The organism is Enterobacteriaceae endosymbiont of Neohaemonia nigricornis, from assembly GCF_012571795.1.
Taxonomy (GTDB): domain Bacteria; phylum Pseudomonadota; class Gammaproteobacteria; order Enterobacterales; family Enterobacteriaceae.
Map to the genome: position 1 here is coordinate 346,847 of NZ_CP046222.1, position 57,671 is coordinate 404,517.

Sequence of the window (57,671 nt, forward strand, 5' to 3'; positions counted from 1 at the left end):
GTTTCCATACTGTTTCAGATTGAGGTTGTACACCACCTACTGCACAATAAATCATAACAACACCATCTAAAACTCTCATAGAACGTTCTACTTCTATCGTAAAATCAACATGTCCTGGAGTATCAATAATATTAATACGATGTGCATCATATTGATTAAACATTCCTGACCAAAATGCAGTTGTTGCAGCTGATGTTATAGTAATGCCCCTTTCTTGTTCTTGTTCCATCCAATCCATAGTAGCAGCACCATCATGTACTTCTCCAATTTTATGATTTACACCAGTGTAAAATAAAATTCTTTCTGTTGTAGTGGTTTTCCCTGCATCAATATGTGCACTAATGCCAATATTACGATAACGTGTTATAGGAGTTGTACGACTCATATGAAACCTCTATTGTTATTATATAAAAAATCATATTACACATTATGTTATAGATAAAAAAATATATTTAACATAATTTACCAACGATAATGTGCAAATGCTTTATTTGCTTCTGCCATACGATGTACTTCTTCTTTCTTTTTAACAGCATTACCCTTTTTATCAAAAGCATCAAATATTTCATTAGCTAATTTTAAAATCATTGATTTTTCATTACGTTTTCTAGCTGCATTCACTAACCATCTCATCGCTAATGTATTTCTTCGAGTAGGTCGTACTTCTACAGGGACTTGATATGTAGAACCACCTACTCTTCTAGATTTTACTTCTACAACAGGTTTAATATTATCTAAAATAGTACAAAAAATATCTATTTCTTTTATAGATAATTTTTTTTTAACTATTTTTAAAGCAGAATAAACTATATTTTCTGCTATAGATTTTTTACCATTTAACATAACTATGTTAATAAATTTAGCTAATAAATCTGATTCAAATTTTGCATCTGGTAAAATATTTCTTCTAGAAATAATACGTCTACGAGGCATAATAAACTCCATTATTTAAAATAAAAATATTATTTATTTTGTTTCACACCATATTTAGAACGACTTTGTTTTCTATTTTTTACACCCGCACAATCTAAAGTACCTCTTATAGTATGATAACGTACTCCGGGTAAATCTTTTACTCTACCTCCTCTAATTAGAATTATAGAATGTTCTTGTAAATTATGTCCTTCACCAGAAATATAAGATGTTACTTCATATCCATTTGTTAGTCTAACTCTACATACTTTACGTAAAGCTGAATTGGGTTTTTTTGGAGTAGTAGTATATACTTTAGTACATACTCCACGTTTTTGAGGACATGAATTTAATGCAGATACATTACTTTTGCTTTTTTTTCTAATTCTAGATTTTCTTACTAATTGATTAATTGTTACCATTATATAATCCTATATAAGATATAAAGTAATTATTATATTATTTTTTAATATTTATAATTTTATTACATTACCATAGTATTTGTTGTTTATGTTTAACAGTTAAGTATACAAATTGTTTATAGTTTGCATGTATAATTTGTTTTGAAATATAATTCTCTAATCCTCTTGCTAGAATATCATTTTTTAATGCATATACAGATAACTGGATATCTTGTTGAATTTTAATTATTTTTTTTATAAAAATACTATATTTTAATCCAGCTAAAATACCATCCTGAATTAGAATAAGATCATCATTATTATTTAATACATTTAATAATATAGAAAAATTACAATATGATGGTGATTTTGATAAGATATATAACATGATATTTTTTAAAAATTCATAATTATGTTATAGCAACTAATGTATTTATGCCATAATCTTGGTGTTATGATTTTAACTGGGATAGTCCAATTATTAATGTTATTTTTTATACCTAATTTTTTTAAAGATTTATCACAAACAAAAAATTTATTAATATTACATAAAGTTAAAATTTTGAAACTAATACTATGATTATGAAATAATATATTATCTGGTTTTTGGCATGATTTTATTTGTAAAATACCATCTGAAATAAAAAATAAAGCTATATCCTCAATAAATGAGGATATAGAAATAATAGCATCTAATCCTTCTTTACCAGAATTATTTCCATAAGGTGATGTAGAAAAAATAACAGCTATATTATTCATTAAAATTGCACTAAACGATCACAGTCTAATATAGATATTGCTAATGTTGTTAAACTTATTATTTTAAAAGTTTTATTAATAAAAATATTCTGTTGATTCATGCACATATTATCCATATATTCTTTTTTTAAAAGACCTCTTATGATAGAAGAATTAACACATACATGTAAATCTACATTATATTTTATACTTAGCTCTATCCAAGATTTAGTTAAATTAAATTTATTAGATATAATAAAGTGTTTATTAGCATTAAATACACCATCACGATAAAAAAATATACTTTTTAAAGTATATTTTTCCTTAATCAGAGTTTGTGCAAAAAAATATGCTGAATAAGCATTTTGTGTCCCAAAAGGTGCTGAAGTAACTAATAATATAAAAACCATACTATATCCCTTAAAATATAGAAATATTTCAATATTTTTGTATAAAATTAAAATAATTTAATTATTAATGAATGAAGATTTTTTTACATTTTTTTGTATTTTAAAAATAGTATGTATTTTTTTATTTTTTATATAATGATTTTTATTAGACATATTAGGTTTAAAATCTATTAACTCAATTTCAAAAATTAATGTAGAGTTAACTGGTATACCTGGAATTAAATTATGTCCATAAGCTAAATTAGGAGGAACTACTAAGATTATTTTACCACCTTTTTTAACATATTTTAAACCTTCTTGCCAACCAGGTATTACTTTTTGTAAATTAATAGATAATGGCATTTTTCTTGAGAAAGTATTATCAAATTCTGTACCATCTATTAATTTACCAATATAATTAACTGTTATTAATACATTGCCATGTTGTGGGATATAAGATCCTTTCCCAGTTTTTTGTATTTTATACAATAAACCTGTTTTAGTTTTTTTAACATTTTTCATTTTAGCAAAATTATTAATATATTCTTTACCTAAAATATCATTTTTATGTGCTTGTAATTTTATAAAATTAATTGAAGCATTTTTAATATCTATTTCTAATAGCTGAATATTATTTTGTATTTCTTCATTAGATAATAAAATTTGTTGATTATATAAGATATCTTGAATGCCTTGTATAATATAATGTTTATCTAATTTTATATTAATTTTTACTTGTTCATCATAAGCATTTTTTAAATATTTTCCAAAAGACACACCTAATGCATAAGATTCTTTTTGTAATTTATTTTGTAAAATATTAATTTTTGAAAAAACTATATTATTATCTTTATTTATATCAATATTATCTAATTTTTTTTCTTCTTTAGGAGTAGATAATTTTTTCAGATTATTCGATACATCATCATTATTATTTGTTACAGCAGAAGATACATTATCCATTATATGATTGAACTTATCATTTAATAATTTAATTAAAACATCTATTATTTGTTCATTTGTTAATCCATTAAATGATAATGTTGATTTTTTAATAGTATTATCTAATTTTTTTTCTTCATGTTTTTGCTTGTTTAATGGTGTATTTGTTTTATTTTCAGTAGAATTATTATTTTTACTACTACTCCACCATCCTGCATTTGTTAATGTTGTTGCTTTTACCATTGGTGTATTTAAACTAACAGTTAAAATCAATATCAATAATATTGATACTTTCTTAGTAAAAAATCGCATGGCTTACTCCACAATAAAGTTGTATTTTATATAAAGAATGTTATATAAACATTATTTATAAAATTATATAATTTTATAAATAAATAAGATAAACAATTATCTTATTTATATAAAAATATTACTTTTAATATTAATAAAATACAAGATAAAATATATGTATTTTGCTTAAAATGTTAAATTAATAATTTTAACATTCTTCTTAATGGTTCTGCAGCACCCCAAAGCAATTGATCGCCTACAGTAAACATTGAAAAACAATTTTTCTCTATATTTAATTTTTTTATTCTTCCGACAGGAATATTTAATGTTCTGTTTACTGCACATGGTGTTAAATATTTTGTAGTATATATATAATCATTAGGTATGATCTTAACCCATTTATTATGTGATTGAATAATATCTTCAATATTTTTAATAGAAAGATCTTTATTTAATTTAACCATAAAAGATTGACTATGAGCACGTAATGTTGGTACTCTTACACAAATACCATCTATTGGGATAATATTTTTATTATTTAAAATTTTATTAGTCTCGAATTGTCCCTTCCATTCTTCTTTAGTTTGACCGTTATTAATTTGTTTATCAATCCATGGAATAACATTATTTACTAAAGGTATGGTAGAATATTGTTGTGGAAATTCTTTATTATTTAAAAGTAATGTAATAATTTTTTCTACTTCTAATATATTAAATTTATTACTATGTATAATATCTGTAATGTTTTCATGTAAAAAATTAGTTTGTAATAATAATTCTTTAATATATTTAGCACCTGCACCAGAAATAGCTTGATATGTAGATACAAAAATCCAGTCAATTAAATTTTTTTTAAATAAACCTCCTAAAGCCATTAGCATTAAACTAACTGTACAATTTCCTCCAACAAAAGTTTTAATACCAATATCTATTTTTTCTTTAATTAAATCAAGATTTACAGGATCTAGTACAATTATAGTATTATCATCAGTTCTTAAATTAGAGGCAGCATCTAACCAATAACCTTGCCATCCTTTTTGACGCAATTTATAATATATTTTATTTGTATATTCACTGCCCTGACAAGTGATAATAATATCTAATAACAATAATTGCTCAATATCATATGCATTGTGTAATGTTTTATTAATATTTTTAATATTTAAAGGAAAATATTTATTAAACTGTGAAGTAGTAAAAAAAGTTACTTTTATTTTATTAAAATCGTTTTTTTTAATCATTCTTTGTAATAATACAGAACCTACTATACCTCTCCAACCAATAAATCCTACAGATTTCATTATAAAATTTTCAACCTTATATATACTTAGATCATATTATTAAGATTTATTTTACATATATTTTATATTAACGAAAGTTTTTTATAAAAATTAAATATTTATTAAATATTAATATCTATATGAATATATATTCAGTATATATAAAACTTTTAAATTAATAATATTTATATATTTTTAATAATCCAATTAATAGGTTTGATATAATGTTTACGTAAATATGTATTTGTTTGAGAAAAATGTTGACAATGTGCAAATCCTTTATGATATGAATATGGTGAAGGATGTGATGTTTGTAATACTAAATGTTTTTTTTGATTTATTAAGTATATTTTTTGTTGTGCTTTTTTACCCCATAGTAAAAATACTATATTATTATAGTATGTGCTAATAACATTAATAATATTATCTGTAAAAATTTCCCAACCAATGTTAGCATGTGATTGTGCATTATTTGCTTCTACAGTTAATATAGTATTTAACAACATTATACCTTGTTTAACCCAATCAATTAAATATCCATGATTAGGAATATAAAAATTTGGTATATCAAAATTTATAGCTTTATAAATATTTTGTAATGTAGGAGGAATTTTTTTAACATATGGCATTACAGAAAATGCTAAACCATTAGCTTGATTTATTCCATGATAAGGATCTTGTCCTAAAATTACTACTTTTAATTTTTCAAAATTTAATATATTAAATATATGAAAAATATATTGTTTAGATGGATAAATTATTTTACCACAAATAATATCTGTATTAATTTTATTAATTATTTTTATAAAATATTTTTTTTGTTTTTCTTTATGTAAAAATAATTTCCAAGTATTATTATCCATATATTAAATTCATACAATATTTTTATTAATATATATTTGTAATATAGAATATATTATATTACAATCATTTTTATCTATATATGTTTAAGTTCCTTGTTTTTAAGCCTATTAAAAACTTTTAATCCATAAGGAGCAATAGTATAATGAAATACTATGAAATAGTATTACTGATACATCCAGATCAAAGTGAACAAGTTAATAATATAGTAACATCATATAAAAAATTTATTTGTAAAAATAAAGGTTCTATATCTAAATTCGAAGATTGGGGTAGAAGACCATTAGCATATCCAATAAAAAAAATTCATAAAGCTTATTATGTTCTTATGAATATATGTTTAGAAAAAAACCAAAATATTATTTTAGATTTAGAAACAAAATTTAGAATTAATGAATCTATTATTAGATATATTATTTTACATACAAAAACAAATAGAACAATTATATCATCCATTTTAAAATCTAAAGATGAACATCAAGAAAATCGTAGTAATTTGCTTAAAAAAATATAAATAATACTTAATATAATAAAATTATATAATGGAAATACAATATTTTATGGAGTATAAATAATATGGTACGTTATTTTCGTCGTCGTAAGTTTTGTCGATTTACTGCAGAAGGAATAAAAGAAATTGATTATAAAGATATTCATATTTTAAAAAATTTTATTACAGAAAGTGGTAAAATAGTTCCAAGTAGAATTACAGGAACAAAAGCAAAATATCAGCGTCAATTATCTAAAGCAATAAAAATTGCACGATATTTATCATTAATCTCTTATACTGATCATCATAAATAATAATGAGTATCAAAAGTTATGCAAATAATTTTATTAGATAATATTATAGGAATAGGAAAAAAATCTGACATTGTTAATGTAAAAAAAGGATATGCACGTAATTATTTAATTCCTAATAATAAATGCATATTGGCAACAAAAGATAATATCAATATTTTAAAAACTCAAGTTAAAAAATTAAAATTAGAATCATTAAAAGATTTAGAACAAGCTAAATTAAAAGCAAAAAAATTTACAGAAAACATTGAAAATATAATAATACAAGTGCGAACAAGTAATAAAGGTAAATTATTTGGTTCTATTAGTAAAATAGATATTATTACAGCATTAAAAAAATTAAATTTTTCAATAGATAAAAAAGAAATTTCTTTACCTAAAAAACCTATTAGATTTATTGGAAATTATATAATACAATTTAAATTTCATGAAAAAATAATAGTTAAAAAAAATATTAATATTACATCATATAAAAAATAAAACACTTAATTTATGTTGTAAATAAAATTATATTATTTTATAATGATAGTCAGATAACGTAACTTATTCAAAACAATATTATTTTATAAACTCAGTCAGGTCTGGAAAGAAGCAGCTGTAATAAATATAATATGTGTAAAAAATTAAGTTGCGTTATCTTCTTTAAGAATATATAAATGATATAATTTTATTTAATTCATAATCACGATGACTTATACAGTATTAGCAAGAAAATGGCGACCTCAATCATTTAATGATGTAATTGGACAAGATCATATAATACAAGCTATGAAATATAGCTTATTAACAAATAAAATACATCATGCTTGGATTCTTTCTGGTAGTAGAGGAATTGGTAAAACAACATTAGCAAGAATTTTTGCAATGGGTCTAAATTGTAAAAAAGGCTTAACGAATAATCCATGTAATTGTTGTACAAATTGTAAGGATATTCAAAACAACGTTTTTTTAGATGTTATTGAATTAGATTCAGCTTTTAAAACTAAAGTAGAAGATATGAGAGATATCATAGATACAATTCACTATCCTCCTCTGTATGGTAGATATAAAGTATATATTTTTGATGAATTTCATATGTTATCTAAACATAGTTTTAATGCTTTATTAAAAATTTTAGAAGAACCACCAAAAAATGTACAATTTATTTTTGCAACTACTGAATTAAATAAAATTCCTATAACAATACAATCAAGATGCATACAATTTCATTTAAAATTAATAGAATCCAATTTAATTATTAAAAGATTAAAACAAATATTAGATATAGAAAAATTATCATATGATAATCAAATATTACCAATTTTATCAAATGCTTCTTATGGTAGTTTCAGAGATGCATTAAATTTAACAGATCAATTAATTGCTATGGGTCATTTAAATATAAATAATTTAAATTTAATATTAGGATTAATTGAAAATAAATATATATTTCAATTAGTATTTAGTTTAAAACAAAAAAATTATAATCAATCTTTTTTATTAATAAATAAAATATGTATTTATAATATAAATTGGGATAATATTATTTCAGAAATATTATTATTATTACATAATGTTTTAAAATATAAAATATTATATTCTCAACATAATAAGTTTAATATCGATAATAGTATACAATGTAATAAAGAAGAAATATATATAAAAAAAATTTGTGATAATTTTTCTTTGAATGATATTAACATGTTAAATAAAATATTTATTGTAGGAAGAAAAAATTTATGTTTAGCACCCACATGTCAAATTGGTTTTGAACAAATTATTTTAGAAGCTATATCATGTTTTAATTAAAATTTATATATTATATTTTATAAAAAATTTTTTGTTGTATCTATTAATTAATATTTTTAATTTTTTGATATATAATCATATTTATCATTATTATTATAAGAGAAAACATAATGCCAAAACCAGAAATTAAACAATTTCAATCTGAAGTTAAACAATTATTACATTTAATGATACATTCTTTATATTCAAATAAAGAAATTTTTTTAAGAGAATTAATATCAAATGCATCTGATGCGGCTGATAAATTAAGATTCCAAGCATTATCTAATGATAAATTATATGAAAATAATACTTCATTAAAAATTCAAATTAAAATAAATAAAACAGATAAAACTATTATTATTAGTGATAATGGCATTGGCATGTCATATCATGAGGTTATTGAAAATTTAGGTACTATTGCAAAATCAGGTACTAAAGAATTTATTGAATCTATTAAAAATAATCAAAATAAAGATAATACACAATTAATAGGACAATTCGGAGTAGGTTTTTACTCTGCTTTTATAGTTTCTGATGAAGTAATAGTTAAAACTAGAGCAGCTGGTTTAAATATTAATAAAGGAGTATTATGGTGTTCACAAGGTGAAGGTGAATATAGTATTTCTTATTGTGAAAAAAAAACACGTGGTACACATATTACATTAAAAATTCGTGATAATGCTAGTGAATTTTTAGACACATGGCGTATTAAAAATATTATTAGTAAATATTCAGATCATATTTCTTTGCCTATAGAACTTGAAGTATATGATGATAAAACAAAAAAAAATGTATGGGAACAAATTAATAAAGCACAAGCAATATGGTTACGTAATAAAACAGAAATTAGTGATAATGAATATAAAGAATTTTATAAACAATTAACTTATGATTCTACAGATCCAATGTATTGGAGTCATAATCATGTTGAAGGAAAACAAGAATATATTAGTTTATTATATATTCCTACTAATGTACCGTGGGATATCAGGAATAGAGATTATAAAAATGGATTAAAACTTTATGTACAAAGAGTATTTATTATGGAAGATGCAGAACAATTATTACCTAAATATTTAAGATTTGTTAGAGGTTTAATTGATTCTAATGATTTACCATTAAATATTTCTAGAGAAATTTTACAAAATAATAATATTATTCGTAATATGAAAATTTTGTTAACAAAAAAAGTTTTAAATATGTTATTAAAAATTACCAAAATAGATAATTTATATAATACTTTTTGGAAAAAATTTGGATTAGTCTTAAAAGAAGGACCAGCAGAAGATATTAATAATAAGGATACTATTATTAAATTATTGCGTTTTGCTTCTACAAATAATAATAATGATGAACAAATAGTATCATTACAAGATTATATAAATAGAATGGTTACAGGACAAAAAAAAATATATTTTTTAACTGCTGATAATTATATTACAGCAAAAAGTAGTCCACATTTAGAATTTTTTATTAAAAAAGGAATTGAAGTTCTATTATTAACAGATCACATTGATGAATGGATGATGAGTTATATTACAGAATTTATGGGTAAACCATTACAATCTATTAGTAAAAAAGATGAATCATTAAATGAATTAATAGATCAAGATAATACAAAAGATATAAATCAAATAGAAAAAGAATTTGAACCTTTTTTAAAAAAAATTCAAAAACTTTTAGGTAATAAAGTAAAAAAAGTTTGTTTAACAAATCGTTTAGTACATACTCCTGCTATTGTTACTACAGATGTTAATGAAATGAGTACACAAATGGCAAAATTATTTGCAGCAGCTGGACAAAGCACTCCTGAAATTAAATATAATTTTGAATTAAATCCTAAACATGATTTAATTAAAAAAATTATGAAAATAATAGATGATAATATTTTTAATAAACTAATTAATCTACTATTAGATGAAGCTATTCTAGCAGAAAAAGGTACATTAGAAAATCCTAATCAATTTATAAATAATATAAATTATTTTTTATCTTTATCTAATTTATAATTTTTATAAGATAAGATAATATTTTAATATTATCTTATCATTTCTTATATAAACAAGAATAATATATTTAATATATATAATTTTATTTATTATCTTTTCTATATTTTTTGTATAAATATTATAAGTTATATGAATTAATATGATATATATTAATTATAAATATTAATTTATATATATTTAAAAATATTTTATATATAGTATTTTATAAAATATATAATCAATCCTATAATTTAGTTGATTTTATATATTTTATATAATGTTTTTTAATATGAATTTTAACTTAGTATATAGAGATAAAATGGCAGAAAAAAGAAATATATTTTTAATAGGACCTATGGGTGCAGGTAAAAGTACTATTGGACGTCAATTAGCACATCTATTAAATATGGATTTTTTTGATTCAGATTATGAGATTGAACGCCGTACAGGTGCAGATATAAATTGGGTGTTTGATGTAGAAGGAGAATCTGGCTTTAGAAAACGTGAAAAAAAAATAATTGATGAAATTACTCAAAAACAAGGTATTATATTAGCAACAGGAGGAGGATCAGTACTGTCTCATAGTACTAGAAAAATATTATCTTCTAGAGGAATTGTAATATATTTACAAACAACTATAGATAAACAATTAAGTAGAACAAAGAGAGATAAAAAACGTCCTTTAATTAATCAAAAAGATCAAATTACACAAATAAAAATTTTTGAAAAATTAGCTAAAGAACGGAATCATTTATATAATAGTATAGCTGATATTATTATTAAAACTGATGAATATAGCGCTAAAGTTGTTGCTAATCAACTTATTAGTTTAATAAATAAAAATATATAATAAGGACTATAATATAAATGATGGATTCTCTTATAGTATCAACCACAAAACATAAATATCCGATTATTATTGACTTTAATTTGTTTAATAAAAAAGATTTATTTAATTTTTTACAAATACAAAGTCAAGTTATGATAGTAACTAATAAAATTATTTTTGATTTATATTTTCAACAACTTGCTGAATTACTGAATATAATAGGAATTAATTACAATTATATTCTTATCCCAGAAGGGGAACAATATAAAAACTTAAAAACTCTAAATATTATTTTTACAAAATTAATTCAAAAAAAATGTAATAGAGATTCTATATTAATAGCTTTAGGTGGTGGTGTTATTGGTGATTTAACAGGATTAGCAGCGTCTCTATATCAGAGAGGTATAAGATTTATTCAAATTCCTACGACACTTTTAGCACAAGTTGATGCTTCTATAGGTGGTAAAACTGCTGTAAATCATATTTTAGGTAAAAATATGATAGGTAGTTTTTATCAACCTATATCTGTTTTAATTAATTTAAGTTGTTTATGTAGTTTATCAAAACGAGAATTATCTGCAGGTATTGCAGAAATTATTAAATATAGTATTATTTTTGATAAAGATTTTTTTTATTGGTTAGAATTAAATATACAAAATATATTAAATCTAGAACCAATATCAATAAAATATTGTGTATTTAAATGTTGTGAATTAAAAGCTAAAATTGTTGAAAAAGACGAATATGAAAACAATCAAAGAGCTTTATTAAATTTAGGACATACGTTCGGTCATGCAATTGAAACAGAAGTAGGATATGGTACATGGTTGCATGGTGAAGCAATATCAGTAGGTATAATATTATCTTCTTTAATATCAGAAGAATTACAATTATTTAAACATAAAGAAACCATAAGAATTATTAATTTACTAAAAATGTGTAATTTACCTATAAAATGTCCAAATAATATTAATATAAAAAATTTTTTAAAACATATATTAGTAGATAAAAAGGTTTATAATAATAATGTTCGTATTATTATTCCTATAAATATAGGTAAAGCCATTATATTTAATAAAATTAATACTGATATTATAATTACATCTTTTAATAGATTACAAAATTTAAAAATTTAAAAACATTATTATTTCCATAAAATACATATGAAAAAATATTTAATTGCAGCATCTATTTTATCCGCTAATTTTGCATGTTTAGGACAAGATATTAATAATGTTTTAACAGCAGGAGCAGATCTTATACATTTTGATGTTATGGATAATCATTATGTCCCAAATCTTACATTTGGGCCAATGGTTTTACAATCTTTAAGAGATTATGGTATTACATCTAATATTGATGTACATTTAATGACAAAATCAGTAGATAATTTAATTATTTCATTTGCTAAATCTGGTGCTAATTGTATTATTTTTCATCCAGAAAATTCATATCATATTGATCGTAGTTTATCTTTAATAAAGGAATATGGTTGTAAGGCTGGTTTAGCATTAAATCCTACAACTTCTTTACATTATTTAGATTATACTTTAGACAAAATAGATATAATATTAATTATGTCAGTTAATCCAGGTTTTGCAGGACAGTTATTTTTACCTTTTATTTATAAAAAAATAAAACAAGTAAAAAATATATTAAATCATAATAACAATAATATTTTATTAAGTATTGATGGAGGCATTAATATTAATAATATTAATAAAATAGTTAATTATGGTGCTGATATATTAGTAATGGGATCTGCTATTTTTAATAATCAACATTCTTATATAAAAAATATACAATTAATCAGAAAATATATAAAATAATATGTTAAATTATTAAAATTTTGTAATAGGATTTATATTTTATGTCACAAAAATCAATTGTTTTTAGTGGTATTCAACCAACTGGTGAATTAACTATTGGTAATTATATTGGTGCATTAAGTCAATGGAAACTAATGCAAAAAAAATATTTTTGTATATATTGTATTGCAGATTTACATGCCTTAACAAATATACAACATAATAATGTATTACAAAATAATATTTTAGATACATTATCAATATTATTAGCTTGTGATATTGATCCTTTAAAAAATATTATTTTTTTACAATCTGATATTCCATATCATAATCAATTAAATTGGATTTTAAATTGTTTTACACACTTTGGTGAATTAAATAGAATGACTCAATTTAAAAATAAAAAAATATATAATCAACAAATTAATGTTGGTTTATTTAATTATCCTATATTAATGGCATCAGATATTTTATTATATCAAGCAACTAAAATTCCAGTAGGTAAAGATCAAATACAACATTTAGAATTAACAAGAACTATTGCTAATAGATTTAATAATATTTATGGTAAAATATTTAATATACCAACACAAATAGTTAAAAAATATGGTAATTCTATTATGTCTTTATTAAATCCTCTAAAAAAAATGTCTAAATCAGATACTAATAAAAATAATATTATTAGTTTATTTGATAATAATACAACAGTTAAAAAAAAAATTTTACATGCAGTTACAGATTCTGACAATCCACCATTAATTATATATAATACAAAATCTAAACCTGGTATTTCTAATTTATTAAATATATTAAGTAATATAACTAATATTTCAATTAAAAAATTGGAAATACAATTCCATAATAAATCATATATGGATTTTAAATTTTATTTAGTAGAAAAATTATGCACATTTTTAACTAATTTAAGAAAAAAATATAATTTTTATAGACAAAACGAAGAATATTTAAATAATATACTTAATAATGGTTCTAAAAAAGCAAAAACACAAGCTTTAATAACATTAAATAAAGTATATAAATCATTAGGAATAAGACAAAAATCTGATTAACGAGTACCATATACAATAATTGTTTTACCTTTTGCAGATATAATATTATTATTTTCTAAAATTTTTAATATTCTACCTACTGTTTCTCGTGAACAACCAACTATTTTCCCTATTTCTTGTCTAGTAATTTTAATCTGCATACCATCTGGATGCGTAATTGCTTCAGGTAATTGTGCTAAATGTAATAATGTAATATTAATTCTTTGTTGTACATTCAAAAAAATTAAATCTCTAATTTTTTTAGAAATAAAATATAATCTATTTGCTATTTGTGAAGCAATTGTCATAATAATATTATTATTAATTTTAATTAAATTTAAAAACTTTTGATAAGATATTACTGCAACTTCACATTCTGTTTTAGATTTTACTAATGTTGTACTTAATTTATTAATATTATCAAAAATTCCTAATGTCCCTATAAAATTTCCAGAATTTAAATAGTATAAAATAATTTCTTTATTATTGTTTTTATTATGCATTAGAACTGTTACACTTCCCTTTAAAATATAATACACATTTTGTACTATGTCACCTTGATTTATTAAAATTTTTTTAGCAGAATATTTTTGAATACTACAGTAAGATAGAAACCATGTTAAAGTAGGATCTTTTTGTGATTTAAATACTATCATGTAATTATCCTTACTTGAATTATATAAATATAATTACATATATTTTAAATAAAACATACAAAATGTTTATTATTTATACTTAATTATACATTAATATTATATAGTATGCTGATACCCAGAATTGAACTGGGAACCTTGCCCATACCAAGAGCATGCTCTTACCTATTTTGAGCTATATCAGCAAAATATTTATAAAAATTATTTAATTAATAATGGAGCAGACAGCGGGAATCGAACCCGCATCATTAGCTTGGAAGGCTAAAGTAATACCATTATACAATGTCTGCAAATGAAAGACATTAATAGATATGGTGGTGGGAGAAGGATTCGAACCTTCGAAGTCAAAAACGACAGATTTACAGTCTGTTCCCGTTAACCACTTGGGTATCCCACCAATTTTAAAATATAAAAACAGCATTTTATGCCGGCTACCGGGATCGAACTGGTGACCTACTGATTACAAGTCAGTTGCTCTACCATCTGAGCTAAGCCGGCATATTATAATAAAAAAAGATATTTTATTAAAAATACTGATAAAGTTTTACTCTGATCCTAGTATTTTCCTACTCTTACATGGGGAAACCCCATACTACCATCGGCACTACAACGTTTCACTTCTGAGTTCGGTATGGATTCAGGTGGTACCATTGCGTTATATATACTAGGATCAAAATTAAATTATATAATCTAATTTTAAATAAGTTACAATAATAAAAACGATTCTGGTGTTGTAAGGTTAAGACTCACGGGTGTTTATTAGTACTGGTTAGCTCAACATATTACTATGCTTACACACCCAGCCTATCAACGTCATAGTCTTTAACGTCCCTTTAGGGATATCTATAAAATAAATAAATATCCTGGGAAGAATAATCTTAAGGTAAGTTTCGCGCTTATATGCTTTCAGCGCTTATCTTTTCCGCATTTAGCTACCGGGCAATGCCATTGGCATGACAACCCGAACACCAGAGATGCGTTCACTCCGGTCCTCTCGTACTAGGAGCAAATCCTTTCAATCTTCCAACGCCCACGGCAGATAGGGACCGAACTGTCTCACGACGTTCTAAACCCAGCTCGCGTACCACTTTAAATGGCGAACAGCCATACCCTTGGGACAACTATAACGGTCCTAAGGTAGCGAAATTCCTTGTCGGGTAAGTTCCGACCTGCACGAATGGCGTAATGATGGCCAGACTGTCTCCACCTGAGACTCAGTGAAATTGAAATTGCTGTGAAGATGCAGTGTACCCGCGGCAAGACGGAAAGACCCCGTGAACCTTTACTATAGCTTGATATTGAATATTGATTATTTATGTGTAGGATAGGTGGGAGACATAGAAGTATTAACGCTAGTTAGTATGGAGTCAACCTTGAAATACCACCCTTAAATACTTAATATTCTAACCTAAACCCGTAATCCGGGTTAGAGACAATGTCTGGTGGGTAGTTTGACTGGGGCGGTCTCCTCCCAAAGAGTAACGGAGGAGCACTTAAGGTCAGCTAATCACGGTCGGAAATCGTGAGGTTAGTGCAAAGGCATAAGCTGGCTTAACTGTAAGAATGACGGTTCAAACAGATGCGAAAGCAGGTCTTAGTGATCCGGTGGTTCTATATGACAGGGCCATCGCTCAACGGATAAAAGGTACTCCGGGGATAACAGGCTAATACCGCCCAAGAGTTCATATCGACGGCGGTGTTTGGCACCTCGATGTCGGCTCATCACATCCTGGGGCTGAAGTAGACGGCCGCCGTTTACCGGGGCTTCGATCAAAAGCTTCTCAAAAAATGATAACTTCATCAATTAACCTTCCGGCACCGGGCAGGCGTCACACCGTATACTTCCACTTACGTGTTTGCACAGTGCTGTGTTTTTAATAAACAGTTGCAGCCAGCTGTTATCTTAGACTGAATTCAGCTCTAAAAGTAAATTTTGTCACTTACTATCAGTGTGCCTTCTCCCGAAGTTACGGCACTATTTTGCCTAGTTCCTTCACCTGAGTTCTCTCAAACGCCTTAGTATTCTCTACCTGACCACCTGTGTCGGTTTATAGTACGATTTAATATTATTTTAAATACTTAGAGGATTTTCTTGTAAGTATGGTATCAATTACTTCAATACAATAAAGTATTTCGTCATCACGCCTCAATGTTAATAATTATCCGGATTTGCCTAAATAATCCATCTAAACGTTTAAACCAAGACAACCATCACCTGGATAATCTAACCTTCTTCGTCCCCCCTTCATAATAATACCAAGTACAGGAATATTAACCTGTTATCCATCGATTACGCTTTTCAGCCTCACCTTAGGTGTCGACTAACCCTACCTCGATTACCGTTGGATAGGAAACCTTAGTCTTTCGGCGAATAGGTTTTTCACCTATTTTATCGTTACTCATGTCAGCATTCGCACTTCTGATATCTTCAATAAATTTTACAATTTATCTTCAACGACTTACAGAACGCTCCCCTACCCAATAAATGTAATAACACTTATTGTCGCAGCTTCGGTGTATAATTTAGCCCCGTTATATCTTCCGCGCAGGACGACTAGACCAGTGAGCTATTACGCTTTCTTTAAATGATGGCTGCTTCTAAGCCAACATCCTGGCTGTTTATGCCTTCCCACATCGTTTCCCACTTAATTATAACTTAGGGACCTTAGCTAGCGATCTGGGTTGTTTCCCTTTCCACAACGAACGTTAGCACCCGCTGTGTGTCTCCCGTGATAACGATATTCGGTATTTGAAGTTTGCATCGGATTGGTAAGTCTGGATGACTCCCTAACCGAAACAGAGCTCTACCCCCGAATACGAATAACACGAGGCGCTACCTAAATAGCTTTCGGGGAGAACCAGCTATCTCCCGGTTTGATTGGCCTTTCACCCCTAACCACAAGTCATCCGCTAATTTTTCAACATTAGTCAGTTCGGTCCTCCAGTAAGTATTACCTTACCTTCAACCTGCTCATGGCTAGATCACCGGGTTTCGGGTCTATATCTTGCAACTTAACGCTCTATTAAAACTCGGTTTCCCTACGGCTCCCTTACACAGTTAACCTTGCTACAAAATATAACTCGCTGACCCATTATACAAAAGGTACGCAGTCACATTATTAAAATGCTCCTACTGCTTGTACGTATACGATTTCAGGTTCTATTTCACTCCCCTAACCGGGGTTCTTTTCACCTTTCCCTCACGGTACTAGTTCACTATCGGTCAGTCAGTAGTATTTAGCCTTAGAGGATGATCCCCCTATCTTCAAACAAGATTTCACGTGTCTCGTTTTACTCTTTAAGAATGTTAATATTATTTTTTTATATACAGGACTATCACCTTGTATCGTATGACTTTCCAGACACTTCTATTAAAATAATATTAACTAATATCTTTGGGCTGTTTCCGTTTCGCTCGCCACTACTAAGGAAATCTCTATTGATTTCTATTCCTCAGGATACTTAGATGTTTCAGTTCTCCTGGTTTGCTTCGTTATTCTATATATTCAAATAACGATAATGTATGATTAAATACATTAGGTTACCCCATTAGGATATCGCCAATTAATAACGTTTCGAATCAACTTATTGACGCTTTTCGCAGATTAGCACGTCCTTCATCGCCTCTGACTGCCAAGGCATCCATCGTATACGCTTATTTTACTTAACCTTACAACCCACAATCGTTTCAATAATTTTATATAGTATTTATAAAAAATACTATGTTAAAATAATTATATAATAACCAAATTTTCAAAGAACTTATAATTAAAAATTTTATATAATAATAAAATGTTTTTCAGAACGTTCTCCACATAGAGTAATTATAATAAAAGGAGGTGATCCAACCACAGGTTCCCCTACGGTTACCTTGTTACGACTTCACCCCAGTTATGAATCACAAAGTGGTAAGCGCTCTCCGTAAGGTTAAGCAACCTACTTCTTTTACAACCCACTCCCATGGTGTGACGGGCGGTGTGTACAAGGCCCGGGAACGTATTCACCGTAGCATTCTGATCTACGATTACTAGCGATTCCGACTTCATAGAGTCGAGTTGCAGACTCCAATCCGAACTAAGATATATTTTATGAGATCCGCTTACTCTTGCGAGGATGCTTCCCTTTGTATATACCATTGTAGCACGTGTGTAGCCCTGGTCGTAAGGGCCATGATGACTTGACGTCATCCCCACCTTCCTCCGGCTTATCACCAGCAGTCTCCTTTGAGTTCCCGGCCGAACCGTTGGCAACAAAGGACAAGGGTTGCGCTCGTTGCGGGACTTAACCCAACATTTCACAACACGAGCTGACGACAGCCATGCAGCACCTGTCTCAGAACCCCGAAGGACACCGTATCTCTACGGCTTTTCTCTACATGTCAAGCCCAGGTAAGGTTCTTCGCGTTGCATCGAATTAAACCACATGCTCCACCGCTTGTGCGGGCCCCCGTCAATTCATTTGAGTTTTAACCTTGCGGTCGTACTCCCCAGGCGGTCGACTTAACGCGTTAGCTACGGAAGCTACAAGACAAGCCTACAACCTCCAAGTCGACATCGTTTACAGCATGGACTACCAGGGTATCTAATCCTGTTTGCTACCCATGCTTTCGCACCTGAGCGTCAGCATTCATCCAGGGAGTCGCCTTCGCCACTGGTATTCCTCCAGATATCTACGCATTTCACCGCTACACCTGGAATTCTACTCCCCTCTATGATACTCAAGTAAATTAGTTTCAAATGCAGTTCCTAAGTTAAGCTTAGGGATTTCACATCTGACTTAATAAACCGCCTACGTGCTCTTTACGCCCAGTAATTCCGATTAACGCTAGCACCCTCCGTATTACCGCGGCTGCTGGCACGGAGTTAGCCGGTGCTTCTTTTATAAGTAACGTCAATAATAAAATATATTATATTTTATTACTTCTTCCTTATTGAAAGTACTTTACAACCCTAAGGCCTTCTTCATACACGCGGCATAGCTGCATCAGGCTTGCGCCCATTGTGCAATATTCCCCACTGCTGCCTCCCGTAGGAGTCTGGACCGTGTCTCAGTTCCAGTGTGGCTGATCATCCTCTCAGACCAGCTAGAGATCGTAGCCTAGGTAAGCCTTTACCTTACCTACAAGCTAATCCCGTCTGGGCTCATCTTATAGCATGAGGTCTAAAAATAGATCCCCCACTTTGGTCTCACGACATCATACGGTATTAGCTATCGTTTCCAATAGTTATCCCATTCTATAAGGTAGATTCCCAGATATTACTCACCCGTCCGCCGCTCGCCGACAATAAAAAAAATTTACATAATTTCTATTTCGTTGCCGCTCGACTTGCATGTGTTAGGCTTGCCGCCAGCGTTCAATCTGAGCCATGATCAAACTCTTCAATTAAAAACGAAAAAATATCCTATAAAAATTATTATAATTTTTATAGTTTAAATCCAAAAATATAATACTCATTGAAGAGAACGTCCTAAAAAACATTTTATTTATTATTAAAGAACTTTAAAAAAATATAAACACTAAGTACATTTTACATTTTAATATTAAAGAGTCAAGTTTTTTTTATCAAAATAATAAATAATTTTATAATATTTTTATTTTTTTAAAAATATTAAAACCATATTTTTTTGATATAATTTTTATATTATTAATTTCAATAATATTTTTTGTATATAAAAGAATATGTTGGATATGATCAGATATCATACTTTTTTTTATGATATTTTTTTTTAATATGTGTAAAATAGTTTTATTGGAATCTAAAAAATTAGTAGTATTAGGAAAAATATTTGTTAATTCATTTTTCAATAATATAAAATGTGTACATCCTAAGATAATAGTATCAGGATATAATATAAATTTATTATAATTATTAAAAATATTTAAAAGTATATCTTGAGATATACTTTGACCTAATGCTTTTTGTTCTGCTAATAAAACTAATTCGGGCGAAGAAAATGTTTGTATTGTATATTTATTATTATAATTAAGTTTACGAATTTGTTTTTTTATATAACAACTATTTATTGTAGTTTCAGTAGCTAATAAGCCTATTATATTATTTTTAGTTACTTTTATAGCTGTTTTTAACACAGGTGTTACACCGATAATAGGAAACGAAAAATATTGGTTAAGATATGGTAAACTAGATACACTAGCCGTATTACAGCCTATAATAGCTAATGTAATATTATAATTATTAATTATATTATATAATATTTTTAATAAGCGTTTTTTAATAAAATCTTTAGATTTATTGCCATATGGAAAGTATGCATTATCTAATAAATAAATAAAATTTACATTAGAAATTTTATTTTTTATATAATTTAATATTGACAAACCACCTACACCAGAATCAAAAATAAAAATAGTTATTTGATGTCTTTGATATGATATATTATCATTCATAAAAAACCTTTATTAATTAGTTATTAATTTAATAAATAATATATAAATTATAAAATTTGATATTTATATAATAGATTAAATATTTTTATCTATGTATATAACATTTTATTTTAAAATCATTAATATATAAATATGAACAGATTAAATAAAAAAATAATTTATTTAGATAATGCAGCTACTACTCCAATAGATAAAAAAGTTGCAAAAAAAATGTATTTTTATCTTAAAAACTATTTTGGTAATCCTGCATCAACACATTATTTAGGATTAAAAGTTAATCAAGATATTATCAAATCTAGAAAAACAATTATAAAAATTTTAGGTGGTACAGATCCAAATAATATTATATTTACATCGACAGCTAGTGAATCTAATAATTTAGCAATTAAAGGTATTATATATAATTACCAATGTAAAAAACATATTATAACATGTGTTAGCGAACATAAATCCATATTAGAAACTTGTTTTTTTTTAGAAAAAAAAAAATTATGTGATATTACTTATTTAAAAATTAATAAGTATGGGTTAATAGATTTAACAATTTTAGAAAATAGTATAAAAAATGAAACTATCTTAGTTTCTATTATGCATATTAATAATGAGATAGGTGTTATACAAAATATCAAAAAAATTGGTAAAATATGTAAAAAACATAATATTTTATTTCATGTAGATGCAACACAAAGCATAGGAAAATTTTACATTAATGTATTAGATATGAATATAGATTTAATGTCATTTTCAGCACATAAATTTTATGGTCCTAAAGGTATAGGCATTTTATATACCAAATTTAATAATTTAATACCATTAATACATGGTGGTGCTCAAGAAAACAACATAAGATCAGGAACTTTGGCAACTCATCAAATTATAGGATTAACTGAAGCTTTACATCTATCTTATATGAATTATCAAAAAAATTTATTAAAAATAACTAAATTTAAACAAATATTATGGAATGGTATTAAAAATATTAAAGATATATATATTAATGGTGATTTTAAAAACAGTACTCCCTATATTATAAATATAAGATTTAATAATATATTTAATAAATTATTACTAACAGAAATGCAAAATATCGCTGTTTCAATATCTTCTGCATGTACATCAAATAACTATCAAGATTCTCACGTATTACAAGCATTAGGACTAACAACAAAAGAAATACAAAGTTCTATTAGAATTTCTTTCGGTAAATTTAATACCATACACGATATTAATAATACAATTATAACAATACATAAAGCAATTAAAAAATTAAAAATAATTTGATAAAATATTTTTTATTTAGATAAATAATTATATAATATGTACTGAAATAGTATTTGTTGTACCACTAGGTACTAGCGCACCAGAAACCATAACAATAACATCACCTTTAATAGCATATTTACTAGATAATGCTACTTTTTTACCAATGATATAAAAATCATCTGTAGATGATATTTTTTTTACAACTTTAGGTATAGTGCCTTTGTTTAAAATAAGTTGTTTAGCTGTTTTAGTATCAGTTGTTAAAGCTAAAATCATTGCTTTAGGAAAATATTTTCTTATTGCTTTAGCAGATTTTCCTAATCTAGTAGCTACAATAATTAGAGGTGCCTGCAATTTTTCTGCTATTTCTACAGCACTACGACATATAGCATCTGTAATACTCATATCATTATTTGGATAATAATTTATTCTATTATTCATAGTTAAATCTGTTCTTTCACAAATAATAGACATAATTCTAATAGACTCAAGTGGATATTGCCCATTAGCACTTTCACCAGATAACATAACAGCATCAGTACCATCTAAAATTGCATTAGCAACATCACCAGCTTCTGCTCTAGTAGGACGAGGATTTTTTATCATAGAATCTAACATCTGTGTTGCTGTAATTACTATTTTACCAAAACAATTACATTTATTAATAATCATTTTTTGTGCAAATATTACATCTTCTACAGGTATTTCTACACCTAAATCTCCTCTAGCAACCATAATACCATCAGATACATTTAATATATCGTCAAAATTATTTAATCCTTCCTGGTTTTCAATTTTTGAAATAATTTGTATACGACTTCCGCCATGTATTTGTAAAAATTCTTTAATATCTAAAACATCTTGTTTTTTACGAATAAATGAAGCTGCAATATAATCTACCTCATTTTCACATGCAAAAATTAAATCTTTTTTATCTTGATCTGATAAAGTAGGTAATTGGATTGATATTCCTGGTAAATTAATACCTTTATTTTCTAAAAGAATACCATTATTTAATACTTGACATATAATTTGATCATTATATATTTTTATAACCTTCATGGCTATTAAACCATCATCAATTAAAATAATATCATCTTTATTTAAGATATTTACTAAATTATTATAAGTTATTGCAATACATGTATTATTGCCAATAAAATTTTGGTTAGTAGTTAATATAAATGTTTGTCCAGCATATAAATTAACTTTTTTACCTTGTTCTAAAGACATCGTACGAATTTCTGGACCTTTAGTATCTAATAATATTGCAGCTTTTTTCCCTGTTTCATACATAGCTTGTCTACAATTAATAATTCTTTTTTTATGGTTATTATGATTGCCATGTGAAAAATTTAATCTTATAACATTCATGCCTAAATTTAAAAATTTTGATAACATATTTACTGATTCAGATTGTGGACCAATTGTACAAACAATCTTTGTTTTTTTCATATATTAAATATTTCCTATATTATTTCTTCTAAATTATCTGTTTAAAAAAACACATTAAATATTATTTAATTCGTCAAACTACAATTTATATTGTACTATTTTTGTTAATTTATTTTTAATTGTTTGTATAATAGTTTCTATTCCTTGTAATCTAGATATTGTTAAATATTTATTTAAATTTAATTTTTTAAAACATAAATTTATATTAAATTTTATAATTTCATTATAGGTTTTATTTTCATAAAAAATAAAAATCATTGTTAATAGACCTTTTACTATGGCAGAATCACTATCTCCATGAAATATTACATAATTATTAGATTGTATTTTTATTGATATCCAAACTTGACTTTGACAACCTGGAATAAAATTTTCTAACGAATGAGCTTTTGATGATAAATATGGAATATTATTACCTAATTCAATTATATAAAGATATTTTTCTTCCCAAGAAGAACAACTTAAAAAATTTTTCTCCATAATATTTCTATTTATTATAGGATATATTTTCATAATTTTTTATTTAATAATAAATTGTTTATATATATTAATTTTTCTATAAAAACATCTATTTCTTCAATATTATTATATATTGATAAGGATATTCTACACATAGACTGTACATTATAATAATTCATTACAGGAATAGCACAATGATGTCCAGTACGTATGGCAATACCATATTGATCTAAAAAACTACCTATATCATAGGCATGATGTTGATTAATATTAAAAGAAATAATACCTATACGATTATTTAATTTATTGCTACCAAATATTTTAATATTTGGAATTGTATTTAATTTTTCTAAAGTATATTTAGTTAAAAATTTATTATATGTAATAATTTTATTTATATCAAATGATTTAAACCATTTTAATGCAGCACTTAATCCAATTATACCTGATATATTAGGTGTTCCTGCTTCAAATTTCCATGGCACTTGTTCCCAAATGGGATCTTGAAATTTATTAAAATATTTAATCATACCTCCACCAAATTCCCATGGTGATATAGATTCTAATATTTCTTTTTTGCCCCATAAAACACCAATACCTGTAGGACCAAAAATTTTATGTCCTGAAAATACAAAAAAATCACAATTTAAATCTTGTATATTAATATTAATATTTGCAATTGCTTGTGCACCATCTATTAAAGTAATAATATTTTTTTTACGTGCTAATGCTATAATTTTTTTAATAGGGTTAATCGTTCCCAAAACATTAGAAATATATGTCAAAGATATTAATTTGGTATTCTGATCAATTAATTTATATAATTTAGATATATTTAATTCACCATTAAATGTTAATGGAATAATTTTAATTGTAAAACCTATTTTTTTAGATAATATTTGCCATGGTAAAATATTTGAATGATGTTCCATCTCAGATATAATAATATTATGTTTATATTTTATATTTTGTAATGCCCAAGTATTAGCAATAAAATTAATACCTTCTGTTGTACTTTTAGTAAAAATTATTTCTTTTGATGAAGGAGCATTAATAAATTTTGCAATTTGTTTACGTATATATTCAATATTATTAGTCATATTTATACTTAAATCATATGAACCTCTATGTACTGTTGCATAATTCTTTATATAAAAATTCTGTAATGTATTAATTACATCTATAGGTTTATGTACAGTAGCTGCATTATCTAAATAAATAAATTTATGACTATTAATTTTACGTGATAAAATAGGAAACTGTTTACGAATATTTTTAATTGAATAATTATCCATTAAATATAATTCTCTATTAATAAATAATAATAAGATGTATATTGTGAAATTATTTCTTTTATATTAATATCATTTATATCATTGATAGTATCTATTATAAAAGCATAAATTAACATAGCAAATATTTTCCTGAGTTTTATACCTCTTGTTCTTAAAAAGAAAATTTGTGTTTTATCTATTTTCCCTGTTAATGCACTATGTTTACATTTAACATTATTATTATAAATATCTAATTTAGGTTGCATATTTATTTCTGAATTTTGATCTAGAATTAAACTATTATAATTAATTTGTCCATCTGTTTTCTTTGCTATTTTATTAATATATAATTTACTAATTAAATTAATAATAGAATTTTTTAAAGCAATAGATTTATGTAATTGAAAACTATAACAATTTTTACTATTATGTTTTAAATAATTATAATTATTAATTATACTATTTTTTGTAGTTAAAATTAAACTTTTATATTTTAATGTAGAATTATTACCTATAAATTTAAAATAATTATTATAATGTATATTTTTATAATTGGATAATAAATCATATTTTTTCATTTGAATTGTATTATATAAATGATATGTATAATTAGAACAATAAGTACTAATTTTATTACAATGATCTGTAATAAATAAATAATGTTTTAATATAGTATTATTTTTGCAAAAATAATTTGTATAAGTATTATTAAAACAATTTTGATTTAAATTAATAAAATGTTCAATAATAATTATATTTTTATTATTTAAAGTAATATTATTATAATAATTAGATATTTGCATATTATTAGTATTATTAATATTTAAATATATAAAATAGATAGGTTTATTAATATTATTGGTATTATTACTAATATCTGTAATATTAATAGATATTAATTTTTGAGATAAAATATAAGATAAATATACATAAATATTTTTTTGGTAGAAACTATTACAAAAATCTCTATCACAATTTAATTCATTAATTGTAATATTATAATAATTATTAGTTATATCGCTTATATCTTTATATAAAAGACCATTTATAAAATATAAATAAATAGCATTTTTCATTAAAATTAAATTATTAATTTTATCTTTAATAATTTTTTTTATAAAAAAATAATCATAATTATGTAAACAAATATCTTTATTAATATATAAAAAATTTTGATATTTTTTATTAAAAAAATTTGTTTTTAGTAATTTTTTAAAATTTAACCAATATTTTTCTTTTATATAATTAAATTTTTTATTTTGATTTTGTATATATATTTTTTCTAATTTATATAATGTATCATTATCTATGTATGTTATCATATCCATGATCCTCTAAACAAGATACTAATCCTATATCTCCAGATTTAATAATAGTATTATTATTTAATATATGTACATAATCTGGTTTAATATAATTTAAAATACGTTGATAATGTGTAATAATAATAAATGATCTTTTTTTATTTCTCATACTATTAATAATAGTAGCAACTTTTTTTAAAGCATCAATATCTAAACCAGAATCAATTTCATCTAAAATACATAGATTTGGTTCTAATACTAACATTTGTAATATATCATTAATTTTTTTTTCCCCACCAGAAAACCCAACATTAACAAAGCGTTGTATAAATGCTTTAGATTTACCTATAATTTTTAAATTATTGTTAATGATATCTTTAAAAATAAACCTATCTATTAATTTAAGATTTTTATATTTACGTATAGAATTTAATGCGTTATATAAAAATATATAATTCGTAACACCAGGTATATCAGGTGAATGCTGAAAAGCTACAAATAATCCTTCACAAGCTCTTATTTCTGGTTTCATATTTAATAAATCTTGATTTTTATATAAAATTTGTCCTTGTGGTATAATATATGAAGAATGTCCTGCTAATACATATGATAACGTACTTTTACCTGAACCATTAGGTCCCATAATGACATGGATTTTACCTGGTTTTATATGTAAATTTAAGTTTTTTATAATATTTTTTTTATTAATATTAACGTATAAGTTTTTTATTATTAACATATTATTTATATAATTTTATGTAAAATGATTTTAACCAATACTATTTTCTAAACTAATAGATAATAATCTTTGTGCTTCAACTGCAAATTCTAAAGGAAAATTCAAAAAAATTTCTTTACAAAAACCATTAATAATAATTGAAATAGCATTATCAATATTTAATCCTCTTTGTAAACAAAAAAATATTTGTTCTTCTCCAATTTTAGAAGTTGTTGCTTCATGTTCAACTTGTGAATTATTATTTAAAATATTTAATTTAGGATAAGTATGAGTGCTACATTTATCACCAATAAGAATAGAATCACATTGAGTAAAATTTCGAGCATTATGTGCTAGTTTGTCTATATGCACTATACCTCTATAAGTATTCTTGCTATTTTCTGTAGAAATACTTTTAGAAATAATAGTTGATTTAGTATTTATACCTAAATGTATCATTTTAGTCCCTGTATCTGCTTGTTGTAATCCATTAGTTAATGATACTGAGAAAAATTCTCCAATAGAATTATTACCTTTTAAAATAACACTAGGATATTTCCATGTAATAGCAGATCCCGTTTCAGATTGTGTCCATGACATTTTACTATGATTACCTTGACATAAAGCTCTTTTAGTAACAAAATTTAATATTCCTCCTTTTTTATTGCTACCCGAAAACCAATTTTGTACAGTAGAATATTTAACTTTAGCATTATGATGTAAGATTACTTCAACAACTGCTGCATGTAACTGATAATTATTTCTAATAGGAGCCGAACAACCTTCTATATAACTAACACTACTATTTTCTTCTGCAATTAAAATTGTACGTTCAAATTGCCCAATATTTTTTTCATTAATACGAAAATAAGTAGATAATTCAATAGGACAATGGGTATTTTTAGGAATATAAATAAATGTACCATCTGAAGCAACAGCTGCATTCAATGCCGCAAAAAAATTATCATTAGCTGGTACAACAGAACCTAAATATTTTTTAACTAATATTGGATAATTTTTAATAGCATCATTTAATGAACAAAAAATAATACCTTTTTTTAATAACATTTTTTGATGTGTAGTAATTACTGAAACAGAATCAAAAATTGCATCAACAGCTATATTTTTATTACTATTTACTGGTATATTTAATTTATCAAAAGTTTGTTTTACTTCATGAGTAAAATATTTATCTTTTATATTATGAGATTCTTCATAAAATGGTGCAGAATAATAAATATAATTTTGATAATTTAAGTTTTTAAAATATCCATTTAACCAATGTGGTTCAATACTATTAGACCAAGATTTATATCCTTTTAATCTGAAATCTAACATCCATTTAGGTTCTTTGCGTATATTGGATATATTATGAATAATATTCAGATTAATACCTGAAATTAATTGTTCGTTTTTTAATTTTGTTATAAAACCTTCTTTATATTTTGGTTTAATATAATATTTCTGATCCTTATTAAATATATTATTTTTCATACTAATTCTCTTTTGAATATTTAATATTAAAACTTTCTCCACAACCACAAAAATTTTGAATATTTTTATTATAAAATATAAATTTTTTACTAAATTCTTTAATTTGATAATCAATTATTGTGCCATCTATAAATAGAATATTTTTTTTTTGAATATATAAATCTATATTATTATTTTTAAACATTATATATTTATCTGTTATATGTGATAATTTTATATAATATTTATAACCTAAACATCCAGATTTTTTTATATTTAAAATAATATTTTGTTTATTTAAAGTTTTATTTATGATTTTAATAAGTGCTATTTTAGCATTATTAGTTAAAAATAAACCTTGATAATTATTTTGATTACATTCTAAATGTACTAGTGTATTATTGGTATGCATTTAATTGATTATCCTAATAATTATATTATTTATTATATAATAATACTGTTATATACAATAACAAATTTATTATTTTTTAAATAATAAATATTATTTAGTTATAAAAATTAATATTATAAAATTAGTAAATATTTCCATGTGATAAAAATTAACTTACAAATATTATTATAGATTTTAAATTATATAATATTTAAATATTATTTATTATTAATAACAATTATTTTATAAAATTATTTATTGAAAACTGTTTCATTCTAAAACCTAATAAAAATAATGTAATTATATATATAATAAAAACAAACATACATATACTAAACATATATGTTATACGTGTTATAAATGTTGATAAAATTAACCATCTTTCTGAAATTATACTTTTAAAATATATTAATACTATACTTAAGACAATAGTTACTATTAATATACGATATAAAAAATAGAACCATCCTGGTTGTGGTTTATAAATTTTATTTTTTAATAGTTTATAAAGTAAAAAAATGACATTTAAAAAAGCAGCTAAACATATTGCAATGGCAAAACCAATATGTTTAAAAAAATAAATAAATATTGGACTAATAAATTGAGTTATTATTAATACAAAAATAGAAACTCTTACAGGAGTAATAACATTTTGTCTAGCATAAAATGCTAATGCTAATACTTTAGAAACTATTAAAAATAACAAACCAAATGCATATATCATTAAATTATTTTGGGTCATTAAAATATCAAAATATGTAAATTGTCCATATTGAAATAGAGTAATTAATAATGATTTAGATAAAAAACCTAAAATTAAAGAACTAGGTATAATTAATAAAAAACATAAACGTAATCCAATATCTATTAAATGATTATATTCTTCTTCATTGTTTTTAGTATAAGCGTCTGTTAAGGATGGTAATAAAACAATTGTTAATGCTATACCAAACATGCCTACTGGTAATTCCATTAAACGGTCAGCATAATAAATCCATGTAATAGAACCTGTTACTAAAAATGAAGCTAAACCTGAATTAATTAATAAAGAAATTTGTGTTGCAGATACTCCTATAATTGCTGTAGCCATTTTTTTAAACACTCTAATAACACCATGACTAAGCATTTTTAATGTAGGTAATACTAGCATATTTATTTGTTTTAAATAAATTAATTGATATGCAATTTGTAAAAATCCTCCAAATAAAACAGACCAAGCTAAAATTAATATAGGTGGTTGTAATACTACAGGAAAAATTAATATACAAATAATCATACTAAAATTTAATAATATAGGTGTTATAGCTGGAACAAAAAAATTTTTCCAAATATTTAATATTGAACTTGCTAAAGAAGATAAAGATATTAATAATATATAAGGAAATGTTATTTTTAATATTTTAGATGTTAATGATAATTTATAATCAGTATTAACAAAACCTGGTGCTATTATTGAAATAATATATGATGAAAATATTATACCTAATAATACTATAGTTGTTAATATAATTAACAATATACCTAATATTGAAGCTATAAAATGTTTTGTATCTTTTTCTGTTCTTGTATTTTTATATTCAGCTAATATTGGAGTAAATGCTTGTGAAAATGCACCTTCTGCAAATATACGTCTTAATAAATTAGGTAATTTAAATGCAATAAAAAAAGAATCACTATAAATACCAGCTCCAAAAATTCTTGCAATAAGACTATCTCTAATGAAACCTAATAATCTAGAAAATAATGTTATTATACTAACAGTTGTTAATGATTTTAACAAATTCATATTATTCCTAATAGTAAAAATAATTTATTATATATATAAATAATTTTAATTCAAATTTTAATATATAAAATGTTATAAAAATATATTATCTATATTTAAAATAATATATTTTTTTTAAATAAAAAATGTTTTTTTATAAAAATATATTTATATTAAAAATATATATGTTTTTTTATAAAAAAACATTTTTTAATAAAAAAGGTATTTTGCATGATTATTCAAGAAGTATCAAGAGCTAATTTACCAACAAACTGGGGATCTTTTATCATTATTGGTTTTGAAGAAATATATAATAAAAAAAATCATATTGCATTAGTTTATGGTATAAATAATTTTAATAAAACTTCTGTTTTAACAAGAATACATTCAGAATGTTTAACAGGAGATGTATTTTCTAGTTTACGTTGTGATTGCGGTCCTCAGTTACAACTGTCTTTATCAAAAATTACAAAAGAAAAATGTGGTATATTAATTTATCATAGACAAGAAGGAAGAAATATTGGTTTAATCAATAAAATTAAGGCTTATTATTATCAAGATTATGGTTTGGATACTATCCAAGCAAATCATAAATTAGGTTTTAATAATGATGAAAGAAATTATATTATATGTGCAGAAATATTAAAAATATTAGGTATATATAATATAAAATTATTAACTAATAATATGAATAAAATATACAGCTTACAACAAGCAGGAATTAATGTTATAAAACGTATACCTTTAATTATTAAACCTAATCAATATAGTTTTAAATATTTATATACTAAAAAATATAAAATGGGACATATTTTATAAATAAAAATATTTTAATTTAAATTATTTAATTTTATGATATATAAATTATGTACATATGATAATATTTTTTTTAAAAATATTTTTTTTGTATTAGTAAGATGATTATTAACTAATAAATTATTAATTTGTTTAATATAATCTTTTATAAAATTTAAATCAAATTTGTTAAATATATATTGTTGCCATTGATTAATTTCCATACTATTTAATGTATGAAAAAAATGTCTAGATCTATATTTAAAAAATAATATATTAGCTCTAGGATCTTGAAAAGGATATAATTTATGATTTTTATGAAAATATTGTTTTTGTATATAATTAAATTTTTTTATATCTTGTTTAGGAAAAAAATTATTATATAATAATTTATCTACATTATAGATATTAATTGCATTATTAATATTTACATATTTTTTTTCTATAAAATTTGATTTAATAAAATTTATAATTTTATCTAAGTTCTTTTTTAATAAAATAAAATTATTGAAGTAATATAAAATATTAAAATTTAAACGTTTAATATCTGTAATATTTAAAACTTTTAAAGGTACTATAATAGGAATTTGATTCATATTTATATATTTTATATATTTTATAATAAATTGTTTATTTACATGTTTTTTTTCTATTATCTTATTTAAGAAATCTTTTATGTTATATGTTAAATCAAAAATAATTAAATTATTATTATTATATGGGTTAAAAAGTAATGGTACTACACAACCTACACTATTATTAGTGTTTGTATAAATATTATTAATATGAATAACAGGGTATATATTATATATATTTATTATTTTATTTAATTCTGTTTTTAAACGATATTTAAAAAAATAATTAAATAATAAAGGTTGTTTTAATTTAATTAATTTAGTAATAGCTATAGTAGAATATACATCGGTTAAAGCATCATGTAATTTATCATGTATAGGAATATTATTAACTTCTATTATTTTCCCAAGATTAAAAATAGTTTTATTATCTTTTTTAGGCCAGTTGATTCCTTTAGGACGTAAAATATTACATGCTTTAACTAAGCGTAATATATCCCAACGACTATTATTATTTTGCCAAGACCAAGAATATGAATCATAAAAATTACGATAAAATAAATTTCTACTAAATTCATCGTCAAAAGAAATATTATTATAACCTAAAATACAGGTATTATTACGTGAAAAAATATTATAAATATTTTTAGCAAATATATTTTCACATTTACTATTATTAAGTATATATTGATAATCAAAATTATGAATAGTAATAGTATTAAGATTAGGCAAATAATCTTTAGATAATTTATTATATAAAATAATAGGTTTTTCTATTATATCTAAATTAATATTTGTACGTATACAAGCAAATTGTGCAATACGATCATCTTGAGTATGCAACCCAAAAGTTTCATAATCATAAAATAAAAAACTAAATTCATTTTCTTGTTTCATATTTAAATAACCTTATTTTATAAATGTAAAAAAAATTTGCATTAAATAAATATTATGCATAAAATAGTACATCTATACTATGGTGAGGTGGCCGAGTGGCTGAAGGCGCATGCTTGGAAAGCTTGTATATGTAATAAACATATCATGGGTTCGAATCCCTTCCTCACCTAATTATTTTATTATATTTTTAATAAAATGTTATGCTATTTTAAAAATTTACTAAATATATTATTCATGTTAAATTTTACTAAAATAATAACCCATTATGGTTATTTAATGGTTTTTTTAGGTTCTCTTATAGAAGGTGAAACATTTGTTATTATAGCTGGATTATTAGCTAATAAAAATATGTTATCATTTTATAAAATAGTTATTATAGCAGTTATTGGATCATTTATAGGAGATCAATTTTTATTTTATCTAGGACAAAGATATAGTACACAAATTTTATATTTTTTAAATAAATATAATTTTAAAATTAAAAAATATTATAATATAATACGTAATTATCCTTATATTTTTATTTTAGTAATAAGATTTATATATGGATTAAGATTAGTTGGTCCTATTATTATTGGTATAATTAATGTTTCTTTATTAGAATTTATTATTTTTAATATTATTGGTGCTATAATATGGGCATTTATATTTACTAGTGCAGGATATTTTTTTGGAGGTATTATAACTACATTAATAATAGATTTAAATAAAATTATTAAATACTTATTATGTACAATAATTATATTATTTATAATTAAACTAATATATAAAAAATATATTAAAAAAAAAAATAGTAAATAAAGTAATACTACTCTACTAGTCTCATATTAAAAACAGTTATTTATTAAATTAATCTTTTAATAATTTGTATAATAGGTTCAGGATATAACCCAAATATTATTGTTAATATAGTTAGTAATAATAAAATAATCTCTATTAACAAAGTATTATGTGTTTTTTTAAATTTTTTATTTATATTCATAGTATGAATTGTTGGAGGTATTAAATATAAACTTATAATAATACGTAAGTAATAATATAGACCAATAATACTACCTAATATCAGTATAAAAATCAAATACCATATTCCCATATAAAGATTCAAATACATAATATAAAATTTTGCAATAAATCCTATAGAAATAGGTATACCAGCTAAAGAAAATAACATAATAGTTAATATAAAAGCATACAGAGGATTATACCAAAACAATCCTCTGTAATTATAAATATTATCTGTATGATATTTATCATAATGACTTACATTTTGTGAATGTAAACTCATAACACCAAATATTCCTATATTATTAATAATATAACTAATAATATATATTCCAATTGTAGTTAATATTACAGTATTGTTTTGCAAATTTATTCTATTATAAAGTAATATAGTTAATAAATAACCCATATGAGATATAGAAGAATATCCTAGAATACGTTTTATATTAATTTGTGTAAGAGCCATAATATTACCAAAAATTATTGATAATATAGATAATAAAAGTAATATTTTATATATTATTATTTGATTTGTATAACTCATATAAAAACATATTAATAATTTATGTAATAATATAAAAATTACAGTTTTACTAAATGTTGATAAAAACATAGTAACTATAGTAGGAGAACCTTCATAAATATCAGGAGTCCATAAATGAAAAGGTACTATTGATAATTTAAATCCTAAACTAAATAATATAAAACATATACCAATTATATCTAAATGAATATGATTATTTGAATTATACATATTTATCATAACATTTGTTAAATTTATAAAATTTAAATTACCATATTCTATATATATTAATGAAATTCCTAATATTAAACATGATGAAGATATAATTGATAAAATAGTATATTTTATACTTGATTCTAAAGATTGTTTTGAACCAACATTATAAATAATTAATCCAAACATAGGTATAGAAATTAACTCTAGTCCTACTAACATAAGAATAAAATTATTTGTATAATTTAAAACTATTCCACCTAAAGAAATAATAATAATTAATAAATAAAATTCATCTTTATTATGAATAAGTTTATTTAACCATGGATAAGCTATAATACATGTAATAATACTTATTAATAATAAAATTATTGAAAAAAAATTATAATAATTATTATAAACAAATAAATAATCATAATTAATATTGTTTTTAAAAACTAATATAGAAATTATAGTTATAATTAAACCTATTATAGTTATAAAACAACTAATTAAATTATTACGTTTAATACTTATAGTAATAAATAATATAATAATTGTTGTAATAATAGTAATAAATGGTGTAAATATTGTAATTGAATTTATCATAAAGTTTATTTTTAATTTATAAAATATTATATAAAATATACATAATATTTAATTATAATATATATTGTTAATAATGTTATAAGAAATATTTAAAATTGGTTGTGGATAAAAACCTAATATTAATAGTAAGATTAATAAAAATAAAATTATTATTTTTTCTCTTATCATCATTTTATTTAAATTATGATTGATTATACAAGGACCATAAAAAATTTTTTGCATCATATTTAAAGAATAAATACTTGCAAATAATATACCAAAAGTTGCAATACTAATTAGTATTGGATATTTATTAAAAGCACCTAATAAAATTAGAAATTCACCTATAAAATTTCCTGTACCTGGAAGCCCTAAACTCGCTAAAGAAAAAAATAAAAATAATCCTGGTAAAAGATTTATAATTTTCCACAATCCTCCCATATTATGAATATTTCTTGTTTTTAAACGTTCGTATATTTGGCCACATAAAATAAATTGAGCAGCAGCAGATATTCCATGAGCAATCATCTGTATTATTACACCTTGATATGCTATTTTACTATGACTATAAATACCTATTAAAATAAATCCCATATGTGCAATAGAAGTATAAGCTATAATTTTTTTTATATCATATTGTGTACATGCCATCCATGATCCATAAAAAATATTAATCATACCTATTAATATAGGTATAATAGCAAATTTTTCTGAAGTAATAGGACATAAAGGTAAAGCAAATCTTAATAAGCCATATGCAGCAGTTTTTAATAAAATTCCCGCTAAATCTACTGAACCAGCAGTAGGTGCTTGGCTATGTGCATCAGGCAACCATCCATGTAAAGGAACTATAGGTATTTTTATAGCAAAAGCTATAAAAAAACATAACATAATTATATATTCTATAGTTAAAGATTTAGGTATATTTAATAATTGATTATATTCAAAAGTTAATATTCCTGTAGTTTTTTGGTGTAATACTACTAGTATTAAAATACCAATTAATAAAAAAAAACCACTGATTTGTGTATAAATAAAAAATTTTGTAGCTGCTTTAATACGACTTAAATGATGGATAGAATTATGACCCCATAAAGATATTAAAAAATACATAGGTATTAACATAATTTCCCAAAATAAAAAAAATAAAAACATATCTACAGATAAAAATACTCCAATCACACTACTTAAAATCCATAATAAGTTTAAATGAAAAAGTCCATGCCATTTATTTATTTCATTCCAAGAACATAATACAGCTACTATGCCTAATATACCAGTTAACATAATCATTATTATAGATAAACCATCTAATGCTAAATGAAAAGAAATGCCTAGACTTGGTATCCAAGATACTATGAATTCTGTATAACATATTGGTAATATATTATGTATATGATAATTATGAGGATGAATTATTAATTCGAATAATGATAAACTAAATACTATAATCATAGATATTAAAGATAATAAACGAGGTAATTTATAGTTTATTTTTTCAATATACCAACAAATTAATCCACTTATAAAAGGAATTAAAATAAATAAAGGTAGTAACATAATTTTCCTAAAATTATATTGTTTAATATTAAAGTATACTATTTTAATTGTAATTTTTATATTAATAACATTAGTTATTTATTATTATTAATAATAATACAATTGTTCCTATATACATAAAAGATATATAATAACGAATATATCCATTTTGGTTTCGACATAATATTTGATTTATCTTATATATTATATTAATAATATAAGTATTAATATATTGTATTATTGGATCATATTTTATTAAATATAATATTTTTAAAAAATTATTAACTAATAATTTTTTATATATTAAATTTATATAACAACCATTTAGAAAAAATTTTTTTATGAAATTCTTTTTATAAAAAATTTTTTCTAAAATTCTAAAATATTTAATATAATTTAAAGTATAAGACATATAAGTGATATATCCCATAATAGATATTATACCAGATAATATTTCTAAAAAATGATAATATCTATAATCTATTATTATTAAATGTGGTAATACAAAATGTTTATATAAAGGTAATAATAATTTTCCTATTATACTAGATAATATCATTAATATAATTAATGGAAAATAATGTATAAAACCATTATTTTGTTTAGGCACAATACAATTTTCCCCATAAAAAATAATATAAATCATTCTAATAGTATATAATGACGTTATAAAATTACCTATTAATCCTAATATAGTTAGACATACATAATTATGTATAAATGCTTCATATAAAATTTTTTCTTTAGTAAAACCACTTAAAGTAATACAAGGTATAGCTATTAAAGACATGCTACCTATTACAAATATATAATATATATAAGGTAAATATTTTTTCAAACCTCTCATATATAAAATATTTTGTTCATTATAACAAGAGATAATAATAGATGCCGCACACAAAAATAATAATGCTTTAAAAAAAGCATGAGATATTATATGAAATAAAGCTGCATCCCAAGAACAAACGCCTAATGCTAAGAACATATAACCAATCTGACTCATTGTTGAATAAGCTAAAATAGCTTTAATATCATTTTGGACTAATGCACAACATCCTGATAATAATATTGTAATTATACCAATAACACTAATTAAAATTAGTACATCATGTGCCATAAAAAATAATATATTATTACGTAAAATTAAATAAATGCCTGCTGTTACCATAGTAGCAGCATGAATTAAAGCTGATGCAGGTGTAGGACCAGACATAGCATTAATTAACCAAGTATTTAATGGATATTGCGCTGATTTTCCTATTGCGCCTATTAATAATGTTAATGCAATTATTTTGATATAAAATGTATTATAATAAATATATGATGATGTTAATAATAAAGATATTTGATGAAAATTAAATGTCTTAAATAAATAAAATATTAAAAACATACTAATAAGAAAAAAAATATCACTAAACCGTGTAATTAAAAAAGCAGTAAAAGCAGATGTTATATTTTTATATTTCTGATAAAAAAATCCTATTAATAAATAAGAACAAATACCTACTCCTTCCCAACCAAAAAACATAACGAAAAAATTATCTGCTAAAATTAATAATAACATATTTGCTATAAATAAATTAGTATACGCAAAAAATCTAGCATACCCTTCTTTATTTTTCATATACCATATAGAAAATATATGAATTAAAAAACCTACACCTAATGTTATAAATAACATACTTATAGCAAGTATATCTACATGAAAATTTAAATTAATATGTAAATAATCAATATTAATAATATTCCATACATGTTGATTATATGATACATAATGTTTTATAAAAAAAATATAACTAATAATAGTAGTAAGAATTAAACTTAATCCAATAGAACCTATACCTAACATAGTAATTATATTGGTATTTAAATAATTAGCAAAAAAAGATAATATTAAAAAACTTATTAAGGGCATTAAAATAATAAAATAAAGTAATTTCATCCATTTAACTCACTCATTGAATCAACATTAATTGAATATTTAAGATAATATAATTTAATTAATAATATTAATCCTATACAACTTTCAATAGATGCTATACTGATAGATAAAATATACATTATTTCACCTTCAGTTTGTTTCCAATAATTACCAGCAATAACACATAATAATGCTGAACTATTTAACATTATTTCTGTACATATTAAGATATATAACATATTATTTCTAATAATTATACCAGTAAAACTTATCGAAAAAATAATAAATATTACAATCAATATATGATATAAAGGAATCATGTTTTTATTTCTTTTATTTATAAAAATGATTTTTTATATTATTACCTATATGATAAAGAATTACAATTCCAGATAATAATAATATAGAAACAAGCTCTACAATAAATTTATATTTTGTAAATAAATCTATACCTATATTAGTAATATTCATTATATTATTAGTAATAAATATTAATGGGCATGCAATCTTTAATAATATACTTATTATCGTAATAAATAATATATTTAATAATATAAATAAGATAATTAAATAAGGTTTATATAATATTTTTTTTTCTATTAAAATATTATTTTTAGTATTTAATAACATTATTATAAAAACAAATAATATAAGTATAGCACCACCATAAATAATAATTTCTATTGCTCCAGAAAAATAATTACCTGTTATAAAAAAGAAACTAGAAAATATAATTAATATTAATAAAAATGATAATAATGTACTAATTGGATGAATACTAAAAACAACAAATAATGTACATATTATTGATATAAAACTTAAAAAATAAAAAATAATTTGCATAACTTATAAAAACCTTTATATATTAAGTTGTATTTAATATTAACATATTATTTATATTACTATCTTTATGGTAGTAAACTTTTTGTATTTACTATATTCTGTTTTTTATTTTTTTTTGGATGATTTTTAATCTTAATACCAGAAACATTATAAAAATCATATTTTTTATATTTGCCTTCATTTTTAATTAATAAATCATCTTTTTCATATATTAATTTATTTCTGTCAAATTCACATAATTCAAAATCAGGTGTTAATTGTATTGCTCCTGTTGGACAAGCTTCTTCACAAAATCCACAAAAAATACATCTAGATAAATTAATACGAAAAAATTTAGGATAAGATCTATTATTACTATCAATAGATTTTTTTAATGATATACAACTTACAGGACAAACAACAGCACAAAGATTACATGCTACACAACGTTCATTATTATTTTTATCCGAAGTTAATATAATTCGACCTCTATATCTAGGTGGTAAATATACTTTTTCTTCAGGATATTTTATAGTTTCTCTTTTAGCTATAAAATTTTTTAATATCAATAATATACTTCTAATTTGACTATATATATCTATAAAAAATTGTTTAATTTTCATTATCTTTATATTTATTAATAATATTATATTATTACTAATAATGCAGTAATAATAAGGTTAATTAATGTTAATGGTAGACAAATAAACCAACCAAAATATATAATTTTATCATACCGTGGTCTTGGTAATGATGCTCTAATCAAAAAAAATAAAAAAATAAAAAATATAGTTTTTAATAAATACCATATTATACATGGTAAAATAGGACCCAACCACCCTCCAAAAAATAAAATTACTATTAATGAGGATAAAACAATAATATTAATATATTCTCCTACAAAAAATAATCCAAATTTCATTCCTGAATATTCAATATGATAACCATCAGCTAATTCTTGTTCTGTTTCTGGTAAATCAAATGGATGTCTATGATTTACAGCTAAACTAGCTATAAAAAATGTAATAAAACCAAAAAATTGAGGAATAATATTCCAGCAATATTTTTGTTGATAAATAATATCATATAAATTAAATGAACCAGTTATACATATTACACCCATAAGTGATAATCCTAAAAATACTTCATAACTTAGTAATTGTGCAATACCTCTAATAGATCCTAATAATGCATATTTATTATTACTAGACAAACCAGCAAATAAAATAGCATATACTGACATACTAGCCATCATTAAAAAAAATAAAATTCCAATATTTAAATTATATACTATAATAGTTGGTGTTAAAGGCAATATAGCAAATACAGATAATAATGTGTTAAAGGCTATTATAGGTGCAAGGTTAAATAAAAATTTATTAGAAAATATAGGAATCCAATCTTCTTTAAATAAAATTTTAATCATATCTGCACATAATTGTAAACATCCAAACCAACCAACCCTATTAGGACCATAACGATTTTGAAATAACGCTAAAATTCTACGTTCTCCAAAACTTAAAAATGCTCCACTCATTATTACAAAAATTATTATTAATAATGTTTTAAAACACATAGTATCTGTTTCGACTAACAAAAGATTACTCTGCATTATTCCAATATCCTTAATTTTTCAACAGTTTTATTTAAAAAAAATAATGGTATACCCGATATGCCTAATGGTAAACTAATTAATCCTTGATGTAATTTATATGAAATTTGTACTTTAAAAGTAAAAATATTTTTTAAACAATATAATTGTATTATATTGTTTGTTTTTATATTTAAAGATATTGCATCTTGATAATTTAAAATTGCATAATATTCATTAAAATATTTATTTATTAATAATGATTTTTGAATTACATGATTATCATAAAATTTATTATAAGAAACAATTATTAAATTTTTAGATTTAATAAATAATTTTGGTATATTAATTAATATTTTAGGTATATTAATATTATAATAATTTATTATATATCCTGTAGGAACATTTTTTAATGAAACACCTATATTTTTTTGAAACTTATGTATTGATTGTCCAGAATTCCATCCAGGATACCAAGTATATGGCATATGAGTACAATTTTCAGGACTATTACCTTCCATAGAAAAATTAAACATAGTATTTAAATCATTAGATTGTATAGGTTCATGTATATATTTATTTGCAAATATAGCACTTCTTCCACTATAACGTAATGGTGATCTAGCAAATTTTCTATTATTTATTCTAAAATTTGCTGCAGGTGCTGCTTTATTTATACCCTGTAACTCAGGAACAATTGCTTCACATTGTTTTATGATATTATCTAAAGTAATATAATCGGGTTTAATTTTATGCATACTATTATAAATCATAGATAGCCATTGCCAACTAGCTTTTCTTTGGTTGTTTTTATTGTAAAAAACAGGATCATATACCTGAAAAAATCTTTGTGCACGACATTCATTATTAATTACTGTACCACTACTTTCAATAAAATTTGCTGCAGGTAATAATATAGTAGATTTATTTGTAGTATGAGTAATAATATTGTCTATCACAATAATATTTTTAATTTTGTGTAAAAACTTATCTATTTTATTTTTTTCTTCATAAATATACAAATCATTTTCTATAATGATAATTGTATCAATAATATTTGATATATTAAAAATATTGTCTACTGGATGCCCATTAATTATATTAATACCCATACTATTAACAGTATTTAAAGTATAAAAAAAACCTATATGTTGTATTTTTTTATATAATGTTTTTAATAATATATATGTAGCATGTAATAATTCTATTGAATACGTATTTGTACCTGTAATTATCAAACATTTCTGAGCTTTTAATAGTATTGATATGATGTTAATAATTTTTTTTTGTAACATTATATCTATTGTATTATCATCAAACTTATTATACATAATATAATGTGATATTGCATTAATAAATATGACTTGATTCATAACAGGTGCATAGTAATTAAATAAAGAAATATCATCTAAATTAGTTGTATCTAAACTAGTTATAAATAACGGATTTTTATGATTAAAATTTGCATTTAACAACGCATTAGCATGCCAATTATGAATATTATTTTTATTAATATTATTTTTAATAGCTTGTCTAACAGCTAATGCTGTTCTAGGACTTGTTACACTAATATCTTCACCTATAATAAAAATAGCATCATAATTTTCAATTTCTGATAATGTAGGATGATGAATTTTTTTATTTTTTAATATATTAATAAAATAATTCATTTGTTTTTGTTCAGTATATGATATACCTGAATAAAAATTCTGTGAACCTACTAATTTTTTTAAAATAACATTGCTTTCTATGCTCGCTCTAGGAGAACCAATACCAATAATATTCTTAGATTTATTTAATATATTAATAATTATTGGAATAATTTGATGTTCTTGTACATGTATAATATTATTATTTGAGGAATGTAATATAACATTTATTGGATTATTTTTATTATGGATATAATCATATCCAAAATATCCTTTATCACATAAAAAATAATGATTAATTTTTTCGTGAAATCTGTTATGTATACTAGATAAATTACCATAACGTTCACCAATATATAAATTACATCCTAAAGAACAATTTTGACAAACACTAGGTGCATATTGTAAATCCCATTTTCTAGTATAATATTTACTGTTAATTTTATCTGTAAATACTCCAGTAGGACATACTTCAATTAAATTACCAGAAAAATTATTTTGTAATATACCATCTGTATATCTACCAAAAAAAATATTATTATTAGCACCAAAAACATCTAAATCTGTACCTTGTGCATAATCTTTATAAAATCTTACACAACGATAACATTTAATACAACGATTCATATTGTGAGATATAAAAGGTCCTAAATATTGATTTGCATATATTTTTTTTGGAAAATTATATCGACGATTAGTATGTTGTGTCATAATTGTCATATCTTGTAGATGACAATTACCTCCTTCATCACATACAGGACAATCATGTGGATGATTAATCATCATAAATTCAATAATACTTTTACGAAATTCTCTAGTTTCTATATCATATATAGAAAAACGCATACCTTCAATTGGTGCAGACATACAAGACATAACAATATGTCCTATATTATCTGAGATATTATCATATTGTTTAATTGCACATTGTCTACATGATCCTACACTACCTAAACGAGGATGCCAACAGAAATATGGTAAATTATATCCAAGTTCAAGACAAATTTTTAATAAATTATCTTTTTTATTAACATGATAAGATTTACCTTCTATAATAATATTAACCATAATAAAAATATTCCATAATTTTTAAAAAAAAGATTTAATATAATTTAATTAGGTATTTTATATATTTAATAGCATATAATGCTAATTTTTATACATTATTTTTTATACCCTGATAAAATTCATTAGTAAAATATTTTAATGCACTTTGTAATGGTTCTATAGCTCCAGGCGCATAAGAACAAAAAGATCTACCATTAATTAACTGATTACTAATATCTTTGAGTAATGTAATATCTTTCATATGGGCTTGTTTTTTTTCTAATAAATTTAGTATTTGTACAATCCATGGTAATCCTTCTCTACAAGGTGTACATAATCCACAAGATTCTCGTGCAAAAAAACTTTCTATATTCTTTAATAAAGATATTATATTAATTTTATGATCTACTGCCATAGCAATACCTGTACCTAATCTACTACCAATATTACTAATATTTATAAAATCCATAGGTAAATCTAAATGTTTTGGTAATAAAAACCCAGTCCCAGCCCCTCCTGGTTGCCAAGTTTTTAATGTAAATCCTTTTTTCATTCCATGTGCATATTTTTCTAAAATAATATATGCTTTTGTACCAAATGGCAGTTCCCATAATCCTGGATTATTAACATTGCCAGAAAAACCAAAAAGTTTTGTACCACTATCATGTGTACTATGTGATATATCTTTATACCATTGTGCGCCATGTAAAATAATACCATTAATATTACAAATAGTTTCTACATTATTAATACATGTAGGTTTCCCCCATAAACCTATTGTAGATGGATAAGGAGGTTTAAATCTAGGATTAGCTCTTTTGCCTTCTAAAGAATTTAATAAAGCTGTTTCTTCACCACAAATATATCTACCAGCACCAGTATGTAAGAATAATTCAAAATTAAAATCAGTATTAAAAATATTATGACCTAATACACCAAAATTGTAAGCTTCTTTAATAGCTTGATTTAAAATATTAGCACACTTAATATATTCTCCTCTTAAAAAAATATATCCTTTATTTGCTTGTATAGCAAAAGCACTAATAATCATTCCTTCAATTAATTGATGTGGTAAACTTTCTATTAGAAAACGATCTTTATAAGTACCAGGTTCCATTTCATCAGCATTGCATATAAAATAACGTATTTCATTAGTATGTTGTTTTTTAGGCATTAAATTCCATTTAATACCTGTAGGAAATCCACCACCACCTCTGCCTTTTAAACCAGCTATTGTTATTAATTTAATAACATCTGTAGCATTCATAGTCATTAATGTTTTCTTTAAAGCTTTATAACCATCTTTTTTTATATATTCATTTAAAAATATAGTTTCTTGATTATTATTAATACGCCATGTTAATGGATGACTTTCAGGTTTATAATTATTAATATATTTATTCTTCATTAATATAATTATCCAATATATTATTAATATTATCTATTGATATAGCAGTATATATGTTTTCATTAATCATAATCACAGGACTATTATCACAATGTCCTAAACAACATATAGGTAATAAAGTGAATAAATTATCTTTAGTTGTTTGTCCGACATCAATTTGTAATTTTTGTTTAATATATTCTATTATTTTTAGATATCCTGTAATATAACATACAACACTATCACAATATTTAATAACATATTTACCTACTGGTAAACGAAAAATCTGACTATAAAAAGTAGCTATACTATCTATTTCACATACATTAATTTTTAAAATTTTAGAAATAATATTAATAATTTCATCTGAAATCCAACCATATTTTTTTTGGAAAAATATTAATAATTCAATAATAGATGCACGATTACATTCATAATGAGTAATAATTTTATTAATTATACTCATATCTTGATTATTTAATATAATTTTTTTATTATTTTTATTTATATTCATAAGATATTAACGATCTACATCAGACATAACAAAATCAATACTACCTAAATAAGTAATAAGATCAGAAACTAAACTACCACGAATTACTGAAGGAATTTGTTGTAAATGAGGGAAACTAGGTGTTCTTATTCTTGTTCTATAACTAACAGTATTATGATCACTAATTAAATAATAACTATTAATACCTTTAGTAGCTTCAATCATTTGAAAAGATTCATTCGCTTTAATTAATGGCCCCCAAGAAACTTGTATAAAATGATTAATTAGTGTATCTATATTTTGTAACATTTTACTCCTTAAAGGAGGAGTAGTTAATGGATGATCCATTTTATATGGTCCAGATGGCATATAATTTAAACATTGTTTTAAAATACGTAAACTTTGCCAAATTTCTTCAAATTTTAATATAACTCTTGAATAACAATCACTAATATTATTGCCAATAGGAATATCAAAATCAAAATTTTCATACCCAGAATAAGGACGATTTTTACGTACATCAAAATTTAAACCAGTAGCTCTTAACCCAGCTCCAGTTATCCCCCAAGATATAGCTTCCTTTTTATTATATATAGCAATATTTTTAGATCTAGATATTAAAATACTATTTTTTAAAGCAACTTTTTGATATGTTTGTAGTCTTTTAGGTAACCATATTAAAAATTTTTTTAATAAAATATCCCAACCTTTAGGTAAATCATTTGCTATACCACCAATTCTAAACCATGCTGGATGCATTCTAGCACCTGTGATTGCTTCAATAATATCATATATTTTTTGTCTATCAGTAAAAATTAAAAAAATTGGTGTCATAGCACCGACATCTTGTATAAAAGTTGCTAAATATAATAAATGACTATTAATACGAAATAATTCAGATAACATTACTCTAATAACTTTAATGCGATCCGATACAATAATATTAGCTAATTTTTCTACAGCTAAAATATATGCCATTTCATTAATACATCCACCTAAATATTCTATTCTATCTGTGTATGGGATATAAGTATGCCAGGTTTGTCTTTCTGCAATTTTTTCAGCACCTCTATGATGATAACCTATATCAGGAAAACAATTGATAATTTCTTCACCATATAATTGTAAAATAATTCTAAAAGCACCATGTACAGAAGGATGATTAGGTCCTAAATTTAAAAACATATAGTCATATTTTTTATTATTAGTGGTTAAATTCCATTCTTTGGGATTAAATTGTGTATTATAAATATCTATGGCATATTTATTTTTTGTTAAAAAATAGTTTATATTTTCTGTAGCTCTTGCAGGATAATCTTTACGTAATGGATATCCATCATCCCAATTATTAGGTAATAACAGATGTTTAAGATGTGGATGATGTAAAAATGTTATTCCAAACATTTCCCATATTTCTCTCTCATACCAATTTGCATTACAAAAATAGGATGTGATAGTATTAATATATAAATTATTTTTTTGTAATGGTATTTTTAAAATAATATCAGAATTGTATTCTAAAGAGATAAAATGGTAAAACAAAGAAAAATCCATATTATTATTTAATAAAGAATAAAATTTATTTTTGTGTAATCTTTCATCAACACCATGCATATCATATAACATATTATAAGGATATTTTATTTTATATAATAATTTTATAAAATTAATTATATTTTCTGGTTTAATCCAAATAATTAATGGCATATTATTATGTTGTATATTTTGTATTATAAAATTTGTAGAACCTAATGTATTATTTAATTCTTGAATAAAAAGTTTTATGTTTTTATCTATAAAATAGTGGTTATGAGAATTATTGAAATATTCTTTTTGAAAAGAATTTTTAGAATGTTTCATAAATAAAATATACCTTATTATTAATTATATTAAAATAATATTTATTTTATACTTGATTAGGTTTTTTAAATTTCATATTTTTTTTAAAAAAATTATTTGGAGATTTAATTTTAGCTTTATAAATTCCTTGATCTCCTATTATCCAAGACAATGGCCGACGTTCATAATGAATAGCTTTTTGTAATAGTAATAAAGCTTGTATATATGCTTCTGGTCGTGGAGGACAACCTGGGATATAAACATCTACAGGTAAAAATTTATCTACACCTTGTACTACAGAATAAATATCATACATTCCACCAGAATTAGCACATGAACCCATAGATATTACCCATTTGGGTTCTAACATTTGATCATATAATCTTTGTATAATAGGAGCCATTTTTAAAAAACATGTACCAGCAATTACCATAAAATCAGCTTGTCTTGGAGAAGTTCTTAATACTTCAGAACCAAAACGTGATATATCATTAATAGATGTAAAAGATGTAGTCATTTCTACATAACAACAAGATAAACCAAAGTTAAAAGGCCATAAGGAATTTTTTCTACCCCAATTCACTAAATTATTTGTGATTTTTTTCAAACTACCTAGAAAAATATTATTATTTACTGATTCTTTTATTGGATCATTATTAATATTTTTTTTTTCTTCTAAAGGATATTTTTTTTTATTAATATTAATTTTAGTCAAAGTATATTTCATAATAAGTTATTTGTTTAAATGTTAGATTTCATATTTTTTATTTTACTTGATATATTTAAAATATGCATTTTAAATAAATAAAACAAACTTGTTAAAATTGTTAGTATAAATAATATACCTACTATAAAACCTTCAAATTTAATTTTTTTAATACTTACAGACCATATATATAAATATAATGTTTCAATATCAAAAATTACAAAAAATATTGCTACTAAAAAAAAATTAATGGCTATTCTAAGTTTAGTATTACTAAATGCATATGCCCCAGATTCAAAGGGTATATTTTTGTCTATACCATATGAACGTCCTCCTAAACACCATGATAATAATAATATTAAAATACTAATTATGATAGTAATTGATGTAAATATTACAAAATTATTTATTTTCATTATAATTAATGTTTTTTTAAAAATGATTATATTAATTTATAGATATATATTTTTGTTGTAAAAATTTTTTAAAAGTATTAAAATTTTTAGATAAAATATAAGATTTATTTTTTTTATTTACACAATTAGATAAAATTTGTGGTAATAAAATATTTTGTTTTAAAATTTTTAATATATATTTTTGAAATTTTGCAGGATGAGCAGTACCTAAAAATATATTAAATATTTCTTTATTATAAGTATGATGTTTTAATGCATTAAAACTTACAGCAGTATGTGGTTCAGAAATATATTTATATTTTTGATATAAATATATTATAGCATTAGTTGTATCTACATCATTAATAGATATAGATTTTAACATACTTAAATCCCAATTATTTTGATGAAAAATTTCCATAATTCTTGGCCAATTATTAGGACAACTTACATCCATAGCATTAGATAATGTTGTTATTGTTTTCTTAGGATTCCAATGACCATTATTTAAATAATTTACTATTGTATTATTAGCATTAGTAGCTGCAATAAAATAATTAATAGGTAATCCCATTGTTTTAGCCATTAATCCTGCTGTCAAATTGCCAAAATTACCACTTGGAACTGAAATAATAACTTTTTTATATTTATATTTTTTAGGAATTTGTTTATACGCTTCAAAATAATAGCATATTTGTGCAAGTAAACGACTAATATTAATAGAATTAGCAGAATTTAATTTTAATTCTTGTTTTAAAACAATATCATTAAAAGCTTGCTTGACTAAATTTTGACAATCATCAAAATTACCTTCAATAGCAATAGTTGTAATGTTTTTCCCTAAAGTACAAAATAATTGTTCTTGTAAAAAAACAATTCTATTTTTTGGATATAAAATAATTACTTCAATGTTAGGAATATTATAAAAAGCATGTGCAACAGCAGCTCCGGTATCACCTGAAGTTGCTATTAAAATAGTTATTTTGTCTTTTGAATAAAAAAATTGTAATATTTGTGCCATAAAACGAGCACCAAAATCCTTAAAAGCTAAAGTAGGTCCATGATATAATTCTAGACAAGCAAGATTATTATCTAATAAAACTAATGGTACTAAAAAATTAAAACATTTTTTTATTATTTTTGTTAAATCATCTATTGATATATCTTTAATAAAATATGATAGTATTTTACTACTACAATCAACAAAATTTAAATTTAATAATTGTAATATATCTTTATCTTGTAATTTAGGCATATAACAAGGAAAAAATAATCCTTGTTTATTTCCTAAACCTTTTTTTAGTGCTTCTACAAAACTTACTTGTTCCTTATTATAATTAATATTGAAAAATTTCATTATGTCTCCATATCCATAACTATAGTACCTATTGTATTAATTACACAAATATACACAAAACCTTTATGATTTTTTATATAATGATGTTCTAACCATTTTACCATATTTTGTGCATGTACTAGATTATTAAATATATAAAATAAAGTTGGCCCAGAACCTGCAATTCCATAATTTAATGAACCTAATTCTTGTGCTTTATTAATAACTTGATCAAACTCAGGAATAATTTTTTTTCTATATGGTTCAGCAATAAAATCTTTCATTAATTTTAATGCTAATTTTTCTTGTTTAATATGACTAGCATGTATAAAACCAGATAAATATTGACTATGTTTTATACATACATCTCTCTTATAATAGTTAGGTAAAATTTTTCTTGAATTATATGTTGATAATTCAACCCCAGGATATGCAATAACCCAAAACCAATTTTTAAAAAAAGGAATATTTTGAATATTAATATCGTCCATAATTAATATTAATTTCATACCACCTAAATAACATGGAACAATATTATCATAATGGATATTACCTGAAAATAATCCCTCTAATTCACCCATTAACATAATTAGTTCATTATGATTTAAAGGATTATTACAAAATATATTTATAGCTTTTAAAAAAGCTACAATAGAGCACGCACTAGAACCTAATCCAGAACTTATAGGAACATTTTTTTCTAAAATTACTTTTACTGGTATAGTTTTGTTAATTTTTTTACAAAATTTTAACCAACAATGAAAAATAATATTATTTTTATAATGTTTAGGCAAATCTTTAACAAAAGATCCAGTTTGTATTAATTCAAATTTTTTATTAGGTAAAATAGAAATATAATCTCCTAATATACCATTATCTAATCTATGTAAAGCAATTCCTAAAGAATCAAAACCAACATTAATATTACCAATAGATGCAGGAGCATAAACTTTAATCATTATATAAAATTCCTTGTTTTATACAGTATAAATACTTAATAAATCTGTTAAAATTCCTGCTGCTGTTACATTTTTACCTGCGCCATAACCTCTTAATATTAAAGGTAATGGTTGATAATAATTACTATAAAAAATAAAAGCATTTTCTCCATTTTTAATTTCAAATAAAGGATGTGTAATATCTACACTTAATATTTTAACTTGACATATTCCTTGATGATCTATACTACCGACATAACGTAATACTTGATTTTTTAATTTAGCTTTTTTTATTTTTTGAATAAAAATTTGATCAATTTGCAATAAATTTTGTTCAAAATCTTGAATTGAATTATTATTAATATTATTAATTACAGGTTCAATATTAATATCTTTTAATTCTATCTGTAACCCTATTTCTCTTGCTAAAATTAATAATTTTCTAGCTACATCTATACCAGATAAATCAATACGTGGATCTGGTTCTGTAAATCCCATTTTTTTTGCTGTTTTTACTGCTTGCGATAATAACATACCTTCTTCTAATTTCCCAAAAATAAATGATAAAGAACCAGATAAAATACCATAAAATTTTATTATTTTATCACCTATTTGTAATAAATTTTGTAAGGTTTTAATAACAGGTAATCCTGCTCCAACATTAGTTTCATATAAAAAATATTTTTTTGTTTGATACGTAATACTACGAATTTTTTTATAATATTTTAATGTAGATGTATTAGCTTTTTTATTAGTAGCTACTATATGTAATCCAATATCTAAAAAATTAATATAATTATTTGCTATTGTTTGAGATGATGTGCAATCTATAATAACTGGATTATATAACTTATACTGTTTTATAATTACTAATAGTTTGTCAATACTAAATGTTGGTGCATGTAATATTAATTTTTCCCATTGATTTAAATTGATTCCATTTAAATCTATGAGTGTATGTTTCGTATTTATAATACCGCAAATTTTTATTCTAACACAATTATTATAAATATATAAATTTTTATGTTGTATATTTTTTATTTGATATAATAAAGTTTTACCAATATTACCAGTACCAATAATAAATACTTCTAAGATTTTTTGATATTCAAAAACTATGTGATGAATTAATTTTAATAAATATTTATTATTTTGATTTTTTATAATAAAAGAAATAAAATTTTGAGAAAAATTATGAGAAATATCTAATATAGAAATTTTATTTATCATAAATAATTTATATAAATTATTTATGATATTAATATTATTATTAATATTATTACCAACTAAAGAAACTATAGATAATGATTTTTTTATTATAATAGGTTGCAATAGTTTATTAATAAATTCCTTATGTAATTCTTGTTGTAGTATTTTTTTAAAAGTATCATAATAATTATAAGATATACAAATATTAATATTTAAGGGGCTAAAAGATTGTGTAATAAAATATATAGGTATATTAGATTTAAATATAATGAAATAAATTTTGTTTATAATATCATTTATATTTTTATTAATAATACTGTTAATATTAATAATTAATACATTATTAATTATTGTAATACCTTTAATATCATATTGATTTTCATTAATATTATTACTAATAATAGTTCCCTTATTATTAGGGAACATAGTATTTTTGATTATACAAGGTATACTATTTATTAATAATGGAAATATAGTTTTAAAATGTAAAATTTTAGCACCTAAATAAGATAATGTTAAAGCTTCATTATATGATAAATATTTTAATAATTTAGCATTTAATATAACATTAGGATCTGCAGTATAAATACCATTAACATCAGTCCAAATTTCACAATATTTAGCATTTAAACATGCTGATAAAATTGATGCTGAATAATCAGATCCATTTCTACCCAATAATACAACTTCATTTTTTTTATTGATAACAGAAAAACCTACCATTAAAATAATATCAATATTAGATAATTTAATACTTTTAGTTTGTTTTATAGATTGTTGAATATTTATTGTTGCTGATTGATAATTATTATCATCATCTAACGATAATAATTGTGTAGGGAAAATATATAATTTATATCCTATATTTAATAGTAATTCTTCAAATATAATAATAGAAAATATTTCTCCTTGAGATAAAATTTCTGCATATAATTTATCAGAACAATTTTGTACAGAAGAAATATTATTTAATATATTTTTTATATTAATAAAAATAAGATTTACTCTATTATTTATTTTAAAAATATTAAAATTTTTTATATATTTTTTTAAATCAGTTATAATTTGTATAATTAATTTATTTGTATCTATTAATAAATTATTAAAATTTTCTGATTTAATAGCTTTTTGTATCATTAATTCTAAATTATTTGTAACAGTTGCTGGCGCGGATAATACTACTCCTATAGCACCATTTTTTACAGATGTATTAATAATATCAACAACTAACAGAATTTTTTTTGCATTAGCTAAAGATGTTCCACCGAATTTTAATATTCGCATTTTATTTTATCTCATTATATATTATAAGTTATATAAGATATCTAAAATATAGATCATTATAAAAAATAAAGTATATTATAACTTATATTTTTACAACATTATTATACAGTTTTAATAAATAATTATTCTTTAATATAAGTATTATGGATAATATTATTAATATTATATTTATTTAATGAAAAACCTGTATGACCTCTATTAGAATGAAATTTTTTTAAATCTTTAAAATTTAATTTAAATATATTTGTACTAGTATGTATATATACAATAGACTGTTGATTAATTAAATAAATCCACTTTACTTGTTCAAATTTATTTATAAAAGATTTTTTATCTATTGTAATTAATTTATTTCCTCTACCTTTAGATAATAAAGGTATATCTTTTATAGATAATAATAATAATTTTCCTGTAGAAGATATAATTAATATATATATATATATATTATTGATAATTAAAGGAGATAAAATTTGAGCATTTTCTGTTAATATTATTAATAATTTACCATTTCTATTACTAGCAATTAAATCACGAAATTTACAAATAAAACCATATCCTGCATTAGTAAATAGTAAAATTTGAGTATCTAAAGATTCCATTATTAAATATTTAATTGTAGATCCTTCTGGGATATATATTTTACCATTTAAAGGTTCTCCTTGACTACGTGCCGGTGGCAAAGAATTAGGATCTATACTATAACTTCTGCCTTTTGAATCAATCATTGCAATAATTTGATTTTTTTTACCTTTTACTGATAAGAAAAAATTGTCTCCAGACTTATAATTTAAATTACTTGGATCTATAGTATGTCCTTTTGCACACCTAATCCAACCCATTTTAGATAAAATGATTGTAATAGGTTCATCTGTAACTAATTGATTATCATTTAATATTTTAGCTTCTTTACTTTCTTTTAATAATGAACGACGTTTATTACTATAGAATGTGGTAGCTAATAATATTTCTTTTTTTAATAATACATTTAATTTTTTTGCAGATATTAGTGTTTTTTGTATATTATTAAATTTTATTATTAATTTTTTTTGTTCATTTAATAATTTTTGTTCTTCTAATAATGAAATAGAACGTAATTTAAAATTTAATAATGTTTCGATTTGTAATTCTGAAAAATTAAATTTATGTTTAATAATTTGTGCAGGATTATCATTAAAACGAATAATATTAATAAATTCTGTTAAATTTAAATAAACTATTAATAATCCTTTTATAATATGTAATTTTTTTTTTAATTTTTTTAAATAAAAATTTAATCTTCTTTTAATAATAATACGTCTAAATGTAATCCATTCATTTAAGATTTCTAATAAATTTTTTACTGCAGGTTTATTATTTAAACCAATCATATTTAAATTAATACGATAACTTTTTTCTAAATCAGTAATACAAAATAGATGATACATAATATCTTCTATATTTAAATAATTAAAATTATTGCGAATGATAATAACAATTCTTGTCGGATTTTCGTAGTCTGATTCATCCCTAACTTCTTCAATCATAGGTAATTTTTTATTACGAATATGTGTATTAATTTGTTCAATAATACGTATACCAGAAACTTGATGAGGTAATGCTGTAATAATAATATTATTATTAATTGTATGCCATACAGCACGTAATCTAATAGAACCTTTACCATTTTCATATATTTTAAATATTTCTTTTTTAGGAGTAATAATTTCACTTCCTGTAGGAAAATCTGGTCCTTGAATAATATTTAATATATCTTTTAATGTAATTTTTGGATTATCTATTAATTTTATTATAGCATCTGCTACTTCTTTGATATTATGTGGAGGTATATCTGTTGCCATTCCAACTGCAATACCATTAGCACCATTTAATATAATATTTGGTAAACATGCTGGTAATATTTTAGGTTCTAATAATGTACCATCAAAATTTGGAATATAATCTACAGTACCTTGTTCAATTTCATTTAATAATAAATCTGAATATTTAGAAAGACGTGATTCAGTATATCGCATAGCTGCAAAAGATTTAGGATCATCAGGTGTTCCCCAATTGCCTTGACCCTCTATTAATGGATATCTGTAAGAAAAAGATTGTGCCATTAAAACCATTGCTTCATAACAAGCTACATCTCCATGAGGATGATATTTGCCAATAACATCTCCTATAGTTCGTGCTGATTTTTTGAATTTAGATATAGATTTTAATCCTAATTCAGACATAGCATATATTACTCTTCTTTGTACTGGTTTTAATCCATCACCAATATGTGGTAATGCTCTATCTGTAATAACATAAATAGAATAATTTAAATAAGCATATTCTGCAAATTTATGTAATGATATAGTTTTATTTACATTATTTTTTTTTTTATCCATATAAATATCCTAATATTTATAAAATAATTCATAATTATATTATGAATATAATTTTCTTATTTAATAAGAATATAAATATTTTTATTATTTTATTCTTTAATTTTATTTAAATATTTATATACTATATAAAAAAACAATTCATTTTTTATTTTAATATCATCAAAGGTTAATATGTCAGAAATAAATAATATTAATAATGAACAACATATAATTATTCCTAAGGAATTAAAAAAACAATTACCTTTATCTATAAAAGGTAAGGAAAGCATATTTCATGCGAGACAGACTATAAATAATATTTTAATAGGTAAAAATCCTAAATTATTAATTATCTGCGGACCATGTTCTGTACATAATATAAATGAAGCTATAGAATATTCACAATTTTTAAAAGAAATAAGTTCAAAAATTACAGATAATATTTATATAGTTATGAGAGTATATTTTGAAAAACCAAGAACAATTATTGGATGGAAAGGATTAATTAATGATCCAGATATGAATAATTCTTTTAATATTAATAAAGGACTTTATTTAGCTAGAGAATTATTATTAAAATTAGTACAAAATAATATTGCTATAGCTACAGAAGTATTAGATCCTAATATAACTCATTATTTAGGTGATTTATTTAGTTGGTGTGCTATTGGAGCACGCACTACAGAATCACAAATACATAGAGAAATTGCAGCTTCATTAAATATTCCAGTTGGTTTTAAAAATAATACAGATGGCAGTATTAATAGTGCTATCAATGCTATTAAAGCTGCTAATAATCAACATAGTTTTATTACTATTAATCAGAATGGTAAAGTATGTATTAGACATACTACTGGTAATAAACATTGTCATGTAATCTTACGAGGTGGTAAAATACCTAATTATTATGCAGATGACATTAAAACATGTGAAAAAAATTTAATTTTAATGGGATTAAAACCAAAAATTATGATAGATTGTAGTCATGGAAATTCTAATAAAAATTTTAAAAATCAAGAAAAAGTAGTAAATTCTGTTATATCACAAATTAAACAAGGTAATAAATCAATATTTGGTTTAATGTTAGAAAGTTATATTCATGAAGGTAATCAAATAATAGATAGTCAAAATAAATATTCTATAAAATATGGTATATCTGTAACAGATGAATGTATAAATTTACAAACAACAGAAAATATTTTACATAAAATTTATTATGAACTAAAACAAATGCCATTACGTTTCTTATCATAAGAAGAACAAATATTATGATAAAAAAATTAGAATATAAACAAAATAATATTTTGAATAATAAATTAAATTTATTACGAGATAAAATAGATATTTTAGATACTAAGTTATTATC

General features: G+C 22.8%; 51 protein-coding genes, 4 tRNA genes, 2 rRNA genes, 1 other RNA gene and 2 other annotated features (2 of these 60 running past the window's edge). Of the genes, 16 read left to right on the forward strand and 42 right to left on the reverse strand.

Features of this window, described 5'->3' with window-relative positions:
• The 9 genes from fusA to ung all read right to left on the reverse strand — a co-directional run.
• Positions 1-385, reverse strand: partial view of an elongation factor G gene (fusA, locus tag GJT85_RS01675; RefSeq protein WP_208754489.1) — the start only. The gene continues 1,727 nt to the left of window position 1, outside the view; the window shows 385 of its 2,112 coding nt (coding positions 1-385); its start codon is at positions 383-385; the stop codon falls past the left edge of the window.
• Positions 386-462: 77 nt separating this feature from the next.
• Positions 463-933: a 30S ribosomal protein S7 gene (rpsG, locus tag GJT85_RS01680; protein WP_208754490.1), complete on the reverse strand. Its 471-nt coding sequence runs from the start codon at positions 931-933 to the stop codon at positions 463-465.
• A 29-nt stretch (positions 934-962) separates the two neighbouring features.
• Entirely contained in the window at positions 963-1,334 is a 372-nt protein-coding gene (rpsL, locus tag GJT85_RS01685; RefSeq protein ID WP_208754491.1) for a 30S ribosomal protein S12, read from the reverse strand.
• Positions 1,335-1,401: 67 nt separating this feature from the next.
• Positions 1,402-1,701, reverse strand: coding sequence for a sulfurtransferase complex subunit TusB (gene tusB, locus GJT85_RS01690; protein WP_208754492.1), 300 nt, complete (start codon positions 1,699-1,701; stop codon positions 1,402-1,404).
• An 8-nt stretch (positions 1,702-1,709) separates the two neighbouring features.
• Positions 1,710-2,072, reverse strand: a complete 363-nt coding sequence (gene tusC, locus GJT85_RS01695) for a sulfurtransferase complex subunit TusC (protein WP_208754493.1) — start codon at positions 2,070-2,072, stop codon at positions 1,710-1,712.
• Positions 2,072-2,461, reverse strand: a complete 390-nt coding sequence (gene tusD, locus GJT85_RS01700; RefSeq protein ID WP_208754494.1) for a sulfurtransferase complex subunit TusD — start codon at positions 2,459-2,461, stop codon at positions 2,072-2,074. The genes tusC and tusD overlap by 1 nt, the downstream gene beginning before the upstream one ends.
• 57 nt (positions 2,462-2,518) lie before the next feature.
• A complete protein-coding gene (gene fkpA / locus GJT85_RS01705; protein WP_208754495.1) occupies positions 2,519-3,694 on the reverse strand; it encodes an FKBP-type peptidyl-prolyl cis-trans isomerase in 1,176 nt (391 codons plus the stop codon).
• A 173-nt stretch (positions 3,695-3,867) separates the two neighbouring features.
• Entirely contained in the window at positions 3,868-4,974 is a 1,107-nt protein-coding gene (gene asd / locus GJT85_RS01710; protein ID WP_208754496.1) for an aspartate-semialdehyde dehydrogenase, read from the reverse strand.
• Positions 4,975-5,138: 164 nt separating this feature from the next.
• Positions 5,139-5,816, reverse strand: a complete 678-nt coding sequence (gene ung, locus GJT85_RS01715) for a uracil-DNA glycosylase (RefSeq protein WP_208754497.1) — start codon at positions 5,814-5,816, stop codon at positions 5,139-5,141.
• A gap of 143 nt (positions 5,817-5,959) precedes the next feature.
• Here ung and rpsF point away from each other — a divergent pair, with 143 nt between their 5' ends.
• From rpsF to trpS, 10 genes are all read left to right on the forward strand, one after another.
• Positions 5,960-6,328, forward strand: coding sequence for a 30S ribosomal protein S6 (gene rpsF / locus GJT85_RS01720; protein WP_208754498.1), 369 nt, complete (start codon positions 5,960-5,962; stop codon positions 6,326-6,328).
• A gap of 62 nt (positions 6,329-6,390) precedes the next feature.
• Positions 6,391-6,618 (forward strand): 30S ribosomal protein S18, encoded by a 228-nt coding sequence (gene rpsR, locus GJT85_RS01725; RefSeq protein WP_208754499.1) that lies wholly within the window; start codon positions 6,391-6,393, stop codon positions 6,616-6,618.
• Between the two features lie 18 nt (positions 6,619-6,636).
• Positions 6,637-7,095 (forward strand): 50S ribosomal protein L9, encoded by a 459-nt coding sequence (gene rplI / locus GJT85_RS01730; protein ID WP_208754500.1) that lies wholly within the window; start codon positions 6,637-6,639, stop codon positions 7,093-7,095.
• A gap of 72 nt (positions 7,096-7,167) precedes the next feature.
• An RNA gene (gene ffs, locus GJT85_RS01735) (signal recognition particle sRNA small type) lies at positions 7,168-7,232 on the forward strand.
• A 70-nt stretch (positions 7,233-7,302) separates the two neighbouring features.
• Positions 7,303-8,403: a DNA polymerase III subunit gamma/tau gene (dnaX, locus tag GJT85_RS01740; protein WP_208754501.1), complete on the forward strand. Its 1,101-nt coding sequence runs from the start codon at positions 7,303-7,305 to the stop codon at positions 8,401-8,403.
• A gap of 110 nt (positions 8,404-8,513) precedes the next feature.
• Entirely contained in the window at positions 8,514-10,394 is a 1,881-nt protein-coding gene (htpG, locus tag GJT85_RS01745; protein WP_208754502.1) for a molecular chaperone HtpG, read from the forward strand.
• Between the two features lie 298 nt (positions 10,395-10,692).
• Positions 10,693-11,223 carry a shikimate kinase AroK gene (gene aroK / locus GJT85_RS01750; RefSeq protein WP_208754608.1) on the forward strand — a complete coding sequence of 177 codons (531 nt, stop codon included), beginning with the start codon at positions 10,693-10,695 and terminating at the stop codon, positions 11,221-11,223.
• Positions 11,224-11,243: 20 nt separating this feature from the next.
• Positions 11,244-12,338 (forward strand): 3-dehydroquinate synthase, encoded by a 1,095-nt coding sequence (gene aroB / locus GJT85_RS01755; protein ID WP_208754609.1) that lies wholly within the window; start codon positions 11,244-11,246, stop codon positions 12,336-12,338.
• Between the two features lie 27 nt (positions 12,339-12,365).
• A complete protein-coding gene (gene rpe / locus GJT85_RS01760; RefSeq protein ID WP_208754503.1) occupies positions 12,366-13,031 on the forward strand; it encodes a ribulose-phosphate 3-epimerase in 666 nt (221 codons plus the stop codon).
• Between the two features lie 41 nt (positions 13,032-13,072).
• On the forward strand, positions 13,073-14,080 hold the full coding sequence (gene trpS / locus GJT85_RS01765; protein ID WP_208754504.1) for a tryptophan--tRNA ligase: 1,008 nt from the start codon (positions 13,073-13,075) through the stop codon (positions 14,078-14,080).
• Here trpS and crp read toward each other — a convergent pair.
• From crp to murI, 7 genes are all read right to left on the reverse strand, one after another.
• The gene (crp, locus tag GJT85_RS01770) at positions 14,077-14,715 is read right to left on the reverse strand and encodes a cAMP-activated global transcriptional regulator CRP (RefSeq protein ID WP_208754505.1); all 639 of its coding nucleotides are present in this window, start codon (positions 14,713-14,715) and stop codon (positions 14,077-14,079) included. The two genes, trpS and crp, sit on opposite strands and share 4 nt — an antisense overlap.
• Positions 14,716-14,928: 213 nt before the next feature.
• Positions 14,929-15,002 (reverse strand) — tRNA-Gly (locus tag GJT85_RS01775).
• Positions 15,003-15,024: 22 nt separating this feature from the next.
• A tRNA-Tyr gene (locus GJT85_RS01780) sits at positions 15,025-15,109 on the reverse strand.
• 28 nt (positions 15,110-15,137) lie between these two features.
• A tRNA-Thr gene (locus GJT85_RS01785) sits at positions 15,138-15,210 on the reverse strand.
• Positions 15,211-15,265: 55 nt separating this feature from the next.
• Positions 15,266-15,381 (reverse strand): 5S ribosomal RNA (rrf, locus tag GJT85_RS01790).
• 66 nt (positions 15,382-15,447) lie between these two features.
• Positions 15,448-18,382, reverse strand: a sequence feature (most likely nonfunctional fraction of RNA operon).
• Positions 15,984-16,367: a sequence feature (23S ribosomal RNA rRNA prediction is too short), on the forward strand. Its footprint overlaps the feature before it by 384 nt.
• Positions 18,383-18,544: 162 nt before the next feature.
• Positions 18,545-20,098, reverse strand: a 16S ribosomal RNA gene (locus GJT85_RS01795).
• A 195-nt stretch (positions 20,099-20,293) separates the two neighbouring features.
• A complete protein-coding gene (gene murI / locus GJT85_RS01800) occupies positions 20,294-21,121 on the reverse strand; it encodes a glutamate racemase (protein WP_208754506.1) in 828 nt (275 codons plus the stop codon).
• A gap of 132 nt (positions 21,122-21,253) precedes the next feature.
• On the opposite strand from murI, the gene GJT85_RS01805 reads away from it, so the two are divergent.
• Positions 21,254-22,402: a cysteine desulfurase family protein gene (locus GJT85_RS01805; protein ID WP_208754507.1), complete on the forward strand. Its 1,149-nt coding sequence runs from the start codon at positions 21,254-21,256 to the stop codon at positions 22,400-22,402.
• Positions 22,403-22,429: 27 nt separating this feature from the next.
• Here GJT85_RS01805 and pykF read toward each other — a convergent pair whose 3' ends face one another.
• The 8 genes from pykF to murJ form a co-directional block, all read right to left on the reverse strand.
• Complete coding sequence (gene pykF, locus GJT85_RS01810; RefSeq protein WP_208754508.1) at positions 22,430-23,839, reverse strand: pyruvate kinase PykF; 1,410 nt, start codon at positions 23,837-23,839, stop codon at positions 22,430-22,432.
• Between the two features lie 78 nt (positions 23,840-23,917).
• Positions 23,918-24,352 carry a cysteine desulfuration protein SufE gene (gene sufE, locus GJT85_RS01815; protein ID WP_281351806.1) on the reverse strand — a complete coding sequence of 145 codons (435 nt, stop codon included), beginning with the start codon at positions 24,350-24,352 and terminating at the stop codon, positions 23,918-23,920.
• The gene (locus GJT85_RS01820; RefSeq protein WP_208754510.1) at positions 24,349-25,593 is read right to left on the reverse strand and encodes a SufS family cysteine desulfurase; all 1,245 of its coding nucleotides are present in this window, start codon (positions 25,591-25,593) and stop codon (positions 24,349-24,351) included. The genes sufE and GJT85_RS01820 overlap by 4 nt, the downstream gene beginning before the upstream one ends.
• Positions 25,593-26,894, reverse strand: a complete 1,302-nt coding sequence (locus tag GJT85_RS01825) for a SufD family Fe-S cluster assembly protein (protein ID WP_208754511.1) — start codon at positions 26,892-26,894, stop codon at positions 25,593-25,595. The genes GJT85_RS01820 and GJT85_RS01825 overlap by 1 nt, the downstream gene beginning before the upstream one ends.
• Positions 26,875-27,615, reverse strand: coding sequence for a Fe-S cluster assembly ATPase SufC (sufC, locus tag GJT85_RS01830; RefSeq protein WP_208754512.1), 741 nt, complete (start codon positions 27,613-27,615; stop codon positions 26,875-26,877). The genes GJT85_RS01825 and sufC overlap by 20 nt, the downstream gene beginning before the upstream one ends.
• A gap of 30 nt (positions 27,616-27,645) precedes the next feature.
• On the reverse strand, positions 27,646-29,088 hold the full coding sequence (gene sufB, locus GJT85_RS01835) for a Fe-S cluster assembly protein SufB (RefSeq protein ID WP_208754513.1): 1,443 nt from the start codon (positions 29,086-29,088) through the stop codon (positions 27,646-27,648).
• 1 nt (position 29,089) lies between these two features.
• Complete coding sequence (locus tag GJT85_RS01840; protein ID WP_208754514.1) at positions 29,090-29,479, reverse strand: iron-sulfur cluster assembly accessory protein; 390 nt, start codon at positions 29,477-29,479, stop codon at positions 29,090-29,092.
• A gap of 217 nt (positions 29,480-29,696) precedes the next feature.
• A complete protein-coding gene (murJ, locus tag GJT85_RS01845; RefSeq protein ID WP_208754515.1) occupies positions 29,697-31,244 on the reverse strand; it encodes a murein biosynthesis integral membrane protein MurJ in 1,548 nt (515 codons plus the stop codon).
• A 210-nt stretch (positions 31,245-31,454) separates the two neighbouring features.
• On the opposite strand from murJ, the gene ribA reads away from it, so the two are divergent.
• Entirely contained in the window at positions 31,455-32,042 is a 588-nt protein-coding gene (gene ribA, locus GJT85_RS01850) for a GTP cyclohydrolase II (RefSeq protein ID WP_208754516.1), read from the forward strand.
• 11 nt (positions 32,043-32,053) lie between these two features.
• Here the strand turns inward: ribA and sbcB are convergent, their stop codons facing one another.
• Positions 32,054-33,490 (reverse strand): exodeoxyribonuclease I, encoded by a 1,437-nt coding sequence (sbcB, locus tag GJT85_RS01855; RefSeq protein ID WP_208754517.1) that lies wholly within the window; start codon positions 33,488-33,490, stop codon positions 32,054-32,056.
• A gap of 81 nt (positions 33,491-33,571) precedes the next feature.
• Between sbcB and GJT85_RS01860 the strand changes: the two genes are divergently transcribed.
• Both GJT85_RS01860 and GJT85_RS01865 read left to right on the forward strand, forming a co-directional pair.
• A tRNA-Ser gene (locus tag GJT85_RS01860) sits at positions 33,572-33,659 on the forward strand.
• A gap of 65 nt (positions 33,660-33,724) precedes the next feature.
• Positions 33,725-34,291: a DedA family protein gene (locus GJT85_RS01865; RefSeq protein WP_208754518.1), complete on the forward strand. Its 567-nt coding sequence runs from the start codon at positions 33,725-33,727 to the stop codon at positions 34,289-34,291.
• Positions 34,292-34,334: 43 nt separating this feature from the next.
• On the opposite strand, the gene GJT85_RS01870 is transcribed toward GJT85_RS01865, so the two are convergent.
• The 17 genes from GJT85_RS01870 to parC form a co-directional block, all read right to left on the reverse strand.
• Entirely contained in the window at positions 34,335-35,816 is a 1,482-nt protein-coding gene (locus GJT85_RS01870; protein ID WP_208754519.1) for an NADH-quinone oxidoreductase subunit N, read from the reverse strand.
• Between the two features lie 48 nt (positions 35,817-35,864).
• Entirely contained in the window at positions 35,865-37,355 is a 1,491-nt protein-coding gene (gene nuoM / locus GJT85_RS01875; protein WP_208754520.1) for an NADH-quinone oxidoreductase subunit M, read from the reverse strand.
• A gap of 70 nt (positions 37,356-37,425) precedes the next feature.
• Entirely contained in the window at positions 37,426-39,276 is a 1,851-nt protein-coding gene (gene nuoL, locus GJT85_RS01880) for an NADH-quinone oxidoreductase subunit L (RefSeq protein ID WP_208754521.1), read from the reverse strand.
• Positions 39,273-39,575: an NADH-quinone oxidoreductase subunit NuoK gene (gene nuoK, locus GJT85_RS01885; protein ID WP_208754522.1), complete on the reverse strand. Its 303-nt coding sequence runs from the start codon at positions 39,573-39,575 to the stop codon at positions 39,273-39,275. The genes nuoL and nuoK overlap by 4 nt, the downstream gene beginning before the upstream one ends.
• 13 nt (positions 39,576-39,588) lie before the next feature.
• Positions 39,589-40,098 carry an NADH-quinone oxidoreductase subunit J gene (locus GJT85_RS01890; RefSeq protein WP_208754523.1) on the reverse strand — a complete coding sequence of 170 codons (510 nt, stop codon included), beginning with the start codon at positions 40,096-40,098 and terminating at the stop codon, positions 39,589-39,591.
• 65 nt (positions 40,099-40,163) lie between these two features.
• Entirely contained in the window at positions 40,164-40,700 is a 537-nt protein-coding gene (gene nuoI / locus GJT85_RS01895) for an NADH-quinone oxidoreductase subunit NuoI (RefSeq protein WP_208754524.1), read from the reverse strand.
• 23 nt (positions 40,701-40,723) lie between these two features.
• The gene (gene nuoH / locus GJT85_RS01900; RefSeq protein ID WP_208754525.1) at positions 40,724-41,689 is read right to left on the reverse strand and encodes an NADH-quinone oxidoreductase subunit NuoH; all 966 of its coding nucleotides are present in this window, start codon (positions 41,687-41,689) and stop codon (positions 40,724-40,726) included.
• The gene (gene nuoG / locus GJT85_RS01905) at positions 41,689-44,385 is read right to left on the reverse strand and encodes an NADH-quinone oxidoreductase subunit NuoG (protein ID WP_208754526.1); all 2,697 of its coding nucleotides are present in this window, start codon (positions 44,383-44,385) and stop codon (positions 41,689-41,691) included. Before nuoG ends, nuoH begins: the two co-directional genes overlap by 1 nt.
• A gap of 88 nt (positions 44,386-44,473) precedes the next feature.
• Positions 44,474-45,772, reverse strand: a complete 1,299-nt coding sequence (gene nuoF, locus GJT85_RS01910) for an NADH-quinone oxidoreductase subunit NuoF (protein WP_208754527.1) — start codon at positions 45,770-45,772, stop codon at positions 44,474-44,476.
• The gene (nuoE, locus tag GJT85_RS01915) at positions 45,762-46,265 is read right to left on the reverse strand and encodes an NADH-quinone oxidoreductase subunit NuoE (protein WP_208754528.1); all 504 of its coding nucleotides are present in this window, start codon (positions 46,263-46,265) and stop codon (positions 45,762-45,764) included. Before nuoE ends, nuoF begins: the two co-directional genes overlap by 11 nt.
• 6 nt (positions 46,266-46,271) lie before the next feature.
• Positions 46,272-48,113, reverse strand: coding sequence for an NADH-quinone oxidoreductase subunit C/D (nuoC, locus tag GJT85_RS01920; protein ID WP_425482948.1), 1,842 nt, complete (start codon positions 48,111-48,113; stop codon positions 46,272-46,274).
• A 37-nt stretch (positions 48,114-48,150) separates the two neighbouring features.
• A complete protein-coding gene (locus GJT85_RS01925) occupies positions 48,151-48,810 on the reverse strand; it encodes a NuoB/complex I 20 kDa subunit family protein (RefSeq protein WP_208754530.1) in 660 nt (219 codons plus the stop codon).
• 14 nt (positions 48,811-48,824) lie between these two features.
• The gene (gene ndhC / locus GJT85_RS01930) at positions 48,825-49,205 is read right to left on the reverse strand and encodes an NADH-quinone oxidoreductase subunit A (RefSeq protein ID WP_208754531.1); all 381 of its coding nucleotides are present in this window, start codon (positions 49,203-49,205) and stop codon (positions 48,825-48,827) included.
• A 31-nt stretch (positions 49,206-49,236) separates the two neighbouring features.
• Positions 49,237-50,541 (reverse strand): threonine synthase, encoded by a 1,305-nt coding sequence (thrC, locus tag GJT85_RS01935; protein ID WP_208754532.1) that lies wholly within the window; start codon positions 50,539-50,541, stop codon positions 49,237-49,239.
• Positions 50,541-51,479, reverse strand: a complete 939-nt coding sequence (gene thrB / locus GJT85_RS01940) for a homoserine kinase (RefSeq protein ID WP_208754533.1) — start codon at positions 51,477-51,479, stop codon at positions 50,541-50,543. Before thrB ends, thrC begins: the two co-directional genes overlap by 1 nt.
• 18 nt (positions 51,480-51,497) lie before the next feature.
• The gene (gene thrA / locus GJT85_RS01945) at positions 51,498-53,951 is read right to left on the reverse strand and encodes a bifunctional aspartate kinase/homoserine dehydrogenase I (RefSeq protein WP_208754534.1); all 2,454 of its coding nucleotides are present in this window, start codon (positions 53,949-53,951) and stop codon (positions 51,498-51,500) included.
• Between the two features lie 122 nt (positions 53,952-54,073).
• Entirely contained in the window at positions 54,074-56,326 is a 2,253-nt protein-coding gene (parC, locus tag GJT85_RS01950; RefSeq protein ID WP_208754535.1) for a DNA topoisomerase IV subunit A, read from the reverse strand.
• Positions 56,327-56,497: 171 nt separating this feature from the next.
• Here parC and GJT85_RS01955 point away from each other — a divergent pair, with 171 nt between their 5' ends.
• Together GJT85_RS01955 and tyrA are read left to right on the forward strand one after the other, a co-directional pair.
• Complete coding sequence (locus GJT85_RS01955) at positions 56,498-57,559, forward strand: 3-deoxy-7-phosphoheptulonate synthase (RefSeq protein WP_208754536.1); 1,062 nt, start codon at positions 56,498-56,500, stop codon at positions 57,557-57,559.
• A 14-nt stretch (positions 57,560-57,573) separates the two neighbouring features.
• On the forward strand, positions 57,574-57,671 hold the 5' end (the start) of the coding sequence (gene tyrA / locus GJT85_RS01960; protein WP_208754537.1) for a bifunctional chorismate mutase/prephenate dehydrogenase. The gene runs 1,021 nt beyond the window's last position; the window shows 98 of its 1,119 coding nt (coding positions 1-98); its start codon is at positions 57,574-57,576; its stop codon lies off the right edge, out of view.

What these genes read in the sequence shown, in the direction of transcription:
- rpsG (WP_208754490.1), bottom strand. Translation starts at nt 933, where the DNA reads ATGCCTCGTAGACGTATTATTTCTAGAAGAAATATTTTACCAGATGCA.
- rpsL (WP_208754491.1), bottom strand. Translation starts at nt 1,334, where the DNA reads ATGGTAACAATTAATCAATTAGTAAGAAAATCTAGAATTAGAAAAAAA.
- tusB (WP_208754492.1), bottom strand. Translation starts at nt 1,701, where the DNA reads ATGTTATATATCTTATCAAAATCACCATCATATTGTAATTTTTCTATA.
- tusC (WP_208754493.1), bottom strand. Translation starts at nt 2,072, where the DNA reads ATGAATAATATAGCTGTTATTTTTTCTACATCACCTTATGGAAATAAT.
- tusD (WP_208754494.1), bottom strand. Translation starts at nt 2,461, where the DNA reads ATGGTTTTTATATTATTAGTTACTTCAGCACCTTTTGGGACACAAAAT.
- fkpA (WP_208754495.1), bottom strand. Translation starts at nt 3,694, where the DNA reads ATGCGATTTTTTACTAAGAAAGTATCAATATTATTGATATTGATTTTA.
- asd (WP_208754496.1), bottom strand. Translation starts at nt 4,974, where the DNA reads ATGAAATCTGTAGGATTTATTGGTTGGAGAGGTATAGTAGGTTCTGTA.
- ung (WP_208754497.1), bottom strand. Translation starts at nt 5,816, where the DNA reads ATGGATAATAATACTTGGAAATTATTTTTACATAAAGAAAAACAAAAA.
- rpsF (WP_208754498.1), top strand. Translation starts at nt 5,960, where the DNA reads ATGAAATACTATGAAATAGTATTACTGATACATCCAGATCAAAGTGAA.
- rpsR (WP_208754499.1), top strand. Translation starts at nt 6,391, where the DNA reads ATGGTACGTTATTTTCGTCGTCGTAAGTTTTGTCGATTTACTGCAGAA.
- rplI (WP_208754500.1), top strand. Translation starts at nt 6,637, where the DNA reads ATGCAAATAATTTTATTAGATAATATTATAGGAATAGGAAAAAAATCT.
- dnaX (WP_208754501.1), top strand. Translation starts at nt 7,303, where the DNA reads ATGACTTATACAGTATTAGCAAGAAAATGGCGACCTCAATCATTTAAT.
- htpG (WP_208754502.1), top strand. Translation starts at nt 8,514, where the DNA reads ATGCCAAAACCAGAAATTAAACAATTTCAATCTGAAGTTAAACAATTA.
- aroK (WP_208754608.1), top strand. Translation starts at nt 10,693, where the DNA reads ATGGCAGAAAAAAGAAATATATTTTTAATAGGACCTATGGGTGCAGGT.
- aroB (WP_208754609.1), top strand. Translation starts at nt 11,244, where the DNA reads ATGGATTCTCTTATAGTATCAACCACAAAACATAAATATCCGATTATT.
- rpe (WP_208754503.1), top strand. Translation starts at nt 12,366, where the DNA reads ATGAAAAAATATTTAATTGCAGCATCTATTTTATCCGCTAATTTTGCA.
- trpS (WP_208754504.1), top strand. Translation starts at nt 13,073, where the DNA reads ATGTCACAAAAATCAATTGTTTTTAGTGGTATTCAACCAACTGGTGAA.
- crp (WP_208754505.1), bottom strand. Translation starts at nt 14,715, where the DNA reads ATGATAGTATTTAAATCACAAAAAGATCCTACTTTAACATGGTTTCTA.
- murI (WP_208754506.1), bottom strand. Translation starts at nt 21,121, where the DNA reads ATGAATGATAATATATCATATCAAAGACATCAAATAACTATTTTTATT.
- GJT85_RS01805 (WP_208754507.1), top strand. Translation starts at nt 21,254, where the DNA reads ATGAACAGATTAAATAAAAAAATAATTTATTTAGATAATGCAGCTACT.
- pykF (WP_208754508.1), bottom strand. Translation starts at nt 23,839, where the DNA reads ATGAAAAAAACAAAGATTGTTTGTACAATTGGTCCACAATCTGAATCA.
- sufE (WP_281351806.1), bottom strand. Translation starts at nt 24,352, where the DNA reads ATGAAAATATATCCTATAATAAATAGAAATATTATGGAGAAAAATTTT.
- GJT85_RS01820 (WP_208754510.1), bottom strand. Translation starts at nt 25,593, where the DNA reads ATGGATAATTATTCAATTAAAAATATTCGTAAACAGTTTCCTATTTTA.
- GJT85_RS01825 (WP_208754511.1), bottom strand. Translation starts at nt 26,894, where the DNA reads ATGATAACATACATAGATAATGATACATTATATAAATTAGAAAAAATA.
- sufC (WP_208754512.1), bottom strand. Translation starts at nt 27,615, where the DNA reads ATGTTAATAATAAAAAACTTATACGTTAATATTAATAAAAAAAATATT.
- sufB (WP_208754513.1), bottom strand. Translation starts at nt 29,088, where the DNA reads ATGAAAAATAATATATTTAATAAGGATCAGAAATATTATATTAAACCA.
- GJT85_RS01840 (WP_208754514.1), bottom strand. Translation starts at nt 29,479, where the DNA reads ATGCATACCAATAATACACTAGTACATTTAGAATGTAATCAAAATAAT.
- murJ (WP_208754515.1), bottom strand. Translation starts at nt 31,244, where the DNA reads ATGAATTTGTTAAAATCATTAACAACTGTTAGTATAATAACATTATTT.
- ribA (WP_208754516.1), top strand. Translation starts at nt 31,455, where the DNA reads ATGATTATTCAAGAAGTATCAAGAGCTAATTTACCAACAAACTGGGGA.
- sbcB (WP_208754517.1), bottom strand. Translation starts at nt 33,490, where the DNA reads ATGAAACAAGAAAATGAATTTAGTTTTTTATTTTATGATTATGAAACT.
- GJT85_RS01865 (WP_208754518.1), top strand. Translation starts at nt 33,725, where the DNA reads ATGTTAAATTTTACTAAAATAATAACCCATTATGGTTATTTAATGGTT.
- GJT85_RS01870 (WP_208754519.1), bottom strand. Translation starts at nt 35,816, where the DNA reads ATGATAAATTCAATTACAATATTTACACCATTTATTACTATTATTACA.
- nuoM (WP_208754520.1), bottom strand. Translation starts at nt 37,355, where the DNA reads ATGTTACTACCTTTATTTATTTTAATTCCTTTTATAAGTGGATTAATT.
- nuoL (WP_208754521.1), bottom strand. Translation starts at nt 39,276, where the DNA reads ATGAAATTACTTTATTTTATTATTTTAATGCCCTTAATAAGTTTTTTA.
- nuoK (WP_208754522.1), bottom strand. Translation starts at nt 39,575, where the DNA reads ATGATTCCTTTATATCATATATTGATTGTAATATTTATTATTTTTTCG.
- GJT85_RS01890 (WP_208754523.1), bottom strand. Translation starts at nt 40,098, where the DNA reads ATGCAAATTATTTTTTATTTTTTAAGTTTTATATCAATAATATGTACA.
- nuoI (WP_208754524.1), bottom strand. Translation starts at nt 40,700, where the DNA reads ATGAAAATTAAACAATTTTTTATAGATATATATAGTCAAATTAGAAGT.
- nuoH (WP_208754525.1), bottom strand. Translation starts at nt 41,689, where the DNA reads ATGCAGAGTAATCTTTTGTTAGTCGAAACAGATACTATGTGTTTTAAA.
- nuoG (WP_208754526.1), bottom strand. Translation starts at nt 44,385, where the DNA reads ATGGTTAATATTATTATAGAAGGTAAATCTTATCATGTTAATAAAAAA.
- nuoF (WP_208754527.1), bottom strand. Translation starts at nt 45,772, where the DNA reads ATGAAGAATAAATATATTAATAATTATAAACCTGAAAGTCATCCATTA.
- nuoE (WP_208754528.1), bottom strand. Translation starts at nt 46,265, where the DNA reads ATGAATATAAATAAAAATAATAAAAAAATTATATTAAATAATCAAGAT.
- GJT85_RS01925 (WP_208754530.1), bottom strand. Translation starts at nt 48,810, where the DNA reads ATGAAATATACTTTGACTAAAATTAATATTAATAAAAAAAAATATCCT.
- ndhC (WP_208754531.1), bottom strand. Translation starts at nt 49,205, where the DNA reads ATGAAAATAAATAATTTTGTAATATTTACATCAATTACTATCATAATT.
- thrC (WP_208754532.1), bottom strand. Translation starts at nt 50,541, where the DNA reads ATGAAATTTTTCAATATTAATTATAATAAGGAACAAGTAAGTTTTGTA.
- thrB (WP_208754533.1), bottom strand. Translation starts at nt 51,479, where the DNA reads ATGATTAAAGTTTATGCTCCTGCATCTATTGGTAATATTAATGTTGGT.
- thrA (WP_208754534.1), bottom strand. Translation starts at nt 53,951, where the DNA reads ATGCGAATATTAAAATTCGGTGGAACATCTTTAGCTAATGCAAAAAAA.
- parC (WP_208754535.1), bottom strand. Translation starts at nt 56,326, where the DNA reads ATGGATAAAAAAAAAAATAATGTAAATAAAACTATATCATTACATAAA.
- GJT85_RS01955 (WP_208754536.1), top strand. Translation starts at nt 56,498, where the DNA reads ATGTCAGAAATAAATAATATTAATAATGAACAACATATAATTATTCCT.